General features: G+C 67.8%; 42 protein-coding genes, 1 tRNA gene and 1 pseudogene (1 of these 44 only partly in view). 22 read left to right on the forward strand and 22 right to left on the reverse strand.

Annotated features, from left to right (window positions below):
* Positions 1-389, forward strand: partial view of a polyamine export protein PaeA gene (gene paeA, locus AC07YS_RS08130; protein WP_062474502.1) — the end only. It extends 931 nt beyond the left edge of the window; only the last 389 of its 1,320 coding nucleotides appear in the window; the start codon falls outside the window, past its left edge; it ends in the stop codon at positions 387-389.
* A 16-nt stretch (positions 390-405) separates the two neighbouring features.
* Here paeA and AC07YS_RS08135 read toward each other — a convergent pair whose 3' ends face one another.
* The gene (locus AC07YS_RS08135) at positions 406-1,062 is read right to left on the reverse strand and encodes a lytic transglycosylase domain-containing protein (RefSeq protein ID WP_495269088.1); all 657 of its coding nucleotides are present in this window, start codon (positions 1,060-1,062) and stop codon (positions 406-408) included.
* Complete coding sequence (locus AC07YS_RS08140) at positions 1,059-2,804, reverse strand: proline--tRNA ligase (RefSeq protein WP_495269089.1); 1,746 nt, start codon at positions 2,802-2,804, stop codon at positions 1,059-1,061. The genes AC07YS_RS08135 and AC07YS_RS08140 overlap by 4 nt, the downstream gene beginning before the upstream one ends.
* 135 nt (positions 2,805-2,939) lie before the next feature.
* Between AC07YS_RS08140 and AC07YS_RS08145 the strand changes: the two genes are divergently transcribed.
* On the forward strand, positions 2,940-3,608 hold the full coding sequence (locus AC07YS_RS08145; RefSeq protein ID WP_062474507.1) for an RNA pyrophosphohydrolase: 669 nt from the start codon (positions 2,940-2,942) through the stop codon (positions 3,606-3,608).
* Positions 3,556-4,149 carry a CNP1-like family protein gene (locus tag AC07YS_RS08150; protein ID WP_495269090.1) on the forward strand — a complete coding sequence of 198 codons (594 nt, stop codon included), beginning with the start codon at positions 3,556-3,558 and terminating at the stop codon, positions 4,147-4,149. Before AC07YS_RS08145 ends, AC07YS_RS08150 begins: the two co-directional genes overlap by 53 nt.
* A 34-nt stretch (positions 4,150-4,183) precedes the next feature.
* On the opposite strand, the gene proB is transcribed toward AC07YS_RS08150, so the two are convergent.
* The 4 genes from proB to rplU all read right to left on the reverse strand — a co-directional run bounded on the left by proB (position 4,184) and on the right by rplU (position 7,137).
* Complete coding sequence (gene proB, locus AC07YS_RS08155) at positions 4,184-5,323, reverse strand: glutamate 5-kinase (RefSeq protein WP_062474510.1); 1,140 nt, start codon at positions 5,321-5,323, stop codon at positions 4,184-4,186.
* A gap of 80 nt (positions 5,324-5,403) precedes the next feature.
* A complete protein-coding gene (cgtA, locus tag AC07YS_RS08160; RefSeq protein WP_062474512.1) occupies positions 5,404-6,480 on the reverse strand; it encodes an Obg family GTPase CgtA in 1,077 nt (358 codons plus the stop codon).
* A 72-nt stretch (positions 6,481-6,552) separates the two neighbouring features.
* Positions 6,553-6,813 (reverse strand): 50S ribosomal protein L27, encoded by a 261-nt coding sequence (gene rpmA / locus AC07YS_RS08165; RefSeq protein WP_013543198.1) that lies wholly within the window; start codon positions 6,811-6,813, stop codon positions 6,553-6,555.
* Between the two features lie 12 nt (positions 6,814-6,825).
* Positions 6,826-7,137 carry a 50S ribosomal protein L21 gene (gene rplU / locus AC07YS_RS08170; RefSeq protein ID WP_062474515.1) on the reverse strand — a complete coding sequence of 104 codons (312 nt, stop codon included), beginning with the start codon at positions 7,135-7,137 and terminating at the stop codon, positions 6,826-6,828.
* Positions 7,138-7,319: 182 nt separating this feature from the next.
* Between rplU and AC07YS_RS08175 the strand changes: the two genes are divergently transcribed.
* From AC07YS_RS08175 to AC07YS_RS08220, 10 genes are all read left to right on the forward strand, one after another.
* Positions 7,320-8,312: a polyprenyl synthetase family protein gene (locus AC07YS_RS08175; protein WP_495269091.1), complete on the forward strand. Its 993-nt coding sequence runs from the start codon at positions 7,320-7,322 to the stop codon at positions 8,310-8,312.
* Positions 8,313-8,364: 52 nt separating this feature from the next.
* Positions 8,365-8,441 (forward strand) — tRNA-Pro (locus tag AC07YS_RS08180).
* 115 nt (positions 8,442-8,556) lie between these two features.
* Entirely contained in the window at positions 8,557-10,290 is a 1,734-nt protein-coding gene (pilB, locus tag AC07YS_RS08185) for a type IV-A pilus assembly ATPase PilB (protein ID WP_493194578.1), read from the forward strand.
* A 24-nt stretch (positions 10,291-10,314) separates the two neighbouring features.
* Complete coding sequence (locus AC07YS_RS08190) at positions 10,315-11,544, forward strand: type II secretion system F family protein (protein ID WP_495269092.1); 1,230 nt, start codon at positions 10,315-10,317, stop codon at positions 11,542-11,544.
* Positions 11,544-12,509 carry a prepilin peptidase gene (locus tag AC07YS_RS08195; RefSeq protein WP_495269093.1) on the forward strand — a complete coding sequence of 322 codons (966 nt, stop codon included), beginning with the start codon at positions 11,544-11,546 and terminating at the stop codon, positions 12,507-12,509. Before AC07YS_RS08190 ends, AC07YS_RS08195 begins: the two co-directional genes overlap by 1 nt.
* Before the next feature lie 13 nt (positions 12,510-12,522).
* The gene (gene coaE / locus AC07YS_RS08200; protein ID WP_495269094.1) at positions 12,523-13,134 is read left to right on the forward strand and encodes a dephospho-CoA kinase; all 612 of its coding nucleotides are present in this window, start codon (positions 12,523-12,525) and stop codon (positions 13,132-13,134) included.
* A gap of 76 nt (positions 13,135-13,210) precedes the next feature.
* Entirely contained in the window at positions 13,211-14,704 is a 1,494-nt protein-coding gene (locus tag AC07YS_RS08205; RefSeq protein WP_095743910.1) for an MBOAT family O-acyltransferase, read from the forward strand.
* Between the two features lie 6 nt (positions 14,705-14,710).
* On the forward strand, positions 14,711-15,742 hold the full coding sequence (locus tag AC07YS_RS08210; protein ID WP_062474527.1) for an alginate O-acetyltransferase AlgX-related protein: 1,032 nt from the start codon (positions 14,711-14,713) through the stop codon (positions 15,740-15,742).
* 36 nt (positions 15,743-15,778) lie between these two features.
* Positions 15,779-16,534 carry a cell division protein ZapD gene (zapD, locus tag AC07YS_RS08215; protein ID WP_070063618.1) on the forward strand — a complete coding sequence of 252 codons (756 nt, stop codon included), beginning with the start codon at positions 15,779-15,781 and terminating at the stop codon, positions 16,532-16,534.
* Between the two features lie 8 nt (positions 16,535-16,542).
* Positions 16,543-16,752 (forward strand): DNA gyrase inhibitor YacG, encoded by a 210-nt coding sequence (locus AC07YS_RS08220; protein WP_062474531.1) that lies wholly within the window; start codon positions 16,543-16,545, stop codon positions 16,750-16,752.
* Positions 16,753-16,795: 43 nt separating this feature from the next.
* On the opposite strand, the gene AC07YS_RS08225 is transcribed toward AC07YS_RS08220, so the two are convergent.
* The 5 genes from AC07YS_RS08225 to secA are packed head-to-tail and all read right to left on the reverse strand — an operon-like array spanning position 16,796 to position 24,177.
* A complete protein-coding gene (locus AC07YS_RS08225) occupies positions 16,796-18,760 on the reverse strand; it encodes an acyltransferase family protein (protein WP_495269095.1) in 1,965 nt (654 codons plus the stop codon).
* A gap of 37 nt (positions 18,761-18,797) precedes the next feature.
* Positions 18,798-19,256, reverse strand: coding sequence for an NUDIX domain-containing protein (locus AC07YS_RS08230; RefSeq protein WP_495269096.1), 459 nt, complete (start codon positions 19,254-19,256; stop codon positions 18,798-18,800).
* Entirely contained in the window at positions 19,253-20,128 is an 876-nt protein-coding gene (locus tag AC07YS_RS08235) for an ATP-binding protein (protein ID WP_062474537.1), read from the reverse strand. The genes AC07YS_RS08230 and AC07YS_RS08235 overlap by 4 nt, the downstream gene beginning before the upstream one ends.
* Positions 20,125-21,354, reverse strand: coding sequence for a bifunctional glutamate N-acetyltransferase/amino-acid acetyltransferase ArgJ (argJ, locus tag AC07YS_RS08240; RefSeq protein WP_495269097.1), 1,230 nt, complete (start codon positions 21,352-21,354; stop codon positions 20,125-20,127). The genes AC07YS_RS08235 and argJ overlap by 4 nt, the downstream gene beginning before the upstream one ends.
* 36 nt (positions 21,355-21,390) lie before the next feature.
* The gene (gene secA, locus AC07YS_RS08245) at positions 21,391-24,177 is read right to left on the reverse strand and encodes a preprotein translocase subunit SecA (RefSeq protein ID WP_495269098.1); all 2,787 of its coding nucleotides are present in this window, start codon (positions 24,175-24,177) and stop codon (positions 21,391-21,393) included.
* 204 nt (positions 24,178-24,381) lie between these two features.
* On the opposite strand from secA, the gene AC07YS_RS08250 reads away from it, so the two are divergent.
* Entirely contained in the window at positions 24,382-24,690 is a 309-nt protein-coding gene (locus AC07YS_RS08250; protein ID WP_062474543.1) for a DciA family protein, read from the forward strand.
* A gap of 21 nt (positions 24,691-24,711) precedes the next feature.
* Here the strand turns inward: AC07YS_RS08250 and AC07YS_RS08255 are convergent, their stop codons facing one another.
* The 4 genes from AC07YS_RS08255 to AC07YS_RS08270 form a co-directional block, all read right to left on the reverse strand.
* On the reverse strand, positions 24,712-25,947 hold the full coding sequence (locus AC07YS_RS08255; RefSeq protein ID WP_495269099.1) for a pyridoxal-phosphate dependent enzyme: 1,236 nt from the start codon (positions 25,945-25,947) through the stop codon (positions 24,712-24,714).
* A gap of 104 nt (positions 25,948-26,051) precedes the next feature.
* Positions 26,052-26,744 (reverse strand): PA4824 family protein, encoded by a 693-nt coding sequence (locus AC07YS_RS08260; protein ID WP_495269100.1) that lies wholly within the window; start codon positions 26,742-26,744, stop codon positions 26,052-26,054.
* A gap of 85 nt (positions 26,745-26,829) precedes the next feature.
* Positions 26,830-27,861: a response regulator gene (locus tag AC07YS_RS08265; RefSeq protein WP_495269101.1), complete on the reverse strand. Its 1,032-nt coding sequence runs from the start codon at positions 27,859-27,861 to the stop codon at positions 26,830-26,832.
* Positions 27,858-31,484: a hybrid sensor histidine kinase/response regulator gene (locus AC07YS_RS08270; RefSeq protein WP_495269102.1), complete on the reverse strand. Its 3,627-nt coding sequence runs from the start codon at positions 31,482-31,484 to the stop codon at positions 27,858-27,860. Before AC07YS_RS08270 ends, AC07YS_RS08265 begins: the two co-directional genes overlap by 4 nt.
* Positions 31,485-31,586: 102 nt before the next feature.
* On the opposite strand from AC07YS_RS08270, the gene AC07YS_RS08275 reads away from it, so the two are divergent.
* The 4 genes from AC07YS_RS08275 to ureC are packed head-to-tail and all read left to right on the forward strand — an operon-like array spanning position 31,587 to position 34,550.
* Positions 31,587-31,889, forward strand: a complete 303-nt coding sequence (locus AC07YS_RS08275; RefSeq protein WP_062474548.1) for an urease subunit gamma — start codon at positions 31,587-31,589, stop codon at positions 31,887-31,889.
* 29 nt (positions 31,890-31,918) lie between these two features.
* On the forward strand, positions 31,919-32,515 hold the full coding sequence (locus tag AC07YS_RS08280; RefSeq protein ID WP_070063623.1) for a HupE/UreJ family protein: 597 nt from the start codon (positions 31,919-31,921) through the stop codon (positions 32,513-32,515).
* Between the two features lie 7 nt (positions 32,516-32,522).
* Complete coding sequence (locus AC07YS_RS08285; protein ID WP_070063624.1) at positions 32,523-32,828, forward strand: urease subunit beta; 306 nt, start codon at positions 32,523-32,525, stop codon at positions 32,826-32,828.
* 3 nt (positions 32,829-32,831) lie between these two features.
* On the forward strand, positions 32,832-34,550 hold the full coding sequence (gene ureC, locus AC07YS_RS08290; RefSeq protein ID WP_495268761.1) for an urease subunit alpha: 1,719 nt from the start codon (positions 32,832-32,834) through the stop codon (positions 34,548-34,550).
* A gap of 30 nt (positions 34,551-34,580) precedes the next feature.
* On the opposite strand, the gene AC07YS_RS08295 is transcribed toward ureC, so the two are convergent.
* From AC07YS_RS08295 to AC07YS_RS08310, 4 genes are all read right to left on the reverse strand, one after another.
* On the reverse strand, positions 34,581-35,981 hold the full coding sequence (locus tag AC07YS_RS08295; RefSeq protein WP_495268760.1) for an amidase: 1,401 nt from the start codon (positions 35,979-35,981) through the stop codon (positions 34,581-34,583).
* 152 nt (positions 35,982-36,133) lie between these two features.
* The gene (locus tag AC07YS_RS08300) at positions 36,134-37,072 is read right to left on the reverse strand and encodes an AraC-like ligand-binding domain-containing protein (RefSeq protein WP_492741226.1); all 939 of its coding nucleotides are present in this window, start codon (positions 37,070-37,072) and stop codon (positions 36,134-36,136) included.
* 133 nt (positions 37,073-37,205) lie between these two features.
* The gene (locus AC07YS_RS08305; RefSeq protein ID WP_495268759.1) at positions 37,206-37,610 is read right to left on the reverse strand and encodes a type II toxin-antitoxin system death-on-curing family toxin; all 405 of its coding nucleotides are present in this window, start codon (positions 37,608-37,610) and stop codon (positions 37,206-37,208) included.
* Positions 37,607-37,834 carry an AbrB/MazE/SpoVT family DNA-binding domain-containing protein gene (locus AC07YS_RS08310; RefSeq protein ID WP_095743901.1) on the reverse strand — a complete coding sequence of 76 codons (228 nt, stop codon included), beginning with the start codon at positions 37,832-37,834 and terminating at the stop codon, positions 37,607-37,609. The genes AC07YS_RS08305 and AC07YS_RS08310 overlap by 4 nt, the downstream gene beginning before the upstream one ends.
* A 71-nt stretch (positions 37,835-37,905) precedes the next feature.
* Here AC07YS_RS08310 and ureE point away from each other — a divergent pair, with 71 nt between their 5' ends.
* From ureE to ureG, 3 genes are all read left to right on the forward strand, one after another.
* Positions 37,906-38,487 (forward strand): urease accessory protein UreE, encoded by a 582-nt coding sequence (gene ureE, locus AC07YS_RS08315; RefSeq protein WP_495268758.1) that lies wholly within the window; start codon positions 37,906-37,908, stop codon positions 38,485-38,487.
* Positions 38,488-38,636: 149 nt separating this feature from the next.
* Entirely contained in the window at positions 38,637-39,308 is a 672-nt protein-coding gene (locus tag AC07YS_RS08320) for an urease accessory protein UreF (protein WP_495268757.1), read from the forward strand.
* Positions 39,309-39,329: 21 nt separating this feature from the next.
* Positions 39,330-39,980 carry an urease accessory protein UreG gene (gene ureG / locus AC07YS_RS08325; RefSeq protein WP_369644510.1) on the forward strand — a complete coding sequence of 217 codons (651 nt, stop codon included), beginning with the start codon at positions 39,330-39,332 and terminating at the stop codon, positions 39,978-39,980.
* 27 nt (positions 39,981-40,007) lie between these two features.
* Here the strand turns inward: ureG and AC07YS_RS08330 are convergent, their stop codons facing one another.
* Positions 40,008-40,886: a pirin family protein gene (locus AC07YS_RS08330; protein WP_495268756.1), complete on the reverse strand. Its 879-nt coding sequence runs from the start codon at positions 40,884-40,886 to the stop codon at positions 40,008-40,010.
* A gap of 152 nt (positions 40,887-41,038) precedes the next feature.
* Here AC07YS_RS08330 and AC07YS_RS08335 point away from each other — a divergent pair, with 152 nt between their 5' ends.
* Complete coding sequence (locus tag AC07YS_RS08335; RefSeq protein ID WP_139700107.1) at positions 41,039-41,995, forward strand: LysR family transcriptional regulator; 957 nt, start codon at positions 41,039-41,041, stop codon at positions 41,993-41,995.
* Here the strand turns inward: AC07YS_RS08335 and AC07YS_RS08340 are convergent.
* Positions 41,984-42,592: an ATP-binding protein gene (locus AC07YS_RS08340; RefSeq protein ID WP_495268755.1), complete on the reverse strand. Its 609-nt coding sequence runs from the start codon at positions 42,590-42,592 to the stop codon at positions 41,984-41,986. The two genes, AC07YS_RS08335 and AC07YS_RS08340, sit on opposite strands and share 12 nt — an antisense overlap.
* A gap of 12 nt (positions 42,593-42,604) precedes the next feature.
* Positions 42,605-42,842: pseudogene (locus AC07YS_RS08345) on the reverse strand (hypothetical protein); the annotation flags it as partial.

Here is a 42,842-nt window from a genome sequence, read left to right on the forward strand (position 1 = left end):
TCGCGATCATCGTCAACGAGTACAGCCTGGTGGTCGGCGTGATCACGCTCAACGACGTGATGAGCACGGTGATGGGCGACCTGGTGTCGACCTCGACGCCCGAGGAAGAGCAGATCGTGAAGCGCGACGAAAACTCCTGGCTGATCGACGGCATCACGCCCATCCAGGACGTGCAGCGCGCGCTGCACATCGACGAGTTGCCGCACGCCGAGGAATACGAGACGCTGGCGGGCTTCCTGATGGTGATGCTGCGCCGCGTGCCCAAGCGCACGGACAGCGTGACCTGGGGCGGCTACACCTTCGAGGTGATGGACGTCGACAGCTACCGCATCGACCAGGTGATGGTGACCAAGGGCTCGGCGACCGCCAAGGCCGTGGTCGCCGACTGAGCGACCGCGACGACCCTCAAGCCGCCGAGCGGTCCCTGTCGGCGTAAGCCCAGAGCCGCTGGTTCGCGAACACCGCGTTCGGGTACGGCGCGCGGCCCCGGCTGCCGTTGTAGCGACCCAGCGTCATGAACAGGTCGCCCTTCTCGCGGTCGAGGTAGTGGCGCAGGATCACGCAGCCGAAGCGCAGGTTGGTCTGCATGTGGAACAGCTTGGCCGAGTCGCTGTCGCCGATCACGCGGGTCCAGAACGGCATCACCTGCATGTAGCCACGCGCACCGGCGCTGGAAACCGCGAACTTGCGGAAGTTGCTCTCGACCTGGATCAGGCCCAGCACCAGGCTCACGTCGAGCCCCGAGCGCTTGGCCTCGTACCAGACGGTCTGCAGGAACTCGATGCGCGTGGCCGGGTCGGCGACCTTCTTGCGCAGGCGCTCGCTCATCTCGCCGAGCCACCGCAGGTACGCGAGGCGGGCCTCGGTGTCGGCGAACTGCGGCACCGGCGGCGCCTTGTTGTGGATGGCCGAGCTCAGCGCGGTGCGCACCGAGTCGATCAGCGGCTCTTCGATCTGCGCGCCGGCCCAGGCCACCTGGGGCAGTGCCAGCGTCGTCAGGGCGCCTGCCGCAACGCTGCCCAACAGGCAGCTGCGTCGCGAAAGGCCCCCCGCCACGCTCATGCCGCGAGCTTGCCGGCGATGAAGTCGGCGACGCCGGCCGCGGGCACCTTGGTGGCGGCGGTGTCGCGCCGGCCCTGGTACTCGAGCTGGCCTTCCTTGAGGCCGCGGTCCGAGATGACCACGCGGTGCGGCACGCCGATCAGTTCCCAGTCGGCAAACATCGCGCCAGGGCGCTCGCCGCGGTCGTCGAGCAGCACGTCGACGCCCTTGGCCAGCAGTTCTTCGTAGAGCGCTTCGGCCGCGACCTTGACCTCGGGGCTGCGGTCCATTCCGATCGGGCAGACCACCACGGTGAACGGTGCCAGCGCGTCGGGCCAGATGATGCCGCGCTCGTCGTGGTTCTGTTCGATGGCGGCGGCCGGCAGGCGGGTGATGCCGATGCCGTAGCAACCCATCTCGAGGAACTGCGGCTTGCCGCCTTCGTCGAGGTAGGTGGCGTTCATGTCCTTGCTGTACTTGGTGCCCAGCACGAAGACGTGGCCCACCTCGATGCCGCGCTCGATGGCCAGCACGCCCTTGCCGTCGGGCGAGGCGTCGCCGGCGACCACGTTGCGCAGGTCGGCGACCAGGTCGGGCTCGGGCAGGTCGCGGCCCCAGTTGACGCCGGTCATGTGGAAGTCGATCTCGTTGGCGCCGGTGATCCAGTCCGCCAGCACGGCGGCCTCGCGGTCGGCCACGAGCTTGACGGGCTTCTTGAGATTCAGCGGGCCGAGGTAGCCCGGCTTGCAACCGAAGTGCTCGTCGATCTCGGCGGTGGTGGCAAAGCGGAAGCCCTTGTCCAGGCCAGGCAGCTTGCTGACCTTGATCTCGTTCATGTCGTGGTCGCCGCGCAGCAGCAGCAGCCAGATCTGCGCGCCCTTGATGTTGCCGGCGTCGTCGAGGACGTCGGTGGCCAGCACCAGCGACTTGACCGTGGTGGCCAGCGGCACGCCGAGCAGCTCGGCCACGTCGGCGCAGGTGCTCTTGCCGGGCGTGGGCGTCTTCTCGAGCGCGTTGGCGGCGGCAGGACGCGGACCAGCCGGGGCCAGCGCCTCGGCCTTTTCCATGTTGGCGGCGTAGTTGCTGTCGGGGCAGTAGACGATCGCGTCTTCGCCGGTGGCAGCGATCACCTGGAACTCTTCGCTCAGGTCGCCGCCGATGGCGCCGCTGTCGGCCGCCACGGCGCGGTAGCGCAGGCCGAAGCGGTCGAAGATGTTGCGGTAGGCCTGCGCCATGACCTGGTAGCTGGCCTTGGCCGCGTCGAGGTCGCGGTCGAAGCTGTAGGCGTCCTTCATGATGAATTCGCGCCCGCGCATCAGGCCGAAGCGCGGACGGCGCTCGTCGCGGAACTTGGTCTGGATCTGGTAGAAATTCTTCGGCAGCTGCTTGTAGCTGCGAATTTCCTGGCGCGCGATGTCGGTCACCACCTCTTCGCTGGTGGGCTGGATCACGAAGTCGCGGTCGTGGCGGTCCTTGATGCGCAAGAGCTCGGGGCCCATCTTCTCGAAGCGGCCGGTCTCCTGCCAGAACTCGGCCGGCTGCACCACGGGCATCGTGAGCTCGACGGCGCCGGCGCGGTTCATTTCCTCGCGCACGATCGCTTCGACCTTACGGATCACGCGCAGGCCCATGGGCATGTACGTGTAGATGCCCGTGCCGAGCTTCTTGATCATGCCGGCCCGCATCATGAGGCGGTGGCTCGCGACCTCGGCGTCAGCGGGCGCTTCCTTCAGGGTGGAGACAAAGAATCGGGAAGCTTTCATCGGGATCGCGCAGGTGGGTTCGAAGTGAGGAGGGAGACAGGCACCCCGGAGAGACCCTGAGAGCCCGGAACCGGTCGCTTGCCGAGTGCAACCCGGCATGCATAATCGACTCAGTTCAAAAATTGGGGTTTGATTATGCTCGACCGGGACGGCTTCAGGCCCAACGTCGGCATCATCCTGCTCAACCAGAGAAACCAGGTTTTCTGGGGCAAGCGCATACGCACGCATTCCTGGCAGTTTCCGCAAGGCGGCATCGACCGTGGCGAAAGTCCCGAGCAAGCCATGTTCCGGGAACTGCACGAGGAAGTCGGGCTCCATCCGGAGCATGTGCGCATCGTGGCCCGTACCCGCGACTGGTTGCGCTACGAGGTGCCGGATCGGTTCATCCGCCGTGACGCACGGGGCCACTACAAAGGCCAGAAGCAGATCTGGTATCTGCTGCAACTTGTCGGCCACGACTGGGATCTCAACCTGCGTGCCACCGACCATCCCGAATTCGACGCCTGGCGCTGGCATGACTACTGGGTCCCGCTCGACGTGGTCGTCGAGTTCAAGCGCGGCGTCTACGAGATGGCGCTTACCGAGCTTGCTCGCTACCTGCCCCGGCAGGATTTCCGCAACCGCTTCCTGCGCAGCAACGTGCGCGCCCGAGAATTCGAGCGCCACACGCTGGACCATGGAGCGCCCGCGGGCCTCGATCTGCCGCCCGGCGGCAGTTTCGACCCGCATCCCGACATTCCTTCTGCGAGCGATGAACCTCCTCCCAAGAACAGCGCGCCCTCTTCTTTCCCGACGCCACGCTGAGCGTGCGCTCGTCATCGCCTGCGTCAGCCTGCTGGCCGCCTGCGCTTCCCGCGGCTACGACACCGACAACCCCGACTGGGCCCAGGCCGGCATGCCGCCAGCGCCCAAGAGCACTGAGCAGGACAAGGAGTGGGAAGAAACTGCGGTGCCGCCGCCGCCCGCCTTCAGCGAAAGCCGTCTGCTGCCGATCGCGATGCCGCCCTACATGACGCTGAAGTTCGGCGTCGATCCGAACACCATCGCCATCACGAAGGACGGCATCGTGCGCTACGTGGTGGTGGCACAGAACCGGGCCGGTGGCGCCGTCAACGCGTTCTACGAAGGCGTGCGCTGCTCGACGGCGGAGATGAAGAGCTATGCCCGCTTCAACAACGGTGCCTGGCAGGAAACGAAGACGCCCGAGTGGAAGCGCGTGAGGGACATGAACTCCAGCTACGTGCCGGCGCTGGCGTCGCAGGGCCTGTGCCGCGGCAACGCGCCGCGCAGCTCGGTCAACGAGATGGTGCAGAACATCCGCAATCCGCTGCGCGAACTGCCCTGAAGCAGCGGCGGGGCACGGCGCCCCGCCCTGAAGATCAACCGGGCATCAGCACCATGTTGTCGCGGTGCACCATCTCCGGCTCGGCCGCGTAGCCCAGCAACCGCTCGAACTCGGCCGAAGGCTTGCGGCACAGCAGCCGGGCCTCCACGCTCGAATAGTTGGCCAGCCCGCGGGCCAGTTCGACGCCGTCGACGTCGCGCACCGCGATCACGTCGCCGCGCGAGAACTCGCCCGACACACCCGTCATGCCGATCGGCAACAGGCTCTTGCCTTCGCCGCGCACCTTGGCGGCCGCACCGGCATCGACGATGACGGCACCACGCAACTGCAGGTGATCGGCCATCCAGCGCTTGCGCGCCTGGTGCTTGGCGGTCTGCGCCACCAACAGCGTGCCGATGGATTCGCCGCGCGTGAGCCGCAGCAGCGCGTCGGCTTCACGGCCCCAGGCGATGACCGTGGAAGCACCGGAGCCCGCCGCGCGCTTGGCCGCAAGGATCTTGGTGATCATGCCGCCGCGCCCGATGCTCGAACCCGCGCCGCCGGCCATGGCCTCGAGCGCCGGATCGCCCGCGGCGGCCTCGTGGACGAACTTGGCGTCGGGGTCCTTGCGCGGGTCGGCCGTGTACAGGCCCTTCTGGTCGGTCAGGATGATCAGGGCATCGGCCTCGACCAGGTTGGCAACCAACGCGCCGAGCGTGTCGTTGTCGCCGAACTTGATTTCGTCGTTGACCACCGTGTCGTTCTCGTTGATCACCGGCACCACGCCCAGGCGCAGCAGCGTGACCAGGGTCGAGCGTGCATTGAGGTAGCGCTCGCGGTCCGCGAGGTCGGCGTGCGTCAGCAGCACCTGCGCGCTGCCGATCTGGTTCTCGCGCAGCTTGGTCTCGTACATCTGGGCCAGGCCCATCTGCCCGACGGCCGCTGCGGCCTGAAGCTCGTGCACTTCGTGCGGACGGGTCTTCCAGCCCAGGCGCTTCATGCCTTCGGCGATCGCGCCGCTCGACACCATGACCACTTCGCGCCCGTCGCGCACCAGTTCGGCCAGTTGCCGGCACCACTCGCCGATGGCACCTTCGTCGAGGCCGCGCCCCTCGTTGGTCACGAGGCTGGAGCCCACCTTGACGACGATACGGCGGGCATCCCGCAAGGCAGTGGAACCGGAATTCGAGGTCATGAAGAAAGAAGGCGTGTTTCAGGAATGCAGCCTGCGCTGCTTGCTATCCATTTTGCAGCACCGAAGGTGCCGCGACGCCCTCAGTTTCCTTCGGGCGGCAGCGGAACGAAGCGCGGATCGACCACGACGGTTTCGTGCTCGGCCACCTGCTGCGCCTTGACCTGCTGGTACACGGCCTTGATCAGGTGCTCGCAGCCTTCGCGCGTGAGCGCCGAGATCTCGAAGACGGGGCCCTTGAAGCGCAGGCGCTTGACGAAGTCCTTGACGCGCGCGGCGCGCTCGTCGTCCGGCACCATGTCCAGCTTGTTCAGTACCAGCCAGCGCGGCTTCTCGTGCAGCGCCGCGTCGTACTTCTTGAGCTCGGCCACGAGCGCCTTGGCCTGGGCGACCGGATCGACGCTGTCGTCGAACGGTGCCATGTCGACCACATGCAGCAGCAAGCGGGTGCGCTGCAGGTGGCGCAGGAACAGGTGACCAAGGCCGGCGCCTTCCGAGGCGCCTTCGATCAGACCGGGCAGGTCGGCCACCACGAAGCTCTGCTCGGGGCCGACGCGCACGACACCGAGGTTCGGGTGCAGCGTGGTGAAGGGGTAGTCGGCAATGCGCGGACGGGCGTTCGAAACGGCGCTGATCAGCGTCGATTTGCCCGCATTCGGCATGCCCAGCAGGCCCACGTCGGCCAGCACCTTGAGTTCGAGCTTGAGGCTCTTCTTCTCGCCAGGCCAGCCGGGCGTCTTCTGGCGCGGCGCACGGTTGATCGCACTCTTGAAGCGCATGTTGCCAAAACCGCCGTCGCCGCCCTTGGCGATGGTGATGACCTCGCCGTCCTTGAGCAGCTCGTACAACACCTCACCCGTTTCAGCGTCGGTGATGATCGTGCCGACGGGCATCTTGAGGACGATGTCGTCGCCGGCGGCGCCGAACATGTCGGAGCCCATGCCGTGCTCGCCACGCTTGGCTTCATGCCGGCGCGAGTAGCGGAAATCGACCAGGGTGTTGAGGTTCGAGTCGGCCACCGCGAACACGTGGCCGCCACGGCCGCCGTCGCCGCCGTTGGGGCCGCCGAACTCCTTGTACTTCTCATGACGGAACGACACGCAGCCGTTGCCGCCATCGCCCGCGGCGATGTCGATGAAGGCTTCGTCGACGAACTTCATGGGATGTCCAGTTTACAAATGAAGAAGCCCCGGCAATGCGGGGCCTCGGAAAGATCGAAGTGACTGCGGGGCTTAGGCCGCGGGCGTCACGTTGACCATGTGCTTGTTCAGCGCACCCTTGTGACCGAACGACACGTGGCCGTCGACCAGGGCGAAGAGCGTGTGGTCCTTGCCCACGCCGACGTTCACGCCGGGGTGGAACTGGGTGCCGCGCTGGCGCACGATGATCGAGCCTGCGCTGATCAGTTCGCCGCCGAAGGCCTTCACGCCGAGCATCTTGGGCTTGGAATCGCGCCCGTTTCGCGTTGAGCCGCCGCCTTTTTTCTGTGCCATGGAATGTGCTCCTTAGCCGGCGATCGCGCCAATTTGCAGTTCGGTGAACTGCTGGCGATGGCCTTGACGTTTTTGATAGTGCTTGCGACGGCGCATCTTGAAGATGCGAACCTTGTCGTGCAGGCCGTGCGACAGCACCGTGACTGTCACCGTTGCGCCGGACACCAGGGGCGTACCAACCTTGATTTCAGCGCCGTTTCCGACAGCCAGAACCTGGTCGATCACGATTTCCTGGCCTACGTCCGCAGCAATCTGTTCTACTTTAATTTTCTCGCCGGAAGCAACGCGATACTGCTTGCCGCCGGTTTTTATGACCGCGTACATGTAAACCTCTTAGAAATGAGTCCCCGCAGCGAATTCCGCAGAGCCCAAGATTATAGCGCGGTTTGCGGACACTCACCACCCCGACGTTGAGACGCTCCAGGGAATCGTGCACGGCTCCCTATAATTCGCGCGTTCCGGCCTCCAGGGCCGCCCTCATCCTCGCAGCGCCCCGCGCCTTCGCTTTGCCAGTTCCCGCCGCCGACACCTCCCCCACCGCCACTGTGCTGGACCTGATTGCCGGCGACATGGTCGAAGTCGACCGTGTGATCGCCCAACGCCTGAACACCGGCGTTCCGCTGGTCAGCCAAGTTTCGCAATACATCATCTCGGCCGGCGGCAAACGGCTGCGGCCGGCGCTGCTGCTGCTCATGGCAGGCGCGCTCGGCTACACGGGCGAACAGCGCTTCAACCTGGCGGCCGTGGTGGAGTTCATCCACACCGCGACCCTGCTGCACGACGACGTGGTCGACGAATCGACCCTGCGCCGCGGCCGCGCCACCGCCAACGAATCCTTCGGCAACCCCGCCAGCGTGCTGGTGGGCGACTTCCTGTATTCGCGCGCCTTCCAGATGATGTTGGATGCAAACAACATGCGCATCATGCAGATCCTGGCCGAAGCGACCAACGTGATCGCGGAAGGCGAAGTGCTGCAACTGATGAACATGCACGACGCCTCGCTGGACGAAGCGGCGTACCTGCGCGTGATCCGCTCCAAGACCGCCAAGCTCTTCGAGGCGAGCACCCGCCTGGCGGCCGTGCTGGCCGGCACGACGCCCGAAGTCGAAGAAGCCTGCGCCACCTACGGACAGGCGCTGGGCACCGCATTCCAGGTAATCGACGACGTGCTCGACTACGCAGGCGACGCCCAGGAAACCGGGAAGAACGTCGGCGATGACCTGCGTGAAGGCAAGACCACCTTGCCGCTGATCTTCGCCATGCAACGCGGCACCCCCGAGCAGAGCGCACTGGTGCGCGCCGCCATCGAGGCCGGAGACACCGCCCAGCTGGGGAAAATCGTCGAGATCGTTCGTGAAACCGGCGCGCTGGAAGCCTCGCGCGCGGCTGCCGCGGCAGAGGCCGGACGCGCAATTCATGCATTGCGCGACCTTCCGTCGAATTTGCACGCTTCAGGTTTGCTACAATTAGCGGCTCAGTTGCTTGAGCGACGTGCCTGAAACACCTCTGCAGAGTTGGCATCTAGGACGAGTTCTTTTTCTTGCAACCAATCGGGGTGTAGCTTAGCCTGGTAGAGCGCTACGTTCGGGACGTAGAGGCCGGAGGTTCGAATCCTCTCACCCCGACCAGTTTTTCTCGACTGGTCCAGTTAATGTCAGCCCCTGTTGCTGTGTAACGATTTACAGCACAGGCGTGTTCAGCGATGATCGTGAAGCACTTTTTCACATCTTTTGCATTCGCTGAATGGCCGCTGCCGAAATTCCCGTTAAAGAAACTACGCAGATCGCCCTTCCCGGCTTGGCGCGCGCCCTCGTGTCGGCCGGCAAGCTCGCGGCGAAGACAGCCGAAGACATCTATCAGAAGTCGCTGAGCGGCCGCACCAGCTTCATCGCCGAACTGACCGGCACCGGCGCCGTTTCGGCTGCAGACCTCGCCCACACCCTGTCGAGCGCCTTCGGCGCCCCGCTGCTCGACCTCGATGCCATCGATCACCAGCGCCTGCCCAAGGACCTGCTCGATCCGAAGCTCTGCCATGCGTACCGCATCGTCGTTCTCAGCAAGCGCAACAACCGCCTGATCGTCGCGACGGCCGACCCGTCGGACCAGCAAGCCGCGGAAAAGATCAAGTTTGCGTCGCAGATGGGCGTGGACTGGGTCATTGCGGAGTACGACAAGCTCTCGCGCATGATCGAAGCCGCTGCAGTCAGCGCGGCCGAAACCATCAACAGCATCGTCGGCACCGAGTTCGAGTTCGACGATGTCACCGCCGATACCTCGGGAGATGCCAACGAGCAGGCCATTGCCGAAGTCGAAGACGCACCCGTGGTGCGCTTCCTGCACAAGATGCTGCTCGATGCCGTGAGCATGCGAGCGTCGGACATCCACTTCGAGCCTTACGAACACCACTACCGGGTGCGCTTCCGGGTCGACGGCGAGCTGCGCGAAATCGCCAGCCCACCCACGGTCATCAAGGACAAGCTGGCCTCGCGCATCAAGGTCATTTCGCGGCTCGACATCTCGGAGAAGCGCGTGCCGCAAGACGGCCGCATGAAGCTCAAGATCGGCCCCGACCGCGTGATCGACTTCCGCGTGAGCACGCTGCCCACGCTGTTCGGCGAGAAGATCGTCGTTCGTATCCTGGACCCGAGCAGCGCACGCATGGGCATCGACGCCCTGGGCTACGACGCCGACGAGAAAGAGCGGCTCCTCCACGCCATCGGCCGCCCCTATGGCATGGTGCTGGTGACCGGCCCCACGGGTTCGGGCAAGACCGTGTCGCTGTACACCTGCCTGAACCTGCTCAACCAGCCCGGCGTCAACATCGCGACGGCGGAAGACCCGTCGGAAATCAACCTGCCCGGCGTCAACCAGGTCAACGTCAACGAGAAGGCCGGCCTCACTTTCGCGGCCGCGCTGCGTGCCTTCCTGCGGCAGGATCCCGACATCATCATGGTCGGCGAAATCCGCGACCTCGAAACCGCCGATATCTCGATCAAGGCCGCGCAAACCGGTCACCTGGTGCTGTCGACGCTGCACACCAACGACGCCCCGACCACACTCACGCGCATGCGCAACATGGGCATCGCGCCATTCAACATCGCGTCGAGCGTGATCCTGATCACCGCGCAACGCCTCGCGCGCCGGCTGTGCATGCTGTGCCGCGCGCCGATCGACATCCCGCGCGAAGCCCTGCTCGATGCCGGCTTCAAAGAGGAAGACATCAACGGCACCTGGAAGCCCTACCGCCCGGTCGGCTGCGCCGCCTGCAGCGGCGGCTACAAGGGCCGGGTCGGCATCTACCAGGTGATGCCGATTTCGGAAGCCATCCAGGAAATCATCCTGCGCGACGGCAGTGCGCTGGACATCGCGAACCAATCCGAAGCCGAAGGCGTGCGCTCGCTGCGCCAGTCCGGCCTTCGGAAAGTCATGCAGGGCCTCACTTCGCTCGAAGAAGTCGTCGCCTGCACCAACCTATAACGAACACACTGAACCGGAGATCGAATGGCAACAGTGGCATCCCCCCGCTCCCAGGTCACGCACAAGGAATTCGTCTTCGAATGGGAAGGCAAGGACCGCAACGGCAAGCTGGTACGCGGCGAACTTCGCGCCGCCGGGGAGAACCAGGTGCAGGCGGCCTTGCGTCGCCAGGGCGTGCTGGCCTCCAAGATCAAGAAGCGCCGCATGCGCTCGGGCAAGGCGATCAAGCCCAAGGACATCGCGATCTTCACGCGCCAGCTCGCGACCATGATGAAGGCGGGCGTGCCGCTGCTGCAGTCCTTCGACATCGTCGGCCGCGGCAACGCGAACCCGAGCGTCGCCAAGCTGCTGAACGACATCCGCAGCGATGTCGAGACCGGCACCTCGCTGTCGTCCGCTTTTCGCAAGTTTCCGAAGTACTTCGACAACCTGTACTGCAACCTGGTGGAGGCCGGTGAGGCTGCCGGTATCCTGGAAGAGTTGCTGGACCGTCTCGCGACCTACATGGAGAAAACCGAGGCGATCAAGTCGAAGATCAAGTCGGCACTGATGTACCCGACTTCGGTGATCGTCGTGGCCTTCGTGGTGGTGGCCGTCATCATGATCTTCGTGATCCCCGCGTTCAAGGAGGTGTTCACCTCGTTCGGGGCCGACCTGCCCGCACCAACGCTGTTCGTGATGGCTATGAGCGAGTTTTTCGTTGCCTATTGGTGGCTGATCTTCGGCGTGCTCGGCGGTGGCATCTACTTCTTTCTGCAAGCGTGGAAACGCAATGAGCGCGTCCAGAAAGTCATGGACCGCCTGCTGCTGCGCATTCCCGTCTTCGGCACGCTGATCGAGAAATCCTGCGTGGCCCGCTGGACCCGCACGCTCGCCACCATGTTCGCGGCCGGCGTGCCGCTGGTGGAGGCGCTCGACTCGGTGGGCGGCGCATCGGGCAACTCGGTGTACGGCGACGCCACCGCCAAGATCCAGCAGGAAGTCTCGACCGGCACCAGCCTCACGACGGCCATGACCAACGTCAACCTGTTCCCCTCGATGGTGATCCAGATGACCGCCATCGGTGAAGAGTCGGGTTCAATCGACCACATGCTCGGCAAGGCCGCTGACTTCTACGAATCCGAAGTCGACGACATGGTCGCCGGCCTCTCCAGCCTGATGGAGCCCATCATCATCGTGTTCCTGGGCGTCATCATCGGGGGCATCGTGGTGTCGATGTACCTGCCCATCTTCAAGCTCGGCCAGGTCGTCTGATGCTGGTATCGCAAGGGTTCGACACCGCGTTGGCCGGTGTGCTGGGGCTATTGATCGGCAGTTTCCTCAACGTGGTGATCTACCGCACCCCGGTCATGATGTACCGGGGCTGGCTGGGCGATGCGGTCGCCAACCTCATGTCGTCGAAGGACATGCCTTCGCTCTGGTCGCTGGTCTTCGGCCCGAAGGTCGTGCCGCCCGCAGGGCTCGAGGCGGCCGCCGACAAGGCCGCCGAAGCGCTCGAGAAGCTCCCGCCCTTCGACCTCACGCGCCCCGCCTCGCGCTGCGGCGCATGCGGCCACAAGATCCGCTGGTACCAGAACATCCCGGTGCTCAGCTACCTCGTGCTGCGTGGCCGGTGCGCCAGCTGCAAGACCTCGATCAGCCCCCGTTACCCCCTCGTCGAGCTGATCACGGGCGCGCTGTTCGCCCTGTGCGCGCACCGCTTCGGCATCACCCCCACGGGCGCGCTCTGGGCGGCCTTCGGCGCCGTGCTGATCTGTCAGTTCCTCATCGACTTCGACACCCAGTTCCTGCCCGACGCCCTGAACTACCCGCTGCTCTGGCTCGGCCTGGTCGGGGCCGCCATGGGCTGGACCGGCGTCAGCCTGAACACCGCGGTCTGGGGCACCGTGTTCGGCTACCTGAGCCTGTGGCTTGTGTACCATGCCTACCGCCTGGCCACAGGCAAGGAAGGCATGGGACATGGGGACTTCAAACTGCTCGCCGCTCTGGGCGCCTGGCTCGGCGCCGACTACCTCATTGCGATCATCCTCGTCTCCTCGGTGGTGGGCGCCGTGATCGGCCTCACGCTGCGCTTCGCCGGCAAGCTGGCCCACAAGGACATTCCCATCGCCTTCGGCCCCTTCCTGGCCGGCGCCGGCCTGATCTGCCTCGTGGCCGGTCCCGCCGTCGTCAAGCAGTGGATTCCCTTCGCCTTCCCTTTCGGGGCCCTGGCCCTTTGAGAACGACAGCGGCATGGCGGTGAAGCGCATCGGCCTGACCGGCGGCATCGGCAGCGGCAAGAGCACGGTCGCGTCGCTGCTGGTGGCCGAAGGGGCCGTGCTGGTCGACACCGACGCCATCGCGCGCCGCATCGCGCAGGCCGGCGGCATCGCGATGCCTGCCATCGAGGCCGCATTCGGCGCCTCGGTCATCGCGCCCGACGGCGGCCTCGACCGAGCCGCCATGCGCCAACTGGTGTTCGCCGATGCAGGCGCCAAGGCCCGCCTCGAAGCCATCCTGCATCCGCTGATCGGCACCGAAACGCAACGCCAGGCAGCCGCCGCCGGCGACGACGCCGTCGTCGTGTTCGACGTCCCCCTGCTGGTCGAATCCGGCCGCTGGCGCGCCCTCGTGGACCGCGTGCTGGTGGTCGATGCCCGCGAAGACACGCAACTGCAGCGCGTCGTCGCACGCTCGGGATGGGAGCCCGAGGCCGTGCGTGCCGTGATCGCCCAGCAGGCGCCGCGCAAGGCGCGCCGGGCCGCCGCCGACGCCGTGATTTACAACGAGTCGTTGACGCTCGCGGAACTGGGCACCGAGGTGCGGGGTCTCTGGAAGCTGTGGGCTGCGGCCACCACGCGATAATCCGAGACCAGCCGCCCCGGCGGCTCTATAACGATTACGACAAAAAGGCGCTCGCCCCTGCAGTGCCCTCCCCGAGATGCTTTTCAACTCGTATCCCTTCATTTTTGTCTATTTCCCGCTGGTCCTGATCGGGTTCTTCCTGATCGGCAAACGCAACGCCCGCGCCGCCGCCGGCTTCCTCGGACTGGCCTCGCTGTTCTTCTACGGCTGGTGGAGCGTGCAGGCCCTGCCGCTGCTGCTGGGTTCCATCTGCGTCAACTACTGGTTCGGCCTGCAGCTGACGCCCGCGCCGGGACGCAACGACCGCAAGCGCAAGACGCTGCTGATCGCCTCGCTGGTGATCAACCTGGGCGTGCTGGCCGTCTTCAAGTACGCCAACTTCTTCCTGGAAAACGTCGATGCGGGGCTGGTCGCCGCGGGTCTCACGCCGATCGATCTGGTGCACATCGTGCTGCCGATCGGCATCTCGTTCTATACCTTCACGCAGATCGCCTTCCTGGTCGACTGCTGGCAGGGCAAGGTGCACGAGCGCAGCTTCATCCACTACGTACTGTTCGTCACCTACTTCCCGCACCTGATCGCGGGCCCGGTGCTGCACCACGCGCAGATGATGCCGCAGTTCGCGAACCCCGCGACCTACCGGATGGACCCGAACAAGGTCGCCATCGGCCTGACGATCTTCGTCTTCGGCCTCGCCAAGAAACTGCTGATCGCCGACCCCATGGGGCAGTACGCCGACCTGATGTTCAACGGCGTTCACAAGGGCATCGAGCCCACGTTGTACACCGCGTGGTTCGGTGCGCTGGCCTATACGCTGCAGATCTATTTCGACTTCTCGGGCTACTCGGACATGGCCGTCGGCCTCTCGATGTGCCTGGGCGTGCAGCTGCCGCTCAACTTCCGCTCGCCCTATAAGTCGACCAACATCATCGAGTTCTGGCGCCGCTGGCACATCTCGCTGTCGACCTTCCTGCGCGACTACCTCTACGTGCCGCTGGGCGGCAACCGCAAGGGCCCGGCGCGGCGCTACCTGAACCTGTTCCTCACGATGCTGCTGGGCGGCCTGTGGCACGGCGCGGCCTGGACCTTCGTGGTCTGGGGCGCGATGCACGGCGCGTTCCTGATGGTCAATCACCTCTGGAACGCCAAGGTCCGTCGCAACGCCACCCCGGGGCGCATCGCGCGCGTGCTGGGCTGGCTGCTGACCTTCCTGTGTGTGGTGGTGGCCTGGATCGTCTTCCGCGCCGACGGCATGAACACGGCCATGTCCATCTACAAGGGCATGCTGGGCCTGCACGGCGCGCCGGTCTCGGCGTTCAGCGAGTTCGGCAAGGTGCCGTTCCGCAAGCCGGAGTTCTTCCAGCTCATGCTGGTGGCGATCGTCATCTGCCTGACGCTGCCGCCGACCATCACCCTGGAGCGCTGGATTCCCCATCCGAAGTCGATGGCAGGCCGCCCGGTGATGGCCCGCCTGTCGACCGTGGTGCTCGCCATCGGTACCTTCGCACTGTTCGCGTGGTGCGTTTCGAAGCTGGGCGGCTACAGCCCCTTCCTCTATTTCCAATTCTGATTCGACATGACGACGACCACGACGCCCGCGAAAGTCTGGCTGCGGTTCTTCCTCTTCGGCTACTTCGTCCTGATGGCCCTGTGGATCATTTCGCTCACCAGCCCGGTGCCCTACGGCGACCTCACGCGCATCGGACGCCTGTCCGAACGCGAGTTCGGCTGGCGCGACCCGCCGCCCAAGGTCGATCCGGTCTACCTCGCCAGCACGCCCATCGAACAGGCGGACGTGATGGTCGTGGGCGACAGCTTCTCCATGACGCACCGCTGGCAGTCTGTGCTCGCCAAGGCCGGCTACCGGGTCTCGACCTCGTACTGGGGCCAGTACGGCGAGTCGCTGTGCGGCGACTTCAGCCAGTGGGTCCACGACTCCGGCTTCAAGGGCAAGCTGGTCATCATCGAAAGCGTGGAGCGCCTGCTGGACATGCGCATGCGCTACAGCGAGCGCTGCAAGGACGGCAAGACCATCTTCCCCTACAGCGCCAAGGCCGAGCCCCTCATCGAACCCGACGAGACCGTGCCGGCCTTCGCGCCCAACTGGGAAGTCCAGTACATGACCGGCGTCGTGACCTACTACCACACGTGGAAGGCCAAGAACTCGCCGGTAGACACCTATTTCGATCGTGACACCTGGGTAAGGAAAGTCCCCGACGGTTGCAAATTCTTCTCGCATCGCCAGTGCGACCGGATGCCCTTCTTCCAGGAAGACGAGGACAATGGCCCGTTGACCTCCGACACGCTGGCGCGAATGAAGAACTTCACCGCTGCGCACAGCACCATCCCGCTCCTGTGGATGGTGGTGCCCAACAAGACCACGGTCTACCTCAAGCCCGATTTCTCGAAAGACTTCGAAAGCGGCTTCCGCGACGCGAAGCTGGGCCCCGACCTGTACGCCTTCACCCGCGAAAAGCACACGCAGATCCGCGACTTCTACTTCTCGAACGACACGCACATGTCCATGCACGGACAGCTCGCACTCGGCGAGCGCATGCTGGCCGCGGTGCGCGAAGTGATGCCCACACCCCCTTCCAAATCGCCCTGAAGTTATGATTCCGCGACAGGAAACCGACAAATACGCGTGATCCTCTACGAGTACCCCTTCAACGAGCGCATCCGCACGTACCTGAGGCTGGAGCATCTGTTCCGTCGCCTCGGGGAACTGGTGCCCTCGGAATCGCCGCTTTCGCACCACTACGCCCTGGTCACGATCTTCGAGATCATGGACGTGGCGGCGCGCGCCGACCTCAAGGCCGACGTGCTGCGCGACCTCGACAAGCACAAGAACGTCTTCAACAGCTACCGGGGCAATCCGGCCATCGCCGAGACGGTGCTGAACCAGGTGGTCGACCAGCTCGAACGCAACTTCAGCGCGCTCAACGGCGTGGCCGGTAAGGCGGGACAGGCACTCACCGAGAACGAGTGGCTCATGAGCATCCGCAGCCGCGCCGGCATTCCGGGCGGCACCTGCGAGTTCGACCTGCCCGCCTACTACGCGTGGCAGCACCGCACCCCAGCCAGCCGCCGCGCCGACCTGGAACGCTGGTCGAACACGCTGTCGCCGCTGGCCTCCTCGATCTACCTGCTGCTCAAGCTGCTGCGCGACGCCGACGTGCCCTACAAGGTGATCGCCACCCACGGGCAGTTCCAGCAGAACCTGCCGCAGGGACGCAGCTTCCAGCTGCTGCGGCTGCGCATCGATCCCAAGCTGGGCCTGGTCCCGGAAATCAGCGGCAACCGCCTCATGGTCTCGGTGCGGCTCATGCGGCACGAGGCCGACGACCGCCTGCACCCGAGCACGGAAGACACCCCCTTCGAACTGACCCTCTGCGCGTGAGGCCCGGTGTGAGCAAGAAGAAAGAAGACGAACGCATCGTCCGCTGCCCGACCTGCGGAGGCGACAGCATTTATGCGGAGCGCAACCCGTTCCGGCCGTTCTGCAGCGCCCGCTGCAAGGGCATCGACTTCGGCGCCTGGGCGACCGAGGAATTCAGGATGCCGGCGGAGACACCGCCCGACGAAGAGCCCTTCGGCGATCCCAAGCTGCAGCAATAGATCGCATGCACGCCGCCGCAGCCCAGCCAGGGCTGCAGGGTCGTCAGTTGGCTGCCGCGGGCTGCACGCCCTCTTCCAGGAACACCTTGTCCAGGTAGGTCGCGAACTGCCGCGTGAACGCGGGCCGCAGGTGGCCGTGGTCCTTGTAGGCCGGCGCACCGTCGGGCATCGTCCGCGGGCACTGGCCGTCCTTGCACAAGGCGCCCAGCACGTCGATCGCCTCCGCGCCGCTGGCGGCCGCGATCTGCAGGAGCCGCTGGTTGAGCTTCACCTGGTCGGCGAGCACGGGTGCGGTCGGCGAATTGCCCACCACCGACAGCGTGCGCAGGCGGCTGCCCTCGATCATGCGGCGGGGTTCGAAGTCGTCGCCCAGCGCGTTGTCCAGCAGCAGATAGACCTTTTTCTTCTGCTTGACCAGTTCGGTCACCCACGCCTGCAGCGCCACCAGCGAGGGCTCGATGCCGGCGCGGTCGCCGCGGGTCAGGGAGAGCGACGTGCCGTTCGCGCGCAGCACGTAATCCAGCGGGAAATCGCCCGTGAAGTAGCAGTTCCAGCAGCTGCCGATCAGCACGGTGTCGATCTGCGGGTCCCGCGCCATCGCCATCCACTGGTCGCGGGCCGGGCCGCAGCCGGGGTTCTGTTCGGCGAAGACGTTCGGAATGGCCGGGCACGCGCCGTAGGTGAAGAAGTACGTGGTCGCCATGCGCTCGGGCGCGAGGCGTGCCAGCTCCGCGGCGCGGGGGCCGTATTCGATGACGTGGCTGTCGCCGATCAGCAGCACCTTGCGGGCGCCGTTGCCGATGCGATTCACCGCGTAGGGCCCGAAGTTTTCGGAGGAAAAGCCGGCGTAGTAGTCGCCATCCACCGTCGCATCGGTCACCTGCTGCAGCAGCTCGCTGTTGTGGCGTGCGGGCAGGCCGTTGAGCACGGCCACGCCGGCCACGGCCACGAACGCACCGGTGCCCACGAGCGTGCGCAGCATGCCCGCGCCCAGGCGGGCCCGCGTGAACCGTTCGATGAAGCGGTAGGTCAGCCAGGCCAGCAGCACGCCGGCCACCACCATCGTCACGCGCGTCCCCACCGACGGCTCCGCGCCCTTGACGATCCGCGCATACACCAGGAGCGGCCAGTGCCACAGGTACAGCGGATAGCTGATCAGGCCGATCCACACCATCGCGCGGTTCGACAGGAAGTACTTGTTCAGCACACCCGTCGGGCCGGCCGCGATACAGCTCACCGCGCCCAGCGTCGGCAGCAGCGCCCACCAGCCGGGGAAGGCCTTGTCGCTGCGGATCATCACGAGGCCCAGCACGATCAGGCCCACGCCCAGCACCGACTGCACATGGCTGCGCCAGACGCTCGGTGCCGACGGCTTCATCCGCATGCAGGCCAGGATGCCGCCCACCATGAGTTCCCAGAAGCGCGAGGCCGGCGAATAGAAGGCCGCCGTGCGGAACGGGTGGATCGTCGTCACGTTGATGAGGAACGACACCACCGCCAGCACCCACAACACGCGCACGATCGGCCAGCGCCGGCGCCAGGCCAGCCCGAGCAGCAGCGGCCAGAAAATGTAGAACTGTTCTTCGATGCCCAGCGACCACAGGTGCAGCAGCGGCTTGGTCTCGGCGGCCGTGTCGAAGTAGCCGGCCTCGCTCCAGAAGACGAAGTTGGCCACGAAGCCCACGCCGCCCAGCGCCTGCTTGCCCAGTTCGACGAATTCCTTGTTGAGCAGCACGTACCAGCCGAAGGCGAGCACGCCCGCCAGCATCAGCATCAGCGCCGGGAAGATCCGACGGATGCGCCGCGCATAGAAGTCGCGGTAGCTGAAATCGCCGGCCGCGTGGCTCTGCATGATGATCGTCGTGATCAGGAAGCCCGAGATCACGAAGAAGATGTCGACGCCGATGAAGCCGCCAGGCAGCAGCTTCGGAAACGCGTGGAAGATGACGACCGAGGCCACGGCCACGGCGCGCAGGCCGTCGATGTCGGCACGGTACTTGGGATGCATATCTCTTACTTCTGGACCACGGTCGTGCCGTGCGTCGTCAGGCGACGGTCGACACCGCCTCGGCGGCCGACGCGGGCAGGCCGCGTTCCTCGACCAGCCACGCCAGCACCGGCAGCGCACCCGGCAGCACCGGCGCCACCTCGAGCGGCAATTGCTGCCAGGCCATGGCCTGGCTTTCGCGCATCTCGAACTCGCCGGTCCAGTCCGTCACCTTGCACCAGTGCAGGCGCACCAGCGCGTGCGGGTAGTCGTGCTCCGTGACCTTCCAGACCTCGGCGCCGCCGATGGTGATGCCCAGTTCTTCCTGCAACTCGCGGCGCAGGGCTTCCTCGACCGTCTCGCCGGCCTCGATCTTGCCGCCCGGAAACTCCCAGTAGCCCGCATAGGCCTTGCCTTCGGGCCGCGTGGTGAGCAGCAGCGCCTCGTCGGCCAGCCGGATCAGCACGCCGACGGCCACTTCGGTGTGCTTGCGCGCCGATGTCACAGCCTCGCTCACGCGCCGGCCCGTCCTGCGTAGTCGCGCGCGAACTGGTAGGCCACGCGGCCGCTGCGCGAACCGCGCTCCAGCGCCCACACGAGCGCCTCGGGCCGCGCCGCCGCGATGGCCGCGTCGTCGACGCCGAACGACGAGAGCCACTGGCCCACGATCGTCAGGTATTCGTTCTGGCTGAAGGGGTAGAAGCTCACCCAGAGGCCGAAGCGCTCCGACAGCGAGATCTTCTCTTCGATCACCTCGCCCGGATGCACTTCGCCGTCGTCTGTGTGCTTGTACGTGAGGTTGTCCTTCATGTACTCGGGCAGCAGGTGGCGCCGGTTGCTGGTGGCGTAGATCAGCACGTTGGGCGTCGAGGCGGCAATCGATCCGTCGAGGATCGACTTGAGCGCCTTGTAGCCCGGCTCGCCCTCATCGAAGCTGAGGTCGTCGCTGAAGACGATGAACTTCTCGGGACGCTGCGACACCACCTCGACGATGTCGGGCAGGTCGGTGAGCTCGGCCTTGTCGACCTCGATCAGGCGCAGGCCCTGCGGCGCGTAGGCCTGCAGGCAGGCGCGAATGAGCGACGACTTGCCCGTGCCGCGTGCGCCGGTCAGCAGCACGTTGTTGGCCGGCTTGCCTTCGACGAACTGGCGCGTGTTGCGCTCGATCTTTTCCTTCTGGACGTCGATTTCCCTCAGCGAATCGAGCGCCATCGTGGCCACGTGCTTCACGGGCTCCAGCACGCCATGGCCGGAGCTGCGGCGGCGGTAGCGCCACGCGATGGAGGCGCTCCAGTCGGTCGGCGCGGCCAGCGGCTGCGGCAGGATCGATTCGATGCGGCCGATGAGCTGTTCGGCGCGCTCGATGAGCTTCTGGAACTGCTCGTTCATGACCGGTAGTCGGCGTTGATGGTCACGTATTCGTGGCTGAAGTCGCAGGTCCACACGGTGTCGCTGGCGGTGCCGCGGCCCAGGCCGATGCGCACGGTGATTTCGCTCTGCTTCATCACGCGCTGGCCGTCTTCCTCGCGGTACGACGGGTTGCGCCCGCCCTTCACCGCCACGTGCACGTCGTCCAGGAACAGGTCGATGCCGGTCTGGTCGAGGTCGGCAATGCCGGCATAGCCGACGGCCGCCAGGATGCGGCCCAGGTTCGGGTCGCTGGCGAAGAAGGCGGTCTTGACCAGCGGCGAATGCGCCACGGCATAGGCCACCTGGCGGCACTCGGCCCCGTCCTTGCCGCCGTCGACCTGGATGGTGATGAACTTGGTCGCGCCTTCGCCGTCGCGCACGATGGCCTGTGCCAGCAGGCGGGCCACGTCGCGCATCGCGGCCACGAGCGCCTGGCCGTCGGCCGAGTCGAGCGAGGTGATGGTGGCGTGCGCGGCCTTCTGCGTGGCGATGACCACGAAGGAGTCGTTGGTCGAGGTGTCGCCGTCGATGGTCACGCGGTTGAACGACGCGTCGGCCAGCTGCGTGGCCAGCGGCTGGATCAGCGCCGGGTCGATCTTCGCGTCGGTCGCCATGAAGCCGAGCATGGTCGCCATGTTCGGGCGGATCATGCCGGCGCCCTTGCTGATGCCGGTGACGGTGACCGTGGCACCGCCGATCTGCACCTGGCGGCTGAACGCCTTGGGAATCGTGTCGGTGGTCATGATGCCTTCGGCGGCACGGGCCCAGTTGTTTTCCGACGCGTCGGCCAGCGCGGCCGGCAGGCCGGCTTCGATGCGGTCCACGGGCAGCGGCTCCATGATCACGCCGGTCGAGAACGGCAGGATCTGCTCGGGTGCCAGCTCCAGGTGGCGTGCCAGCGCGATGCAGGTCGAGCGCGTGCGCATCAGGCCGTCTTCGCCGGTGCCGGCGTTGGCGTTGCCGGTGTTGATCACCATCGCGCGGATGCCGTAGTTGGCCTTCAGGTGGTCACGACAGACCTGCACCGGTGCGGCGCAGAAGCGGTTCTGCGTGAACACGCCGCCGACCGCCGAGCCTTCGTCGATCAGCACGACGGTCAGGTCCTTGCGGTTGGCCTTGCGCACGCCGGCTTCGGCCACGCCGATGCGGACGCCGGGCACCGCGAACAGCGCGGCGGGATCGGGAGCGGACAGGTTCACGGGCATGGGATTTCTCTCAATGAAAGGTGCGGGGACTTCAGCTCAGCTCAGCTTGCCGTGGCACTGCTTGTACTTCTTGCCGCTGCCGCAGGGGCAGGGGTCGTTGCGGCCGACGCGCGCGAAGGCGGCGGCTTCGGCGCTCAGGGCACCGGTGCCGACAGCCGCCAGGCGGCGCTGGTTCTCTTCGTCGACGCGCACCTCGACCTCGCCGGTCTCGGTGGGCGCGGTGTAGGTGATGTTCGAGACGTTCTCGCCGCGGCTTTCCATTTCCTCGGCCGCCTGCTCGAGCTGTTCGCCCGACTGCACGCGCACCGTCATGAGCTGGCGCGTGACTTCGTTCTTGACCGAGTCGAGCAGCTGACCGAAGAGCTCGAAGGCCTCGCGCTTGTATTCCTGCTTGGGCTGCTTCTGCGCATAGCCGCGCAGGTGGATGCCCTGGCGCAGGTAGTCGAGCGAGGCCAGGTGTTCGCGCCAGTGGGTGTCGATGCTCTGCAGCAGCACCATGCGTTCGAACTGGGTGAAGTTCTCCTGGCCGATCAGCGTGACCTTGGCGTCGAAGCTCTCGTTGGCGTAGGCCACGATCTTCTCGACCACTTCCTCGTCGGAGATGGCATCGGCGGCCTCGACCTGCTGCTTGAGCGGCATGTCGATGCCCCACTCGCTGAACAGGCTCTTCTCGAGGGCGTCGAGGTCCCATTGCTCTTCGACCGATTCGCGCGGCACGTACTGGCGCGCGAGGTCGGTGAAGCAGCCTTCGCGCAGCGCGGCGATCTGCGCCGTGAGGTCGGCCGCGTCGAGGATGTCGTTGCGCTGCTGGTAGATCACCTTGCGCTGGTCGTTCGACACGTCGTCGTACTCGAGCAGCTGCTTGCGGATGTCGAAGTTGCGCGCCTCGACCTTGCGCTGCGCGCTCTCGATGCTGCGCGTGACGATGCCGGCTTCGATGGCTTCGCCGTCGGGCATCTTCAGGCGGTCCATGATCGCCTTCACGCGGTCGCCCGCGAAGATGCGCATCAGCGGATCGTCCAGGCTCAGGTAGAAGCGCGAGGAGCCTGGGTCGCCCTGGCGGCCCGAACGGCCGCGCAGCTGGTTGTCGATGCGGCGCGACTCATGGCGTTCGGTGGCGATGATGCGCAGGCCGCCCAGCGACTTCACGAACTCGTGGTCCTTGGTCCACTCGGCGCGCACGTGGGCGATGTCGGCTTGCTTGGTGGCTTCGTCGCGGCCTTCGTCGTTCTCGATCGCCTCGATCATCTTCTCGATGTTGCCGCCCAGCACGATGTCGGTACCGCGGCCGGCCATGTTGGTCGCGATGGTGATCATCTTCGTGCGGCCGGCCTGCGCCACGATGTCGGCTTCGCGGGCGTGCTGCTTGGCGTTGAGCACCTGGTGCGGCAGGCCTGCCTTCTCGAGCAGGGCGTCGATGATTTCCGAGTTCTCGATCGACGAGGTGCCCACCAGCACCGGCTGGCCGCGCTCGTAGCACTCGCGGATGTCTTGAATGGCCGCTTCGTACTTCTCGCGCGTCGTCTTGTAGACGCGGTCGAGCTGGTCGTCGCGCTTGCTGATGCGGTTCGGCGGAATGATCGTGGTCTCGAGACCGTAGATTTCCTGGAATTCGTAGGCCTCGGTGTCGGCCGTGCCGGTCATGCCGGCCAGCTTGCCGTACAGGCGGAAGTAGTTCTGGAAGGTGATCGAGGCCAGGGTCTGGTTCTCGGCCTGGATCTCGACGCCTTCCTTGGCTTCGACGGCCTGGTGCAGGCCGTCGCTCCAGCGGCGGCCACTCATGAGGCGGCCGGTGAATTCGTCGACGATGACCACTTCGCCCTGCTGCACCACGTAGTGCTGGTCGCGGTGGTACAGGTGGCGGGCACGCAGCGCGGCATTCAGGTGATGCATCAGCGTGATGTTGGCCGGGTCGTACAGCGACGCGCCTTCGGGAATCAGCTTGAGCTCGCCCAGGATGCGCTCGGCGTTCTCATGGCCGTCTTCGGTCAGGAACACCTGGTGGGTCTTCTCGTCGACCGTGAAGTCACCGGGCACCGTGACGCCCTCGCCCGTGCGCGGATCGGCTTCGCCTTCCTGCTTCTTGAGCAGCGGCACCACCTTGTTGATCGCCAGGTACAGGTCGGTGTGGTCTTCGGCCTGGCCGCTGATGATCAGCGGCGTGCGGGCCTCGTCGATCAGGATGGAGTCCACCTCGTCGACGATCGCGAAGTTCAGGCCCCGCTGCACCCGGTCACCGGGCTCGTAGACCATGTTGTCGCGCAGGTAGTCGAAGCCGTACTCGTTGTTCGTGCCGTACGTGATGTCGCTGCTGTAGGCAGCCTGCTTTTCCTCGCGCGGCATCTGCGGCAGGTTGATGCCCACCGACAGACCCAGGAAGTTGTACAGGCGGCCCATCCAGGTCGCGTCGCGGTTGGCCAGGTAGTCGTTCACCGTGACCACGTGCACGCCCTTGCCGGACAGCGCATTCAGGTACACGGGCAGCGTGGCGGTCAGCGTCTTGCCTTCGCCGGTGCGCATTTCGGAGATCTTGCCGTTGTGCAGCGCCATGCCGCCGAGCAGCTGGACGTCGAAGTGGCGCATCTTCATGACGCGCTTGGAGCCTTCGCGCACGGTGGCGAAGGCTTCGGGCAACAGGTCGTCGAGCGACTCGCCCTTGGCGATGCGGTCCTTGAATTCCTGCGTCTTGGCGCGCAGCGCGTCGTCGCTGAGCTTTTCGAATTCGGGTTCGAGCGCATTGATGCGCGTCACCGTCTTGCGATACTGCTTGAGGAGCCGGTCGTTGCGACTGCCGAAGATCTGGGTCAGGAAGTTGGTTGCCATGGGCGTGGAGAGGGGCGGGCACCTGACACGACAGGCACTGCGACCGGATTCCCTAAGATATGGTGAAAGCAGTTGGGCGCACCTTCTTCGAATGCAAGCTTCGCAAGTCTCGAAGTCGGATGGCCCCGTTCCGGAACAAACGCCGACGCACGCGTCGGCAAACCGGGCATTTTAGCTGTCTTGTTTCTAACCCCTGGATTACCCATGTATCGCCGACTGCCCCCCGCCATTTCACTGCACGATGCTGCGGCAGGCGCCCCCACCCTGGGGAGCCTGATGGCGCGCGCGCGGGACACGGCCGAGCGGCTGAAGGCCATCGAAGGGTTGATTCCGCCGGCCATGCGCGCGGCCATCCAGCCGGGGCCGGCCGAGGGCGACGTGTGGTGCCTGCTGGTCAAGGGCAGCGCCGCGGCCGCCAAGCTGCGACAGCTGTCGCCGATGCTGGTCACGCGGCTGAAGAACCGGGGCTGGGACGTCGCGACGATCCGCATCAAGGTGCACACGGGGCGCTGAGCCCCGGGGTCGCACACCGCCTCAGGCAGGCACGGCGCGATCGGGCCAGCTCGGGTCGCTCGACGCGTCGGAGGTCAGCACCATCACGACATGCGCATCGGCCGCGATGGTCTCGGCCTCGCGCAGTTGCCGCACGGCCCCCAGGCCCGCCGCTGCCGCGAGTTCGGCACTCACGCCGGCCGCGGTGAGCAGCCGCCGCGCCGCGCGGGCCTCGTCGTCGCCCACCACCACGGCACCGCCGCCGCTGGCCGTGGCGGCTTGCCATTGCAGGTAAGTGACCGTCGCGCCCGCGCTCGACAGCTGCGCCGTGCGACCGGGGTAGCTGCCGTTGAGCGCCCCGCCGCCGAGCACGCGCGACAGCCGCGGGAAAGGCTCGACCAGCCACATCCGCGGCAGGCGCGCGATGCGCCCCGCCGCCAGCAGCTCACGAAAACCGGCGTAGATGCCCCAGGCCATGTCGCCGCGGCCGGTCGGCACCACGACGTGGTCGGGCAGGCCGCCGTCCTTCAGGCACTCTTCGGCGATGGCCTTGTAGCCCTCCACGCCCAAGGGCGCGCTGCCCAGCGCGGGCAGGCGGTAGTTGGAGAGCGCGAAATACCCCGGGTACTGCGAGCGCTCGCGCACGAAGCCCCAGCGGCCGGTGTTGTCGGCGAACACATAGCGCCGCGCGCCCAGTGCGTCGAGCTGGCGGGCGTAGGTGGCGGGCATCGCCTCGTAGGAGGCCACCTCGCAACCGAGCCCCGCGGCCCAGGCGTAGTGCGCCGCCGACACCGCCGTGTTGCCCGACGAGGCGAGCACCAGCGTGTGGGCGCCGGCGTCCAGCGCCTGTGCCACGCCCATCGCGGTCAGCCGGTCTTTCGGCGAGCCGGTGGGGTTGCGCGATTCGTCCTTGATGCTCAGGCGCGCGATGTCGAACTGCCGCGCGAGCTCGGGCATGTCGTGCAGCGGCGTGTTGCCCTCGCCGAGCGAAAAGCCCTGCACGTACGGCATCGGCACCACGTCCGGGCCGCCGGGCCGGTAGCTGGCGCGCAGCCCGACGTGAAAGCCGGCCTGCCGGCAGGCCGGGCAGCCGTCGTTGGCGAGCGTGACCGGGTACAGCGCGTCGCAGCGCAGGCACTGCAGCCCCTGCAGGCGCGGATTGCGCTGCGGCGTGAACGAGCGGCCGAGCACCCCGGCCGGCCGCCCCGGCAGGAAGGTCTGCGCGGGGCTCTCCGGCGGCGCGGTGAACTTGAAGTCCAGAACGAGCGATGGGGTCACGGATCGTTGACTCGTTAATAAATGTGACCGAATCTTATTCAAAATCAACAAAATCCACGATACGGGAGTTCATCCCATTGCAGCGGATTTCAGTTTTCCTTCACTTATTTCCAGCTGAATTCGTGGTTCAGCCCGATCACCACGCCGCGCACGCCCTGCGGCCCGGTGCGCGAGGTGCTGATGTCGACGCTGATCAGCGGCGTCAGGCTGAAGCGGCCGCCCACGCGCGAGGTCCACAGGCCCCCGGCCCGGTGGCGTTCGGCGATCAGCGACACCGCGTCGTTTAGCGCCCACTCCACGGCCAGGCCGCCGCGCGGCGTGCGCACACCGGTGCCCAGCGCCCAGTCGGCGCCCAGGTTGGCGTGGATCTGCAGGCTGGCCGTGGGCCGCCAGGTGAGCGGCACCACCAGCTGGCCGCCCCAGCGACCGCCGCGCCGCAGATCGGCCACCGCGCCCATCGACACGGCGGCGCTGAAAGGCGCGTCGGCGGCCGCGCCGGCAAAGGTCCACTTGAGCTGCGGGCCGCCCGTGACCGAATGGACGCCCTGCGCCGACAGCCGGTCGAAATTCAGCCCCAGCTCGACCGGCCCGACCCGGCAGGCAGGCCCGACATGGAAACCCGTCGTGACCGGCTCGGCACCGCTGCGGCCCCACCAGGTTTCGTACTGGCACTGGCCGGGATCGAGCGTGCCGGCGTCGTCGACATCGAAGTGGCCGGCGGCCTGCGCGCCCAGGCCCGGCAGTGCGGCGAAGGCGGCTAGGAGCAGGCGTGCGGTGCGCGTGTTGTTGTTCTTCATTTCGTGCTTCCCTCGGAGAGCCCCGCCTCATTCTAGGAAGCCGGAAAGTCCGCGCCATGACGCGGCAACGCCATCCCCGCACCCTTCAGAGTTCGAACTGCGGCTGCAGCTCGCGGATGCGCTTGATCGCCACGCCGGCGGCGGCCGTGCGCGTCTCCACGCCCAGCTTCACGTACACGCGCTCCAGGTGCTTCTTGGCGGTGGCCGGGCTGCTGCCGAGGATCTCGCCGATGTCCTTGTTGGTCTTGCCCTTGACCACCCAGTACAGCACCTCGGCCTCGCGCGCCGTGAGCTTCAGGCTCAGGCTCATGGCCTCGATCACGGCGGTGTCGGACACCTCGCGCATGACGATCATCCATTCGTCGCCGGCGTCGTCCTCGCCGGTCTGGCGGTGCAGCCGCAGGCTCAGGCTGCGCGCGCCCTGCGCGATCACCAGCGCGGGCGGCTCGATGCCGCGCGCGCGGGCGTCGGGCGCGTGCTGGCGCAGCCAGCCGAGCACGGCCGGCGGCGTCTCGGGCGCCTGCGTTTCGCAGTAGCGCGCCAGCAGGTCGCGCGCCAGCGCCGTCTGCCAGATCAGCCGCCCCTCGGGCAGCCGCACCGTGATGCTCGCGTAGCCGAAGGCGTCGAGCGCATTGCGTGCCTGCCCGGCCTGGTGCGCCTCCTGCCGTGCGCGGCGCGCGCCCTGCAGGTGCACGTTCATGCGCGCCAGCACTTCCTTGGGCTTGATCGGCTTGGTGACGTAGTCGACCCCGCCCGCCTCGAGGGCGGCCACGAGGTGCTCGGTTTCGGTGAGGCCCGTCATAAACACGATGGGGATGTGCGCGGTGGCCGCATCGGCCTTGAGCCGGCGCGCCACCTCGAAGCCGTCGATGCCCGGCATCATCGCGTCGAGCAGCACGATGTCGGGGCGCGCCTGCGCGGCGCGCTGCAGCGCCTGCTCGCCGTTCGTGGCGATGAGCACGGTGTAGCCCGATTCGTCGAGCGCGTCGTGCAGCACGGCGAGGTTGTCGGGCACGTCGTCGACGATCAGCACCAGGTCGCCGTGGGCGCCCTGCTGCTCGCGCAGCGTGCGAGCGAGCGGTGAAGCGGGCAGGATCGGTGGAGACAAGAGAGTCATGCGGCGCCCTCGGCGGCTTCGGCCAGCGCGCGGCCCATGGCTTCGAACTGGAACTGGCGGGCCAGCGCGCGCTGAGCCTCGGTCCACGCGGCGCACTCGGGCTGCGCGGCGTCGATGTCGTCGAGCTGGTTCATGATGCCCCGGAAGTAGCCCAGGCCCACGGCCTCGTCGAGCGCGCGCAGGCGCGCCAGCGACGGCGGCTGCATCGCGCGCGGCGCCGCCACGGCGGGCGCGGGCCGCGCGGCGGTGTCGGTCCACTGCAGGGCCAGCCGGCGCTCCAGCCAGTCGAGCAGTTCGGTGTGGCGCACGGGCTTGACGAAAAAATCTTCGGGCGCAATGCCCACGTCGTTGTCCAGGCCCTTGTCGAAGGCGTTGGCCGAGACGATGGCCACCGACGCCTCGGCCAGCCCCAGCTTGCGCGCGCGGCGGATGGTCTCCCAGCCGTCGATGCCGGGCATCGCGAGGTCGACGAACATGGCGTCGGGCCGGTAGCCGGCGGCGATGAGGTCCAGCGCGTCGTGCCCGCTGGCCGCGCTGCGCAGCTCGAAGCCCAGCGGCGCGAGCACATGGCCCAGCAGCTCGCGGTCGGCCTCCTCGTTGTCGACCACCAGCAGGCGCCGGCGCGCGCCCTCGTAGCCGCGCCGCGCGCGCGGTGCCGGCGCAATGCGCGCACTGCCCGCCACCGCCTCGTGCACGCGCGGCAGGAACAGCCGCACGCAGAACAGCGAGCCCTCGCCCGGCGTGCTGCGCACCTTCATCTCGCCGCCCATCAGGTCGGTCAGCATCTTCGCGATGGTCAGGCCCAGGCCCGCGCCCGGTGCCGACGACACCGCCGCGTGGCCGCGCGCAAAGGGCTCGAAGATGCGCTCGATGTCGGCCGCCGTCATGCCCGGCCCGGTGTCCTCGATCTCGATGGCGGCGAACTCGCGCGCGTACGAAATGCGCAAGGTCACCTGGCCCGCCGCCGTGAACTTGATCGCGTTGCCCAGCAGGTTGATGAGGATCTGGCTCACACGTTTTTCGTCGGCGCGCACCACGTCGGGCAGCGCACCGGCCGCCTCGAAGCGAAAACGCAGGCCCTTCTCGGCCGCCTGCAGCTCGAACATGTCGGCCAGCTCGCGCATCGCATCGGCAAAGCGCATCGGCCGCGCGTCGAGCGTGAGCTTGCCGGCCTCGATGTGGGCGATGGCCAGCGTGCCCTCAATGAGCGACAGCAGGTGCTCGCCGCCGCGCTTGATGACGGCCACCGCCTGCTGGCGGTGCGGCGGCACCGAGTGGTCTTCGCCCATGAGCTGCGCGTAGCCCAGGATGCTGTTGAGCGGCGTGCGCAGCTCGTGGCTGATGGCGCTGATGTAGCGGCTCTTGGCCTGGTTCGCGAGGTCCGCCGCGCGCCGCGCCTGGTCGGCCGCGAGCTTGGCGTGCTCGGCGATCTCGCGGGCTTCTTCGGCGCTCTGCTTGGCGTCCTGCAGTGCGCGGTCGGTCTCGCGGTGCAGCGCAATCTCACGCACCAGCAGGTGGGTCTGGCGGTTCGATTCTTCCTGCGCCACCTTGCGGCTCTGGTGCGCCAGCACCAGCCACCACGCGACGATGCCCGCGATGACCAGCAGCGCCATGTAGGCCTTGAGAAAACCCGAGCGCAGCGACGCCTGCTGCACCGCGACCAGCGCCCCGCCCACGTCGGCCTGCGCCGCCAGCGCGAGCGCGCCTTCGCTCAGGGCCCGCAGCTCCTGCTGGTAGAGCACGCCGAACACCACCGCCAGCAGCGGCACGATGACCAGCATCAGCAGCAGGAAGTGCCCGAGCCCCGTGTCGAGGTAACGCCAGCTGCGGCGCGGCAGCAACCAGCGCAGCACCGCGGACCACTGCGCCGACAGGCTCGCGTGCGGCTTGCACAGGTCGCCGCAGCGCGCGTCGAGCGTGCAGCACAGCGAGCAGATCGCGCCCTGGTAGGCCGGGCAGTGCGCCATGTCGGGGCCTTCGTACTCGCGTTCGCAGATCACGCAGTGCTGCACCTTCAGGCGCTGGTAGCTGCCGCCCTCGTCCGGCGACGGCTCGACCCGCGCCCAGCGCACCTTGCGCCCACCCGCGGCCGGCGCGAACAGCACCGAGCCGCCCGCGTCGGACGTGCGCGCGAGGTAGTACTTGCCGCCCGTGGCCCACGCCAGCAGCGGCGACGCCACCAGCGCCGTGCCCAGCGCGATCAGCGCCGAGAAGGCCTGCGCCAGCGGCCCGAACACGCCCAGGTGCGCCGTGATCGACAGCACCGACGCCAGCGCCATCGCGCCCACGCCCACCGGGTTGATGTCCCACAGGTGCGCGCGCTTGAACTCGATGCCCGGCGGCGACAGGCCCAGCGGCTTGTTGACGACCAGGTCAGCCACCACGGCCATCATCCAGGCGATGGCGATGTTGGCGAACAGGCCGAGCACGTCGCCCAGCGCCTCGAACACGTTCATCTCCATCAGCATGAAGGCGATGAGCGCGTTGAACACCACCCACACCACGCGCCCCGGGTGGCTGTGCGCCACGCGCGAGAAGAAATTGCTCCAGGCCAGCGAACCCGCATAGGCGTTCGTCACGTTGATCTTCAGCTGCGAGACCACCACGAACAGCGCCGTCGCCGCCACCGCCCAGCCGTAGTTCGGGAACACGTACTCGTAGGCCGCCAGGTACATCTGATTCGGGTCGACCGCGCGCTCCACCGGCACCATGTGCGTGATCGCCAGGTAGGCCAGCGCCGCCCCGCCCAGCATCTTGACCACGCCCAGCACCACCCAGCCCGGTCCGCCCGCCAGCACGCCGGCCCACCAGCGGCGTGCCGTGCCCGCGGTGCGCGCGGGCATGAAGCGCAGGTAGTCGGCCTGCTCGCCCATCTGCGTGATGAGCGCGATGCCGACCGTCAGTGCGGCACCGAACAGGTGCAGGTTGAATCCCTGCGCGCCCGACTTCGCCCCGCCGTAGTGCGTGATGCCCGCGAACGCACCAGGATCGCGCACCAGCACGAAGACGAAGGGCACCACCAGCATCAGCAGCCACAGCGGCTGCGTCCACAGCTGCAGCCGGCTGATCACCGACACCCCGTGCGTGACCAGCGGAATCACCACCAGCGCGCACACCAGGTAGCCCCACACCGGCGGAATGCCCAGCGCCAGCTCGAGCGCATAGGCCATCACGGCCGCCTCGAGCGCGAAGAAGATGAAGGTGAAGCTCGCGTAGATCAGCGAGGTGAGCGTGGAGCCGATGTAGCCGAAGCCCGCGCCGCGCGTGAGCAGGTCCATGTCGACGCCGTAGCGCGCCGCGTACACGCTGATCGGCAGGCCCGCCAGGAAGATGATGAGCCCCGTGACCAGGATCGCCCAGAAGGCGTTGACGAAGCCGTACTGCACCAGCAGCGTGGCGCCGACCGCCTCCAGCACCAGGAACGAGGCCGCCCCGAACGCCGTGTTGGCCACCCGCCATTCGGACCATTTGCGAAAGCGCTGCGGCGTGTAGCGCAGCGCGTAGTCCTCCAGCGTTTCGCTCGCGACCCAGCTGTTGTAGTCGCGCCGCACCTTGACGATGCGCTGGGGAGCGTCGTCAGTCAGGAGGGGTGCGTCGGCGGAATTCACACCGTTTCGGTGCAGCTTCCGTGCCACCGGGTACGGCATTTGGCGAACAGGGCACGACTGTTGCAAAGAGACGGCCTTGCCCATAATCACCGACCGCCACCCGACCCCACCCCCGCCATGGAACTGACCCCGCGCGAAAAAGACAAGCTGCTGATCTTCACGGCGGCGCTGCTGGCCGAGCGCCGCAAGGCGCGCGGGCTCAAGCTCAACTACCCCGAAGCCGTCGCGCTGATCACCGCCGCCGTGATGGAAGGTGCCCGCGACGGCAAGAGCGTCGCCGAGCTGATGAGCGAGGGCCGCAGCGTGCTCACCCGCGCCGACGTGATGGACGGCATCGCCGAGATGATTCCCGACATCCAGGTCGAGGCCAGTTTTCCCGACGGCACCAAGCTCGTGACCGTCCACCAGCCGATCGTCTGAACCTCCGCCACAAGAAGAAAGACCCCTCCATGCGCTTCGCAAAGACTTCCGCCCTGCTCTCCGCCCTCCTCCTGCCGCTGGCCGCCAGCGCCCACACGGGCGTCGACGGCGGCGTGCACCACGGCTTCGTCACCGGCTTCATGCACCCGCTCACCGGCGCCGACCACCTCGCGGCGATGGTCGCGGTCGGCCTGTGGAGCGCGCTGGTCGCGCGCCGCGCCTGGCCCGACCTGCTGTGGGCGCCGCTGGCCTTCGCGGGCATGCTGCTCGCGGGCGCGCTGGCCGGGCTGGCCGGCGTGCAGCTGCCGGCCGTCGAACCGATGATCGCCGCCTCGCTGCTGGTGCTGGGCCTGCTGGTCGCCACGCGCGTGCACCTGCCGGCCGGCGTCGCCATGGCCGTGGTGGGCCTGTTCGCCGTCTTCCACGGCGTGGCGCACGGCCACGAACTGGCGGGCGAGCACGGCGCGGCCCTCACGCTGGCCGGCATGGTCAGCGCCACGCTGCTGCTGCACGCGGCCGGCATCGCGCTGGGCTGGGCGCTGCGCCACGCCAACGCCTGGCTGCCGCGCGTGGCCGGTGCTGCCGTGGTCGCCCTCGGCGCCACGCTGCTGGCCCAAGCGGTCTGAGGCGGCCATGACGCCCGGCGAACTCCTCACCGACGACGGCGAGCACACGCTCAACCCCGGCCGCCGCGCCCTCACGCTGGTGGTGCGCAACACGGCCGACCGGCCGATCCAGGTCGGCTCGCACTATCACTTCGCCGAAACCAACGGCGCCCTCGACTTCGACCGCGCCGCCGCGCGCGGCATGCGGCTGAACATCGCCTCGGGCGCCGCGGTGCGCTTCGAGCCGGGCCAACAACGCACGGTCGAGCTGGTCGACTTCTCGGGCGATCGCATCGTCTACGGCTTTCGCGGCCTGGTTCAAGGAAAGCTCTAAAACATGGCCACCATCGGGCGACGCGCCTACGCAGAAATCTTCGGCCCCACCGTGGGCGACCGGGTCCGCCTTGCGGACACCGACCTGCTGATCGAAGTCGAAGCCGACTACACGCTGCGCGCCGGCGGCTACGGCGAAGAGGTGAAGTTCGGCGGCGGCAAGACGATCCGCGACGGCATGGCGCAGTCGCAGCGCACGCGCGCCCAAGGCGCCGTCGACACGGTGATGACCAACGCGCTCATCCTCGACCACTGGGGCATCGTGAAGGCCGATATCGGCCTGAAGGACGGCCGCATCGCCGCCATCGGCAAGGCCGGCAACCCCGACGTGCAGCCGGGCGTGGACATCGTCATCGGCCCGGGCACCGAGATCATCAGCTGCGAGGGCACCATCGTCACCGCGGGCGGCATCGACAGCCACATCCACTTCATCTGCCCGCAGCAGATCGAGGAGGCGCTGGCCTCGGGCGTGACGACCATGCTCGGCGGCGGCACCGGCCCGGCCACCGGCACCTTCGCGACCACCGCCACGCCCGGCCCCTGGCACATCGAACGCATGCTGCAGGCGGCCGATGCCTTCCCGATGAACCTGGGTTTCCTCGGCAAGGGCAACGCCAGCCTGCCCGACGCGCTGCACGAGCAGATCGAGGCCGGCGTCATGGGCCTGAAGCTGCATGAAGACTGGGGCACCACGCCCGCGGCCATCAGCAACTGCCTGGACGTGGCCGACGCCACCGACACGCAGGTGGCGATCCACAGCGACACGCTGAACGAATCGGGCTTCGTCGAGAACACCATCGCCGCCGTGGGCGGGCGCGCCATCTGCGCCTTCCACACCGAGGGCGCGGGCGGCGGCCATGCGCCCGACATCCTGCGCGTGGTGGGCGAGGCGAACTTCCTGCCCTCATCGACCAACCCGACGATGCCCTACACCGTGAACACGCTCGACGAACACGTCGACATGCTCATGGTGTGCCACCACCTCGATGCCGGCATTGCCGAGGACTTGGCCTTTGCCGAGTCACGCATCCGCAAGGAAACCATCGCCGCCGAAGACGTGCTGCACGACCTGGGCGCGATCAGCATGTTCAGCTCCGACAGCCAGGCCATGGGCCGCGTCGGCGAGGTGGTGATCCGCACCTGGCAGACCGCGCACAAGATGAAGCAGCAGCGTGGCACGCTGCCCGAGGACAGCGAGCGCAACGACAACTTCCGCGCGCGGCGCTACGTGGCCAAGTACACGATCAACCCGGCCCTCGCGCACGGCATCGCGCACGAGGTGGGCTCCATCGAAATCGGCAAGTGGGCCGACCTCGTGGTCTGGAAGCCGGCCTTCTTCGGCGTGAAGCCCTTCACCATCATCAAGGGCGGCACCATCGCGATGGCCGCGATGGGCGACCCCAGCGCGTCGATTCCCACGCCGCAGCCGGTGCACTTCCGGCCGATGTTCGGCGCCTACGGCGGCTCGCTCGCCAAGAGCTCGCTGACCTTCGTCTCGCAGGCCGGGCTGGCCGCGGGCATCAAGGAGCGCTACGGCCTGAGCAAGCACCTGAGCGCGGTGAAGAACATCCGCAACGTGCGCAAGCAGGACCTGATCCACAACGGCTACACGCCGAAGATGGAGATCGACGCGCAGACCTATGCCGTGCGCGCCGACGGCCACCTGCTGACCTGCGAGCCGGCCAAGGTGCTGCCAATGGCGCAGCGCTACTTCCTGTTCTGAACGAAGCCGCGCTGCGGCTTCTGCGGTGACTTACACGGCCGGGTGCCGGCGGTGCCAGTCGGTTGCGCGCTGGAACGCCCAGCCCGCGCGCACCAGCAGGTCTTCGCCGAAGTGCGGCGCCACGAACTGGAAGGCCACCGGCACGCCCGCCTCGGTGGCGCCGCCCGGCAAGGTGAGCGTGGGGCTGCCCGTGAGGTCGAACGGGCAGGTGTAGCGCAGCATGCCCGCCAGCAGCTCCGGGTCCACGCCGAGCTGGCCGGCGCGCTCGAGCGTCGGCGCCGCGAAGGGAATGGCCGGGATCAGCAGCAGGTCGACCTGCTCGAAGAACGTGCGCACGCGGCCGGTGAAATCGGCGCGACGCAGCAGCAGCTTCTGATAGTCGGTGGCGCTTTGCGACAGGCCCAGGTCGATCAACCCCGAGAGGCCCGGGCCGTACTCATCGCGCCGCGACGGGTACGTGGCCTCGTGCGCCACAGCGGTCTCGACCGCGCACAGCGGCGACCAGTCGAGCACCGCCTGCGCCGTGTCGGGAAACACCACCTCGCGCACCGAAGCGCCCAGCGATTCGACCGTGCGGATCGCAGCCGCCAGCGTGGCGCGCGTGGGGGCGTCCACGCGGTCCAGCGTCCACGCAGGGTCGATGCCCACGCGCAGGCCGGCCAGGCCGCGCGTCATCGTCGCCAGGTAGTCGGGCACCGGCAGCGTGCTCGCCGTCGGGTCGCGCGGGTCGGCGCCGGCGATGGCCGCCAGCATCGCGCCCGCATCGGCGGCGCTGCGCGTCATCGGGCCGATGTGGTCGAGCGAGGCGGCGAGTTCGAAGGCGCCGTGGCGGCTCACCCGCCCCCACGTCGGCTTGAGGCCCGTGATGCCGTTGGCCGCCGACGGAAAGCGGATCGATCCGCCCGTGTCGGTGCCCAGCGCGCCGAAGCACAGCCCTGCCGCCGTGGCCACGCCCGAGCCGCTGGACGACACGCCGGGCCACAGCGAGGCGTCCCACGGGTTGACCGGCGACGCGATCTGCGGATGGTGGTCGGCAAAGGCGCCTTCGGTCTGCTGCAGCTTGCCGAGGATCACCGCGCCGGCCTCGCGCAGGCGGTGCACCACGGTCGCGTCTTCCGTCGGGCGGAACGCTTTGTGGATCGTCATGCCGTGCGTGCTCGGCACGCCCTCGGTCCACAGCAAATCTTTCACGGCCAGCGGCACGCCGTGCAGCGGCCCGCGCGCGCGGCCGGCGGCGATCTCGGTGTCGGCGCGGCGCGCCTCGTCGAGCGCCTGCGCATCCATGCGCCTCGCGTAGCTGCGCAAGCGGCCGTCGACGGCCTCGATGCGCGCGAGCATGGCGCGCGTGACCTCTTCCGACGAGCGCTCGCGCGACTGGATCTGCCGGCCGACTTCCAGCAGTTCGAGATGATGCAATTCCTTGTCCGCCATGACTGACTCCCGCGTGTGTAGGGTTGAGAAAGAAGGTCCGAATCCAAGTGGCGACGCTGCCACCCCGGGCGAACCTTATCGGCGCGCGGCGGCCCGCGCTGGTCTCTTCCGGACATGCACTTGTGCTGGGGCGGACACCCCGCGCGCGGCGCTCAGCGTGGCTTCAGCAGCGTGTGCGGCGCGCAGCCGTAGGCCTTGCGGAAGACCCGGCTGAAATGCGACAGGTCGGAAAACCCGTGCTGGAACGCGACGTCGGTCACGCTGTGCGCGCGCCCGCCCACCAGCGCCTCGCGGCTGGCCGCTAGGCGCGCCTGCCAGACCGCGCCCATCGCCGTGGCGCCCTGTCGCGCGAACGCCCGCGCCACGGTGCGCGCCGAGACGTGGTGCGCCTGCGCCAGCGCCTCGAGCGAGAGCGCCGGGTCGTCCAGGTGGCGCTCGATGTAGGCCGTCATGCGCGCATGCAGGCCGCGTTCGGCGCCGGCGTCGCCGGTCATGTCCTGCTGCAGTTCGAGCGTCACGGCCAGCAGATCGATGAGCGCGCCGCCGAAGCGTTCGGCGGCGGCGGAATGCGGCTGCGCAAACGCCGGGTTCGCCGTCTCCCGCAGCATCGCGTGCAACGGCGCCGCGCCGGGGCGGTCCGCGGCGATGGTGCGGGCGGTGAAGTCTTCGGCCTTCGCGAAGCGCCGCAGCAGCAGCCGGCGCGGCATGCGCGCCAGGTAGACCGAGCGCGCGTCCAGCGTGCATTCGAACGGCCGGCCGGCGTCGTAGAGCAGCATGTCGCCGCTGCGCAGCCGCCCCTGCCGCCCGCCTTGCACCAAGGTGCCCTCGCCCTCCTGCACGAACGCCAGCCACAGGTCGTCCAGCGGGTGCCGGCGCAGGTGGGGCGCGTCGCGCGACCAGTGATGCATCGGCGCCGACATGCGGTTGACGCTGACCGCGCCCACCTCGCGCACATCGAGCCGCCCTTCGAACGGCTCCGCCGTCATCGCGCGGCTGGCCGCGGGAATGCAGTGGCGACACACGACGTCGTGCCAGTAGTCGAAACGCAGCGGGGTCGCCACGTCGGTCGTCAGGTAGGCCAGGCTGTTCATGACGCGCATGCTGGGGCGGATGGGGCGCGCAGGCAAGCCCTGCGCGGGGCCCGGTACTTGCTACGGTAGGAAGAACCCTTGTTGCACCGTGCCCATGCCTGCGTTTTCATCCACCCGCGCCGCGCGCGCCGCTTCAGTCGTTGCGTGGCGCCAGGTGCTCGCGAATCCACTGGGCAAGTGCGTCTTCGTCCAGCCCGCCTTCGGCGAGCTTCAGCGTGATGAGCACGCAGTCATGGTCGGACGCCACCAACTCGAAGCCGTTGAGGTCGAGGAACACTTCCATCGCGACGAAAGCGGTTCGCTTGTTGCCGTCGGTGAAGGGGTGGTTGCGCGCAATGCCGAAGGCATAGGCGGCGGCCAGCGTGGCCGCATCGGGCGATTCGTACAACGCGCGGTTCTGCGGTCGGCCCAAGGCCGAGGCCAGAAGGCCCTCGTCGCGCACGCCCGCCGGCCCGCCATGCTCGGCCAGCTGCTCTTCATGCACCGCATGAATCAACTGCAGGCTGAGCCAGACCCAGGCCTGGTTGGCCGCGCTCATTTCGCCAGCTCGCGAAGCACGTTGCGCCGCTTCTTCATGACGCGCCGCGCCGCCTCCATCTGGCGTTCGAAGGCGTCGTCGTACGGTGTGAGCGTGAAGCCGCCACCCGCGGCCTGCGTGAGGTAGACCGTGTCGCCCTTGCCGACCTTCATGCTGGCCAGCACCTCCTTGGGCAGGATGACGCCGACCGAGTTGCCGATCTGGGTCAGTTTGAGTGCGGACATGGCGGACTCCCACGAGCAAAAGTTATAACAAGCGTTATATTATTCCGCCTCATCTGGAGTCGCAACCCGCCATGCTCACCGCCAACAAACTCATGCCCCAGGGCCGCGGTCTCGCGCCCGTGCTGCTCAAGCGTGCCGCCACCATCGAACTCGATTGGGACGTGCGCCAGAAAAGCCGTTTCGACGCCACCGACTCGCAGGGCCGGCAGATCGGCATCTTCCTGCCGCGCGGCACCGCGGTGCGCGGTGGCGACGTGCTGGTGGCGGAAGACGGCTCGCTGGTGCGCGTGATCGCGGCGCCGCAGCCCGTGCTGCGCATCACGCACTGCACCGCCCACGGCACGCCCTTCGACCTGACGCGCGCGGCCTACCACCTGGGCAACCGGCATGTGCCGATCGAGCTCAAGCCCGACCACCTGAAGATCGAACCCGACCACGTGCTGGCCGACATGCTGCGTTCGATGCACCTGATCGTCGTCGCCGTCGAGGAAGCCTTCGAGCCCGAAGGCGGCGCGTACGGCGCGCAGGGACATTCGCATGGCGGCCACAGCCATGACCACAGTCACGACCACGGGCACTCGCACAGCAGCGGCCCGAAGCCCCTCGTGCTCGCCCCCGAACTGCTCGACGACGATCACGGCCACTCACACTGAAATGACCCACCGCCCTTCCCGTGCGCAGGACACTGGGTGCTTCCCGCAGCGAAATCAAGGAGGAGGGCGAAGCCCGGGGGACATTCGCGGAGGGAAGTACCCGGTGGCCTGCGCACGCGCCCTGAACAGCGGCGCGCGCCAATAAACAGATGCCAACCCCGCACAGCCTCCTCCAGCTCATCTGGCTAGCCTCCCCCGCCCTGCCAGTGGGAGGCTTCTCGTACTCCGAAGGCGTCGAGGCAGCAGTCGAATGGGCCGGCATCAACTCCGAAGCCAGCGCCACCGAGTGGCTCTCCGACCAGCTGCACCTGAGCTTCGCGCGCGGCGACCTCGCCCTGGCCGCCCAGGCGATCGCGGCCTGGCGCGCGAACGACGCGCAACGCATCCGCACCCTCAACGACTGGGTGCTGCACACCCGCGAATCCGCCGAGTTCTTCCTGCAGACCGAGCAGATGGGCCGCTCCTTCGTCGAGTGGCTCAAGCTGCACCATGCCGACACCGCCGAGGTCTTCGCCGGCCTGCCCGCGACCTACCCCGTGGCCTTCGCGTTTGCCGCCAGCCGCACCGAAGCCACCGTGCAGGACGGCTGCCTGGCCTTCGCCTTCGGCTGGGCCGAGAACATGGTGGCCGCCGCCGTCAAGGCCGTGCCGCTGGGCCAGAGCGCGGGCCAGCGCATCCTGGCGCGGCTGGCCAACGAAATCCCTGCGGCCGTCGACCGCGCCATGCAACTGAGCGACGACGAGCGCCAGGCCTTCGCGCCCCTGCTGGCGGTGTTGTCGGCCCGCCATGAAACACAATATTCCCGCCTCTTCCGAAGCTGACCGAACCGGACCTTTTCGCCCATGACCTCCGCCCTGCACCACATCCCGAACCGCACCAAGAAGCTCCCGCCGCTGCGCGTGGGCATCGGCGGCCCCGTCGGCTCGGGCAAGACCACCCTGCTCGAAATGCTCTGCAAGGCGATGCGCGACAAGTACGACCTCGTCGCCATCACCAACGACATCTACACCAAGGAAGACCAGCGCCTGCTCACCGTGGCCGGCGCGTTGCCGGCCGAGCGCATCATGGGCGTGGAAACCGGCGGCTGCCCGCACACCGCGATCCGCGAAGACGCCTCGATCAACCTCGAGGCCATCGACCGCATGCTCGAAGACTTTCCGGACGCCGACATCGTGTTCGTCGAATCGGGCGGCGACAACCTGGCCGCCACCTTCAGCCCCGAGCTGTCGGACCTCACCATCTACGTGATCGACGTGGCCGCCGGCGAAAAGATCCCGCGCAAGGGCGGCCCCGGCATCACCAAGAGCGACCTGTTCGTGATCAACAAGACCGACCTCGCACCCTACGTGGGCGCGAACCTCGACGTGATGGAACAGGACACCCAGCGCATGCGCCGCCAGCGCCCCTACGTGATGACCAACCTCAAGACACTCACGGGCGTCGCCGAGGTCGTGGCCTTCATCGAAGCGCGCGGCATGCTCACCGCCGCCTGATTCTTCAACCAGGGCGGCGGCGGCCGCTCAGTGCGCCACAGCCTCTGGCATCTGCCCGAACTTCCCGCTGCCGAAATCCTTCATCGCCTGCACGATCTCGTCGCGCGTGTTCATCACGAACGGGCCGTGGCCGACGATGGGTTCGTCGATCGGCTCGCCGCTGAGCAGCAGCACCACCGCGTCGTTGTTGGCGTCCAGCGTGAGCGCATCGCCCGCGCGGTCGAGCAGCACCATCTGCGCGTCGCGCACGACCGTCTCGCCGTTCACCTGCACCGTGCCGCGCAGCACCACCACCGCGGCCGTGTGGCCTTCGGGCACCGGCAGCGTCACCTGCGCGCCCTGGTTCAGGCGCAGGTCCCAGACGTCGATGGGCGTGAAGGTGTGCGCCGGCCCCTTGTGGCCGAGGTAGTCGCCCGCGATCACCCGCACGCTGCCCGCGCCTTCCGGCAGCGGCACCGACGGAATCTGCGCATCCACGATGGCCTGGTAGCCGGGCGTGGCCATCTTGTCCCGGGCGGGCAGGTTGACCCACAGCTGCACCATCTCGAGCTCGCCGCCGTCGCGCGTGAACGCTTCGGAATGGAACTCCTCGTGCAGGATGCCCGCGCCGGCGGTCATCCACTGCACGTCGCCGGGGCCGATGGTGCCGCCCTGTCCGGTCGAGTCGCGGTGCGACACCTCGCCCTTGTAGACGATGGTCACGGTCTCGAAGCCGCGGTGCGGGTGCTGGCCCACGCCGCGCGGCTGCGCGGTCGGCGTGAACTGGGCCGGACCGGCGTAGTCCAGCAGCAAAAAGGGGCTGGCATGGCGCCCCAGCGTGTCGTAGCTGAACAGCGAGCGCACGGGAAAACCGTCGCCCACCCAGTGCGGGCGCGGTGCGCTGTAGGTGCCGAGGATCTTCTTCATGGTCTGTGTTCCTTTCCATCTGGCGGCTCGCCCGGAACGGGAAAGCCATGGATCAAGGATGGGGCCGCAACGATGCTTTGAGTAGATGCCAGAATTCGCCCTCATCGTTCCATCTGGCGAACGATCAACGGCACGGAGGGCCCCCCAAAGCCATGCGCGACCTGAACGATCTCTACTACTACGCCCAGGTGGTCGACCACGGCGGTTTTGCCCCGGCCGGCCGCGCGCTCAGCGTGCCCAAGTCGAGCCTGAGCCGGCGCATCGCGCTGCTCGAGGAGCGGCTGGGTGTGCGCCTGATCCAGCGTTCCACGCGCCGCTTCAGCGTCACCGACATCGGCCGCCAGTACTACGAGCACTGCGTGGCCATGCTGGTCGAGGCCGACGCCGCGCAGGAGGCCATCGACCGCCTGCAGGCCCAGCCGCAGGGGCTGGTGCGGCTGTCGTGCCCGCCGGCGCTGGTGTACTACCAGGTGGCCGAGATGCTCGCCCGCTTCATGACCGAGTGCCCGCGCGTGACGGTGCAGCTCGAGAGCACCAACCGCCGCGTCGACGTGATCCGCGAAGGCTTCGACCTCGCGCTGCGCGTGCGCTTTCCGCCCCTCGAAGACACCGACCTGGTGATGAAGGTGCTGGGCCACAGCACGCAGCGGCTGGTGGCCCACCCGCGCCTGCTCGAAGGCCTGACGGCACCGGCCAGCCCCGCCGACATCGGCCTGCTGCCCAGCCTGGACCTCGGCCCGGCCCAGCCGCACCACACCTGGTCGCTCGAAGGCCCCGACGGCGCGAGCGCCGAGGTGCGCCACCAGCCCCGCCTGGTGACGGACGACATGGCCGCGCTGCGGCATGCCGCCCTGCAGGGCGTGGGCGTGGCCAAGATGCCGACGATGATGGTGCGCGACGACCTGCAGGCCGGCCGCCTGGTCGACGCGCTGCCGCAATGGGCGCCGCGCAGCGGCATCGTGCACGCGGTGTTCCCCTCGCGCCGCGGCCTGCTGCCGTCGGTGCGCAAGCTGGTGGACTTCCTGGCGGTGGAGTACGAGGCGCTCGAGGCCCTTGAACTTTCGGGCGTATCGGCCGCATCGGCGCCGACGCGCACTTCAGTCGACTGATCCAGCAGCCAGCGCCGGCGCGTACAGCGGCAGGCGCAGCGTCAGCCCGAGCACGCCGCCGTCGTCCGGCGCGGAATAGATGCGCCCACCGTGGCGCCCCGCGATGCGCTCGCAGATGCGCGCGCTGGCCAGCGAGGCGGCGTCGAGTGCATCGAAGAAGCGCGCCAGCGGTGGGCGTTCGCTGTCGGCATCGAGGTCGCGCCAGTGAACGACGGCCTGCGTGCCTTCGATGCGCGCGCGCACCTGCAGCGTCGCGCCCGCGGCCATCACGCGCGCGGCATGCGCGGCCACCTTGGCCAGCAGCTCGCGCAGCTCCGACGGAATGCCGAAGACCGGCACCGCTTCCGCGGGCAGGTCCACAGCGAGGCGCAGCGCCGTGGCGTCGCCGGGCTCGGCGCCGAGCAACGGCCGCAGGTCCTGCACGCGGCTGTCCGCCAGGTGCTGGCGCTGCTGCGTGCGGGCCTGCTGCGCGAGGCCACGGGCGTGCACGGCCGCGCGGGCGTTGGCGACGAACAGCGCGCCCATCAGCGCGAGCACGCCGGCCAGCCCAAGGCCGATGAGCGTGGCAATGATCAGGCCGAGCTGACTGCCGTACATGGTCGACAGTCCTCAGCGCATTTCGGGAAAGGCCGGCCGCGCGCAGCCGCTCGGGGCCTCGCAGCGTGGCGGGGGCGGCGGCCCTTCGCCGCGAAACCCTGGCAGTGGGCCGGGCGGAAAGAGAGGGGGCGGCAGAACGATGCAGCCCGACAGGCCGAGCGCTGCCAGCACGCCCGCGAGGTGATGAATTCGGATCATGTGAATCGATGCGTTGCTTGTTCGACGGCAGGGCCCGTTCGCGTGCGCCTGT

The organism is Variovorax sp. GW458-11-26-14-LB1 (assembly GCF_059423965.1).

What these genes read in the sequence shown, in the direction of transcription:
- AC07YS_RS08135 (WP_495269088.1), bottom strand. Translation starts at nt 1,062, where the DNA reads ATGAGCGTGGCGGGGGGCCTTTCGCGACGCAGCTGCCTGTTGGGCAGC.
- AC07YS_RS08140 (WP_495269089.1), bottom strand. Translation starts at nt 2,804, where the DNA reads ATGAAAGCTTCCCGATTCTTTGTCTCCACCCTGAAGGAAGCGCCCGCT.
- AC07YS_RS08145 (WP_062474507.1), top strand. Translation starts at nt 2,940, where the DNA reads ATGCTCGACCGGGACGGCTTCAGGCCCAACGTCGGCATCATCCTGCTC.
- AC07YS_RS08150 (WP_495269090.1), top strand. Translation starts at nt 3,556, where the DNA reads ATGAACCTCCTCCCAAGAACAGCGCGCCCTCTTCTTTCCCGACGCCAC.
- proB (WP_062474510.1), bottom strand. Translation starts at nt 5,323, where the DNA reads ATGACCTCGAATTCCGGTTCCACTGCCTTGCGGGATGCCCGCCGTATC.
- cgtA (WP_062474512.1), bottom strand. Translation starts at nt 6,480, where the DNA reads ATGAAGTTCGTCGACGAAGCCTTCATCGACATCGCCGCGGGCGATGGC.
- rpmA (WP_013543198.1), bottom strand. Translation starts at nt 6,813, where the DNA reads ATGGCACAGAAAAAAGGCGGCGGCTCAACGCGAAACGGGCGCGATTCC.
- rplU (WP_062474515.1), bottom strand. Translation starts at nt 7,137, where the DNA reads ATGTACGCGGTCATAAAAACCGGCGGCAAGCAGTATCGCGTTGCTTCC.
- pilB (WP_493194578.1), top strand. Translation starts at nt 8,557, where the DNA reads ATGGCCGCTGCCGAAATTCCCGTTAAAGAAACTACGCAGATCGCCCTT.
- AC07YS_RS08190 (WP_495269092.1), top strand. Translation starts at nt 10,315, where the DNA reads ATGGCAACAGTGGCATCCCCCCGCTCCCAGGTCACGCACAAGGAATTC.
- AC07YS_RS08195 (WP_495269093.1), top strand. Translation starts at nt 11,544, where the DNA reads ATGCTGGTATCGCAAGGGTTCGACACCGCGTTGGCCGGTGTGCTGGGG.
- coaE (WP_495269094.1), top strand. Translation starts at nt 12,523, where the DNA reads ATGGCGGTGAAGCGCATCGGCCTGACCGGCGGCATCGGCAGCGGCAAG.
- AC07YS_RS08205 (WP_095743910.1), top strand. Translation starts at nt 13,211, where the DNA reads ATGCTTTTCAACTCGTATCCCTTCATTTTTGTCTATTTCCCGCTGGTC.
- AC07YS_RS08210 (WP_062474527.1), top strand. Translation starts at nt 14,711, where the DNA reads ATGACGACGACCACGACGCCCGCGAAAGTCTGGCTGCGGTTCTTCCTC.
- AC07YS_RS08225 (WP_495269095.1), bottom strand. Translation starts at nt 18,760, where the DNA reads ATGCATCCCAAGTACCGTGCCGACATCGACGGCCTGCGCGCCGTGGCC.
- AC07YS_RS08235 (WP_062474537.1), bottom strand. Translation starts at nt 20,128, where the DNA reads ATGAACGAGCAGTTCCAGAAGCTCATCGAGCGCGCCGAACAGCTCATC.
- argJ (WP_495269097.1), bottom strand. Translation starts at nt 21,354, where the DNA reads ATGCCCGTGAACCTGTCCGCTCCCGATCCCGCCGCGCTGTTCGCGGTG.
- secA (WP_495269098.1), bottom strand. Translation starts at nt 24,177, where the DNA reads ATGGCAACCAACTTCCTGACCCAGATCTTCGGCAGTCGCAACGACCGG.
- AC07YS_RS08250 (WP_062474543.1), top strand. Translation starts at nt 24,382, where the DNA reads ATGTATCGCCGACTGCCCCCCGCCATTTCACTGCACGATGCTGCGGCA.
- AC07YS_RS08260 (WP_495269100.1), bottom strand. Translation starts at nt 26,744, where the DNA reads ATGAAGAACAACAACACGCGCACCGCACGCCTGCTCCTAGCCGCCTTC.
- AC07YS_RS08265 (WP_495269101.1), bottom strand. Translation starts at nt 27,861, where the DNA reads ATGACTCTCTTGTCTCCACCGATCCTGCCCGCTTCACCGCTCGCTCGC.
- AC07YS_RS08275 (WP_062474548.1), top strand. Translation starts at nt 31,587, where the DNA reads ATGGAACTGACCCCGCGCGAAAAAGACAAGCTGCTGATCTTCACGGCG.
- AC07YS_RS08280 (WP_070063623.1), top strand. Translation starts at nt 31,919, where the DNA reads ATGCGCTTCGCAAAGACTTCCGCCCTGCTCTCCGCCCTCCTCCTGCCG.
- AC07YS_RS08285 (WP_070063624.1), top strand. Translation starts at nt 32,523, where the DNA reads ATGACGCCCGGCGAACTCCTCACCGACGACGGCGAGCACACGCTCAAC.
- ureC (WP_495268761.1), top strand. Translation starts at nt 32,832, where the DNA reads ATGGCCACCATCGGGCGACGCGCCTACGCAGAAATCTTCGGCCCCACC.
- AC07YS_RS08295 (WP_495268760.1), bottom strand. Translation starts at nt 35,981, where the DNA reads ATGGCGGACAAGGAATTGCATCATCTCGAACTGCTGGAAGTCGGCCGG.
- AC07YS_RS08300 (WP_492741226.1), bottom strand. Translation starts at nt 37,072, where the DNA reads ATGAACAGCCTGGCCTACCTGACGACCGACGTGGCGACCCCGCTGCGT.
- AC07YS_RS08305 (WP_495268759.1), bottom strand. Translation starts at nt 37,610, where the DNA reads ATGAGCGCGGCCAACCAGGCCTGGGTCTGGCTCAGCCTGCAGTTGATT.
- AC07YS_RS08310 (WP_095743901.1), bottom strand. Translation starts at nt 37,834, where the DNA reads ATGTCCGCACTCAAACTGACCCAGATCGGCAACTCGGTCGGCGTCATC.
- ureE (WP_495268758.1), top strand. Translation starts at nt 37,906, where the DNA reads ATGCTCACCGCCAACAAACTCATGCCCCAGGGCCGCGGTCTCGCGCCC.
- AC07YS_RS08320 (WP_495268757.1), top strand. Translation starts at nt 38,637, where the DNA reads ATGCCAACCCCGCACAGCCTCCTCCAGCTCATCTGGCTAGCCTCCCCC.
- ureG (WP_369644510.1), top strand. Translation starts at nt 39,330, where the DNA reads ATGACCTCCGCCCTGCACCACATCCCGAACCGCACCAAGAAGCTCCCG.
- AC07YS_RS08330 (WP_495268756.1), bottom strand. Translation starts at nt 40,886, where the DNA reads ATGAAGAAGATCCTCGGCACCTACAGCGCACCGCGCCCGCACTGGGTG.
- AC07YS_RS08335 (WP_139700107.1), top strand. Translation starts at nt 41,039, where the DNA reads ATGCGCGACCTGAACGATCTCTACTACTACGCCCAGGTGGTCGACCAC.
- AC07YS_RS08340 (WP_495268755.1), bottom strand. Translation starts at nt 42,592, where the DNA reads ATGTACGGCAGTCAGCTCGGCCTGATCATTGCCACGCTCATCGGCCTT.